Source organism: Ramlibacter monticola, assembly GCF_016722785.1.
Classification (GTDB): Bacteria; Pseudomonadota; Gammaproteobacteria; order Burkholderiales; family Burkholderiaceae_C; genus Ramlibacter; species Ramlibacter monticola.
Genome location: NZ_JAEQNE010000008.1, coordinates 274841 through 321368 on the forward strand (window position 1 = coordinate 274841; position 46528 = coordinate 321368).

Consider the following 46528-nt stretch of genomic DNA (forward strand, 5'->3'; position numbering starts at 1 on the left):
ACCTCGGCAAGTTCACCTTCGCCGACGTCGCCGGCTACCGCTTCAAGCAGACGCCGATCCGCGCCTTCGCCGCCTCCGGCACGCTGGTGGTGGTGGCCTTCTACCTGATCGCGCAGATGGTGGGCGCGGGCCAGCTGATCAAGCTGCTGTTCGGCCTGGACTACTGGATCGCCGTGGTGCTGGTGGGCGCGCTGATGATGATCTACGTGCTGTTCGGCGGCATGACGGCCACCACCTGGGTGCAGATCATCAAGGCGATCCTGCTGCTGTGCGGCGTGAGCTTCATGGCCTTCATGGTGCTGGCGCAGTACGGCTTCAGCCCCGAGGCGCTGTTCGCCAAGGGCGTGGAGGTGAAGAAGCTGATCGCGCAGAACGCGGGCAAGTCGCCGGACGAGGCGTCCAAGATCGGCCTGTCGATCATGCAGCCTGGCGGCTTCGTGAAGGACCCGATCTCCGCCATCAGCTTCGGCATGGCGCTGATGTTCGGCACCGCGGGCCTGCCCCACATCCTGATGCGCTTCTTCACCGTGCCGGACGCGAAGGAAGCGCGCAAGTCGGTGTTCTGGGCCACCACCTGGATCGGCTACTTCTACATCCTGATCTTCATCATCGGCTTCGGCGCCATCGCGCTGGTGCTCACCAACCCCGAGTTCGCCGACGTCGCCAAGGGCATCATCAAGGGCGGTGCGGGCACCTCGAACATGGCCGCGGTGCTGGTGGCCAAGAGCGTGGGCGGCGACGTGTTCTTCGGCTTCATCTCCGCGGTGGCCTTCGCGACCATCCTGGCGGTGGTAGCCGGACTGACGCTCTCCGGCGCCTCGGCCGTCTCGCACGACCTGTACGCCACGGTGTTCATGAAGGGCAAGGCCGACAGCGTCAAGGAACTGAAGGTCTCCCGCATCACCACCCTGGCGCTGGGCTTCATCGCCGTCCTGCTGGGCATCGCCTTCGAGAAGCAGAACATCGCCTTCATGGTGTCGCTGGCCTTCGCCATCGCCGCATCGGCCAACTTCCCAGTGCTGTTCATGTCGGTGCTGTGGAAGGACTGCACGACCAAGGGCGCGGTGATCGGGGGCTTCCTGGGCCTGGTCTCCTCCGTGGGCCTCACGGTGGTGTCGCCCTCGGTGTGGGAAGTCACGCTGGGCAACCCGAAGGGCAGCGCCTGGTTCCCCTACACCTCGCCGGCCCTGTTCTCGATGGCCATCGGCTTCGCGGGCATCTGGCTGTTCTCCATCCTGGACCGCAGCGCGCAGGCCGCCAAGGAGCGTGCCGCGTTCGACGCGCAGCAGGTGCGCTCGGAGACCGGCCTCGGCGCCTCCGGGGCTTCGGGGCACTGAAGACGGTTCGCCTTCATCCCCGCGCAGGCGGGGATCCGGAAAAGCGCCGCGCTGCGGCGCTTTTCGCTTTTGGGGCCGCCCTGGATTCCCGCCTTCGCGGCAATGACGAAGAGGTGCGCGGGAACGACGGGAAGCGGCGGTCTAAGATGGTTGCCATGCAAGAGTGGTCCCCCTCCTCCTGGCGCGGCCGCCCGGCCCTGCAGCTGCCGGCCTATCCCGAGGCGCACGCGCTCGCGCACGCGGAGCGGCGCCTCGCCGCCCTTCCGCCGCTGATCTTCCCCGGCGAGATCGCGCAGCTGCGCGAGCGGCTCGCCGCCGTGGCGCGCGGCGAGGCCTTCCTGCTGCAGGGCGGCGACTGCGCCGAGAGCTTCGACGAGTTCGGGCAGGCGCCGGTGGAGTCCACCTTCCGCGTCATCCTGCAGATGGCGGTGATCCTGACCTATGCCGCCGCCTGCCCGGTGGTGAAGGTGGGCCGCATCGCGGGCCAGTTCGCCAAGCCGCGGTCGTCCGAGCAGGAGACGGTGGACGGCGTCACCCTGCCCTCCTACCGCGGCGACATCATCAACGCCAGCGCGTTCACCGCCGAGGCCCGCTGCCCCGACCCGGCACGCCTGCTCACGGCCTATTCGCATTCCGCCGCCACCCTCAACCTGCTGCGGGCGCTCGCCCAGGGCGGCTTCGCCGACCTGCACGAGGTGCACCGCTGGACGGCCGACTTCGTGCGCTCCAGCCCCCAGGGCGAACGCTTCGAGGAGCTGGCCGACCGCATCACGCAGTCCCTCGCCTTCATGGAGGCCTGCGGCTTCGACGCGGCCCGGGCACCGCAGCTGCATGCCGTGGAGTTCTACACCTCGCACGAGGCGCTGCACCTGCATTACGAGGAGTCGCTCACCCGCCTTAGCGAGCGGGCGGGCGGCTGGTACGGCGGCTCGGCCCACATGCTCTGGCTCGGCGAGCGCACGCGCCAGGTCGAGGGCGCGCACGTGGAATACCTGCGGGGCATCCGCAACGTGGTGGGCGTCAAGCTGGGCCCCGCCGCCGATCCCGACGACGTGCTGCGCCTGCTGGACCGGCTCGACCCGCGGCAGGAGCCCGGGCGGCTGGTCCTGATCGCCCGCATGGGCAGCGACAAGGTGGCCGCGCGCCTGCCGCCCCTGCTGCGCGCGGTGCGCCGCGCGGGCCGCACGCCCGTGTGGTGCTGCGACCCCATGCACGGCAACACGGTCACTTCGAGCAGCGGCTACAAGACGCGCGACTTCGAACGCATCCTGCAGGAGGTGCGCGGCTTCTTCGCCGCCCACGTGCAGGAAGGGACCTGCCCCGGGGGCCTGCACTTCGAGATGACGGGCGAGGATGTCACGGAGTGCCGCGGCGGCGCCCAGGCCCTCACGGACGAAGGCCTCTCCAGCCGCTACCGCAGCGCCTGCGATCCGCGCCTCAACGGCTCGCAGAGCCTGGAGCTCGCGTTCCTGATCGCGGACGTCCTGAAAGACGCGCGGCGCAGCCACGGATCGGCGGGATCCGCAAGCAGCTAGCCTGCACGGCCGTGGCGCGCGCGCCGCATCCCGCGTGGATGGCCCCTTCGTCCAATAGACTGTTTCCAGCCCCGTTCCGGACACTGCAATGGGCTCCCCCGAGCCCTGGCAGCAAGGACACGCTCAAATACTAGGGAAATCCAAATGAAACGAACCATCCTCACGGCGACCACCGCACTCGCATTCGTGGGCACTGCCCAGGCCCAGATGCAGATGCCGCCCCTCACCGGCCTGTACGGCGAGTTGGGCTACACCTTCCTGAAGGTCGATGCCCTCGGCACCAGCGGACGCCCGGGCGCGATCCGGGGCGTCCTCGGCTACGAGTTCCATCCGATGCTCGCCGTGGAAGGCTTCCTCGGGGGTGGGGTCCAGAAAGACGACCGGGACATCCTCGTGAACGGCGTCTCGAACAACGTCAGCTTCGATGCCAAGGCCCTGTATGGGATCTGGGTGCGGCCGAAGTACGCCATGAACCAGTTCGAGCTGTTCGCGCGCCTCGGCTGGGCGCACACCAAGGTGAATGTCGAGGCGCGCCCCAGCGGGCTCAACGCCACCCAGAGCGATGACGACTTTTCGTGGGGAATCGGGGCCAACTACCGCTTCAACCGGAACTTCTACGCCGGCATCGACTGGATCCGCTACTCCAACCAGAGCGACCACAAGGTCGATGGCCTGACCCTGTCCGTCGGCTACCACTGGTAGCCTGGCTCAGCGGCGGCGCGGCACGCCGGGCCGCCGGCCGGACGCTCAGTGCGAGGCCGGCTGGCTCTGGCGGGCCTGCTGTTCCGGGGCGGGCGCGGCGCCCTCCCCCTTGCGGAACACGATCTCTCCACTCGGCACGTGCACCACGCGGATCTCGTTGCCTTGCGGCACGAAGCATTTCGCGGCCAGCGCGATCGCGACGGACCGGCTGCTCACCGCGTACTCGGCTGCTCCAGGCGCGGGCCAGAGCGCCCCGGAGATGGGGTGGCTGCTTTCCACCCGGAAATCGCCATTGGCGAACTGCATTGTCTTGTCTCCCCCATGCCTCGTTCAGGTACTGCTGTGGCAGCCGAGGCTGCTGCCGACCGAGCACGGGAGGATAGCGGCGCGACCCCGTTCAGTCCTTAGTTCTTATCCTTAACGGCACTGAGGGATTCCGGGGCGATCCTCACATCGCGGCGGCTTCGAGGCCCGTGCGGCCCTTCAGTTCGCCGCGCCGTTCGAATTCCGGCAAGCCGCTGAGCATGGTGATGCTGGCCGGGGTCGGCGCCGGCCAGCCCGCTTCCTTGCAGGTCCGCACGATGGCTTCGTTGGTGTCGAAGTACACCTGCCAGTAGTGCTGGTTGTCGCAGTAGGGCCGCACCGCGATCACCGGGCCGAGCAGGTTCAGGTCCAGCAGGTTGACCTCGGGCGCGGGCGAGGTCTGCACGTTCGGGATCCGCGAGACCGCTTCGCGCAGGCGGGTCCGCGCCTCGGCGAGGTCCACCGCGCCGGAGAGTTGCGCCACGCGGTCCACGCGGCGCACCGGCAGGGTCGAAAAGTTCTGGATCGTGTCGGCGAAGATCTTGCCGTTGCCGATCAGGGTCATCACGTTGTCGGGAGTGATGAGGGTGGTACCGAACAGTCCCAGCTCGTGCACGGTCCCGGTCACGCCGCCCACGGTGACGAAGTCACCCACCTTGAACGGGCGCAGCACCAGCATGAAGGCACCGGCGGCGAAGTTGCCCAGCATGCCGCTCCAGGCCGCGCCGATCGCCACGCCCGCACCGGCCAGCATCGCCGCGAAGGAGGTGGTCTGCACCCCGAAGTAGCCGAGGATGCCGAGCACCAGGGCGATGTTCAGCGCGATGTTGATGATCGAGCCCAGGTATTTCGTCAGGGTCGGGTCGATGCTGTTGCGGTTCATCGTTGCCCGCACGATGCCGATCACGCGCCCGATCAGCCAGCGCCCCACGACCCAGAAGGCGATCGCGGCCAGCACCTTGAGGCCGACGTCCAGCAAGGTCACCCGAAGGAAGGTCTCGGCGGCGGAAAGGTCCACGGCAGGCTCCTGGCGTGAGGGGAACTGGACTGTATTCAGCGCACCGGCGGCCGCTATGGGACTTTGGTGCCATCCGGGTAGGCGCGGCCTTCCACGGAAGGTCCTCCTAGAGAGCCTCGATGTCCGCCAGGCTCCAGCTCTTGTCGAAGAGGGAGGCGCCCGGGCCATACAGGCGGAACATCGCCACCCACGGCTTCTCGCCGGGCGTGGCGACCCAGTTGGACTTCCCGCCGGCGGGGGGACGCGGGGCGAACGTGACGTCCACCGAACCATCGGCATTGCGGGCCACGCCTTCGTCGTACGAGTTGAGCTCGATGCGTTCGGCGCCGCGCACGAAGGCGCAGGTCTCGAGCTCGTACACCGTCACCGCCCAGAACTGCTGCGCGGGGACGTCGGGCGGCACGCGCAGCCGGTACTTGCGGCCGCCCTGCAGGGGCGCTCCGCCCGCATCCGCGCAGGAGGAGAGGTAGAAGGTGGCCGCGCCCGGCCTGCGCGCGGGTGCGCAGCCGAAGTAGAAGAGCTCGCCGCGCGCGTCGATGTCGAGCAGCTGGCCGGTCATGAAGGTGAAGCCCGTCTCGGCGCCGACCGGCCGGGCGGGCAAGGTCCACTGCCGCGCGGACCAGTAGGCCGGCAGGGCGCGGAGGCCCGCGATGAAATCGGCGTGCGCCTCGATGGCGGCGCCGCGCAGGATCTCGCGCAGGCCTGCGTCCGGCTGGAACGGACGGCCCTTCTCGATGCCGATGGAGCGCAGCAAGGCCATCGCGACGAGATCGTGCTGCGCGAGAGGTTCTTCCTGGACCATGCGCGCCAGGCTGTCGAAGAAGGTGTCGTCGAAGCGCGCGATGCCCTCGAAGGGCTTGCCGGCCATGTCGACGAAGCGCTGCAGCGGTGGGTCGGCCGCGTCGGCCAGCCGGTAGGCCCGGACCTTGCGCACCAGGGCCAGGGCCCGGGCCACATCGTCGGGGGCCGTCGTCCTGGGGATGACGCGCAGGAGGGAATACCCGTTGAAAGTCGGCAGGGGCACGACGAAGCAATCGGCGGGCACGGATTCGCTCCAACCGGGCGGCAGGACGACGTACCTGCCTCCGCGTCCGCCATCGGACCCGGCGGGCCCCACGTCGGCGGCCGGCACCTGCCATGCGTCGTTGAGGCTGCCGAACAGGCCGGCTCCCTCGGCGGGCGGGATCTCGAGCACCACCGGTCCGCCCGCGGTGTTCAGCGGGATATAGGCATACCAGGAGGACGCATTGGGCGTGGTGACCTGGAATTTCCAATCGGCCTGCTTCGACAGGTAGACGATGTCGTCATAGCGGCCGCCCGCATCGCGCAGGAAAGCCTGCCGCATCGCATCGACGCTGACCAGGGGCATGCCCCAGATCGCCGATTCGACGGCGCGGCGTTCGACGCTGCGGCGATCCAGTTCGCGGTCATGCATGTCCACCTCCGTGCGTCAGTCCTCGCGCTGCGCCCATGGCGCAGGCGGGCGGACCATGCCCTCCGCCTCGACCGGCGCTGGAGCGATGGCGATCGCGTTCATGGAGGACAGTCTTCGCCGCCACCGCCCGCATGGCGATGGGACCTTGGGCCAATGACGCTCAGCGCCAGGCCGACCCGACCTGGATGTACCACGCGCGGTCCAGGTTGCTCCAGGCCCAGTCGATGCCCGCGTAGATCCCGAGCCTGCGGGCGATGAGGTAGCGGAAGCCGACGCCCTTGGTGAAGGCATCGGCGCCTTCGGAGAAGTTGCCGTTGCGCCCCCAGGCGCGGCCGCCGCCGAAGAAGCCCACCAGCGCCCAGCGGGCATCGACGTTCCAGCGCGCCTCGGCTTCGAGCACCGCCGTGTGCCGGTCCTGCAGGCGCACCGCCGGCACGCCGCGCAGGTCGACGAAGGGCAGCATGTAGAAGGGCACGCGGCCGTCCGCCGAGCGCGCGTCGGCGCGGCCGGCCAGCACCAGCGAGCGGCCGACGGGCAGGTAGCCGAAGACATGCGCCCGATAGGTCTGGAAGTTGGTGTCGCTGCCCCACTTCGGGTCGTACCAGGTCAGGTCGATGGAGCCGGTCCAGCCCCGCGACGGCGTGAAGATGTTGTCGCGGGTGTCCGCCTCGAGGGACAGCCCGAGTCCCGAGGCGCGCTTGCTGCGGTCCAGGTCGCCCAGCCTCCCGGAGACCGGCTCGAGGTCGAAGCGGTTCGACAGATCCAGGTAGTTCCAGCGCCCGACGATCCAGTAGTCGCTGTCGCGGATGCGGAACATCGCGTGCTGCACCGAAGCCCACCCGTCGAGGTTGTAGCCCAGCGGCGTGGCGCTGGTCCCGAAGAAATCGAGATTGAGGCTCACGCGGCCGACGACGCCGCGCCAGCGGTAGCGGTCCTGGTCGAAGGTCACCAGCCCGCCCGCGGCGGCCGCCTTGGTTCCGTTCTCGGTCCCGGCGCCGCCGAGGAAATAGATGTCCGGCGGCGTGCGTGGCCCGCCGCGCGTGGGGGCCGCCTCGTCAGGCTGCTGCCCCGCCTGGCGGAAGAACACGGCCCCCAGTCCGCCGCCATTTCCCACGGCGGGTTCGGTGATGAAGAACGGCACCAGCAGGGCGCCCTTGCGTTCCAGCAGCCACTCGGACAGGTCCAGCCGGCCGTCTTCGGGGTCCTTGAGGGAATCGAGGATCCCGGCCGGAGCGGGGCCCGCCAGCGCGAGCAGCGCCAGCCAGAGCACGGCTTGCCGCCTGCAGCAGGCGGTCAGGCGGTGCTCGGGCAGCATCGCGCGATTCTTTCCGGCGCCCCGGCGCACCGACATGGGACCAAAGCCCACTGTGCCGAGTCGACTGCAGCCCGCATCATGCCGCGTGGTGGCTGAGACGCCCTCCACCCCGGAAGGAGCCGCCACCCGTTCTGGAGGTATCCCATGTTCAAGAGCAGTCTCTGCATTGCCGCCTTCATCGCCGCGCTGGTCGCTCCGCCTGCCGTGTTCGCGCAGTCGGATACCCCCGGCGAGGGCCGGGCCGCCCCGAGCAAGCCGGCGACGAAGGAAGAAAAGAAGGCCGCCAGGGCCAAGCGCCAGGCGCACGGCAAGGAAATCGCCAAGAAGGACGAGGGCCGCCTGGAGGACCCGGTGCACAAGGGCCATTCCAGCAAGAAGCCCGCGACCGCCGAGGAAAAGGCCGCCGCGAAGGCAGCCCGCCAGGCCGAAGGCAAGGAAGTGAGCAAGCAGGGTTCCGGCCGCCTCGAAGACAAGCCGACTTCGCGCTAGCCGGAACGGAGTCCACGCCAGAGCGCCGCGCAACGCACAGTGGCCGGCATGGGCGCCAGCCTGTCCAGGACCGTGCGTTCCGTGGCGTTCGCGTTCGCGCTCGCCGCGTGCGCAAGCCTGCCCGGCGCGCCGCCGCGGGTGACGACGCTCGCACTCACCGACACTTCTCAAACGACGCTGGGCCGGCTGCTCGGTCCGCCGGCCGCCGCGCATCCGGGCCGGTCGGGGGCCCACGCGCTGGTCGCCGGGCGCGAGGCCTTCGCCGCGCGGCACGCGCTGGCGCAGGCCGCCCAGCGCAGTATCGACGTGCAGTACTACATCTGGCACGCGGACGTCAGCGGGGCCCTGCTGGCACGCGCGCTGTGGGACGCGGCCGAACGCGGCGTGCGCGTGCGCATGCTGCTGGACGACATCAACACCAAGGGCCTGGACCCCCTGCTCGCCACCCTGGACGCGCACCCCAACATCGAGCTGCGGCTGTTCAATCCCTTCGCCAACCGGGGCTGGCGGATCGGCGACTACGTGTCGGACTTCTCCCGCGTCAACCGCCGGATGCACAACAAGTCGTTCACCGTCGACAACCAGGCCTCGGTGGTCGGCGGGCGCAACGTGGGCGACGAGTACATGGGGGCCGAAACCAGCGTGGCCTTCACCGACCTCGACGTGGTGGTCGCCGGCCCCGTCGTGCGGGACATCTCCGATTCCTTCGACCGCTACTGGAACAGCGAAGTCGCCTATCCGGCGGCCAGCATCCTGCCCCCCCTGGACGAGGCGACCCGCGCCGCCGCGCAGCGACAGCTGGACGAACTGAGCGGCCGCGTGCAGGCCTCCGGGTACATGGAAGCCGTGCGCAGGCTGGGCGTCGCGGAGCGGATGCTGGCCGGCGAGGCGGCGCTCGAATGGGTTCCCGCGCGCCTGGTGGCCGACCCGCCGGAAAAGGTGGTGAACCCGCCCGAGCGCAAGGACCTCCACATGCTGCCGCTCCTCACCGAGGCGCTGGGGCGGCCCGAGCGCGAACTGCTGCTGGTCTCGCCCTACTTCGTGCCCGGCGAGGAGGGCACGCAGGCCCTGCTGGCGCTCGCCCGGAGCGGCGTCCGCATCCGCATCCTCACCAACTCGCTGGCCGCCACCGACGTCGGGCCGGTGTATGCCGGCTACGCGCGCTACCGCAAGGAACTGCTGCGCGGCGGCGTGCGCCTGTTCGAGCTGGCGCCGGCCGCCCTGCCCCCCGGCGCGACCCGGGACAAGGATTCCGACCGGGCGCCGGGCGGCAGCGGCGGCAGCTCGGGGGCCAGCCTGCACGCGAAGACCTTCGCCGTCGATCGCGCGCGCATCTTCGTCGGCTCCTTCAACCTGGATCCGCGCTCGGCGCGCCTGAACACCGAGATGGGCGTGGTGCTGGAAAGCGCGCGCCTGGCCTCCACGCTGGGCGATGCGTTCGACCGCGACGTGCCGCGCAAGGCCTACGAAGCGGTGCTCGCGCCCGGCGGTGACTCGGTGGAGTGGATCGAGCGCACCGAGGCCGGCGAAGTCCGCCACACCTCCACGCCGGGCGTCGGGCCCTTGCGCGTGATGTGGATGGGAGTGCTCGGCATCCTGCCGATCGAGTGGCTGCTCTGAAGGAAAAAAGGCCCGCTGGCTTCGACAGCCAGCGGGCCAGGCGTCGCGCCTTCTGGTCCCGACCCGGGGAGACGCGTTGGTCGGTCCCGACGCGGCGCTTCTCGCACGCTTCTCCCGGGGGAGTCCGCAGGATCGTTCCGATGGCCGCAACTGCCAATGGGACCTTGGGCCAACAGCGCCCCGCTTACGGTTGTTCACCGCGCGCCGGCGCCCCGCCACTCTTCGAAGTCGTCGTGCGTCGCCGCGCGCCAGCAGGCCGTTGCAGAGGCGCGCGCCCAATGCGCGCGAGTCGCGTGGAACGATGTCAGGGCGGCGGGGAGGTGCTCGCCACGGACCCTGGTCCATGCGCGGGCGGGAGGGATCAAGCGGCGGAGACGACGGCGCTCTCGATCGCATGCAGCAGCATCGCGTCGTCGACCGGCTTGCGCAGGTACGCCACCGCGCCCATCCGCAAGGTCCGCTCGCGGCTGTCCGCGGAGTCATCGCCGGTGATGATCACCACCGGGACGCGGGACGGAAGCTTCTGAATGGCCTGCAGGATGTCGATCCCGTTGACGACCGGCATGCGCAGGTCGAGCACCACGCATTGCGGCGCCTGGCGCTGCACCGAGTGCATGAACTCGACGCCGGACGAGTAGGTCTCCACGGCGAAGCCAGCGGTGCGAATGAGACGCCCGAGGGCGTTGCGCACCGATTGTTCGTCGTCGACCACGGCAACGAGACATGCGTTCTGTTGCATCCGGGAACGCTAAGGCTTTGTGCCCAAGGCACCAATAAGACCTTGGTCCCACGGCCGACGGAGGGGGCCTCGGAGGGCCTCAGGCGGCTTCGGGCGACAGCAGGGCGCGCTCGACGAGCCGCACCAGTTCGGCCACGGAACGCACCTGCATCTTCTCCATCGCTCGCGCGCGATGCACCTTCACCGTCTTTTCCGCGGTGCCCAGATCGGCGGCGATCTGCTTGTTCAGGCGGCCGTTCATCACGTGCTGGAGCACTTCGTGCTCGCGCCGCGTGAGCGACGCCATCAGGGTCTCGACGTGCGCGCGCCGCGCGACGACGCAGCGCTGCCGCAGGTCCACCGAGAGAGCGCGCGCGATCGCGCTCAGGAGCACCTCTTCCCCGACGGGCTTGGTCAGGAAATCCACCGCACCCTCGCGCATGGCCGAGGCGCACAGCGGAACGTCGGCCAGGCCGGTGAGGAAGATGATCGCGGGGTGCCGCCCCTGCGCCACGAGCGAGTGCTGAAGCCCGAGGCCGTCGAGGCCAGGCATGGAGACATCGAGGATCACGCAGCCGTGCACGTCCGGGTCGTAGGAGCCGAGGAAGCTTTCGGCGCTGGTGTGGGTCACCACGTCGTAGCCCTCGATCCGAAGCAGCCGTTCGAGTGCCCTGCAGATGCTGGCGTCGTCGTCGACGACGTGGATGCGCGCAGGCTGCTGGCTGGGCACGAACGGAACTTGCCGCTCACCGGGAGCGATGCTGACTGGGTCCACTTTTCCCCCTTCCGGGCACGCGGGCAGCCGCAATGCCGTGCAGAATTTGTAGGCGTAGTGTAGAAATCGACACGAGAAGGTCAAGCGGGCATTTCGACTAAGTAACTTTTCGTTGGGACAGGTTGTGCGCGCCGAGCGCGTGTGGTCCCAAGGTTCGTTGCCCGGCTTTTCAGCGCCTTCCTGGGATTGGAGTTGCATGGGCAGCTCGCCGGCGGAGGGAGACGCGTCCCGCTTCCGCCGAGTCAAACAAGGATAAACGCATGGCCGATGCCACCGAGGTCCGCCGCGGTACCTTCAACGCGGACCCGCACTGGGAGACCTTCCGCATCGCGGTGCTGGTGGGGCTTGCGTATTACGCGGGCGCACGCATAGGGCTGGCGCTGACCTTCTCGCCGATGCCCCTCTCCGTGCTGTGGCCACCGAATGCGCTCCTTCTCGGTGCATTGGTCGTCACGCCAAGGCGGAGATGGTGGGCGGTGTTCGCCGGCGCGCTACCGGCGCACCTGTTCGCCGAATTGCCGCATGGCGTCCCGACGCCATTGGTCTTGTGCTGGTTCGCCAGCAACGCCAGCGAGGCGCTGATCGGCGCGCTCGTCTTTCGTCGCTTCGCCGACAACTGCGAGCTGAGGACCTTGCGGTCGGCGGTCGCATTCTGCTGCGCGGCCGCGGTCGCCGCCCTCCTGAGTTCCTTCCTCGATGCCGCCTTCGTGCAGCTGGTGGGCTGGGGGACGACCGATTTCGCCACGCTCTGGCGCATCCGCGTGTCGTCGAACCTCTTGGCCACGCTCACCGTGGTACCCGTGCTCGTGACCTGGAGCACCGCCGAACTCGATGTGCGGCGGCATGTCACGCCCGCGCAGCTGATGGAGATCGTGTGCCTGGTCGCCGGCCTGTTCGCCACCAGCATCGTCGTCTTCGACTCCGGGGTCGTCGACTCGGGCATACCGCCCACGCTGCTGTACCTGCCGGTTCCCTTCCTCGTGTGGGCGGCACTGCGCTTCGGGCCGGCGCTCTCCAGCCTGGCCTACGCCATCGTCGTCTTCCTCGTGATCTGGGGCGCGGCGCACGGGCGGGGCCCGTTCCTGCTGGCCGCCGTGCAGAACGACCCGTTGCCGATCCAGCTGTTCCTGAGCAGCGTCGCCGTGCTGCTGCTTCTGCTCGCGGCGGCCGTCGTGGAACGCCGGGAGGCGGAACGCATGCTGCGCGGCTCCGAGGAGCTGTTCTCCACCGCCTTCCGGCAGGGACCGGACGCCATCGCGATCACGCGGGCGCGTGATGGCGGCATCGTCGAAGCCAACAAGCGCTGGCTGGAGCTGCTCGGGTATCCGTCGAATGCCCAGAGCCTCGCGACGCTCGGCGAGCACCTGTCGCCGGCCAGCCGGGACCGGGTGCGCAGCCTGAAGTCCGAACCCGGGAGCGCGCAGGAGACGGAAGTGGTCCTCACCGACCGCCAGGGCGGCGTGCACGTGGCACTGCTGGTGATCGCTCCCGTGCAGCTGATGGGCGAGACGTGCCACATCACCATCCTGCGTGATATCACGCGCCAGCGCCAGGCCGAAAAGGACGCCTACGACCAGCGCCGTCAGCTCACGCACCTCACCCGGGTGGCCTCGCTGTCGGACTTCTCCAGCACCATCGCGCACGAACTGAACCAGCCCCTGACCGCCATCCTGAGCAATGCCCAGGCGGCCCTGCGCCTGTTCGCGCACGAACCGCTCAACGTGGCCGAGATCCGCGCCATCCTGGTCGAGATCGCGGAATCCGACAAGCGGGCGGGCCTCCTGATCCACCACCTGCGCCTGCTCATGAAGAAGGGCGACGAGGAATTCGTGCAGGTGGACCTGAACCAGCTGGTCCGCGACGTCCTCGACTTCGTCCGCAGCGAGTTCCTGGTGCGCACGGTCGAGCTGAAGACGAGCTACGCACCCGACCTGCCGCAGGTGCGCGGCGACCGCGTGCAGCTGCAGCAGCTGTTACTGAACCTGGTGTGCAACGCCTGCGAGGCGATGGACGCGCAGACGCATGGCAAGGTGATGGAGGTCAGCACCTCGCACGAAGCCGACGGCACGGTGCAGGTGACGGTCAGCGACACCGGCCCGGGGATCCCGGCGGACCGGATGGACCGCGTGTTCGAACCCTTCTTCACCACCAAGCAGAGCGGGCTGGGCATGGGGCTGGCGATCTGCCGCCGCATCGCGACCGCGCATGGCGGCAGCCTGACGGTGCTGAGCCGGCCCGGCGAGGGCGCCACCTTCCAGCTCGCGCTGCCGCAGGTGCTGCCCGGCAGGCGCCTCGAGGCCACTGCTCATTTCCCCGCCGACACCACGTCGACCGCGACGGCCTCGTAGACCACCGCCACCACCTGGTCGCCGACGCGCACGCCCGCGAGGTCCGCCTTGTCGCGCACCTGGAAGCTGACTTCGCGTCCCTCGGGGCCCTTCAGGCGGATGGTCCCGGCGCCGCGGTCCACCGCCAGCACCTTGGTCACGATCGTGATCGGCACCGGCCCCGAGGCGCCCGCTCCGTTCGCCTGCCGGCGCGCCTCGGCTTCCGATTCGACCTTCGCCCGGCTCTCCTCGCCGCCGCGCCGCAGCGTCATCGCGAACGCCGCGACATACTCCACCTTCACCTTGTCGCCGGGCTTCAGTTGCTCCGCGTCGCGCACCTTCGGATCGAGCCGGAAGGTGAACTCGCCGCGCTTGCCCTTGACGCGAATGATCCGCGCCGCTGCATCGACGGCGGTGACGGTGCCCGTGGCGGTGGCGCGCCGCGCACTCTCCGCCTGCTCGCCGAGCCTGAGGGCCTGCGCGGCGGGAATGGCCGCGGCCAGCAGGCACGCCAGCACGAAGGACCGGGCAGCCGGAAGAACGCTCGCTTTCATGCCTGCTCCTGGCCCGCCGACGCGCGGGCGTTCGCCAACATAGCGCCGTCCATGAGCCCCTGCCATGCGGCTTTGGGGCTACGACCACCGGCCCGCGCGCGAAACGAATCCCAACAACGCTTACGCGAAGCGCGAAGGCCGGACCGGGTTCGTGACGATCGTGAATGACGCGGCGCGGTCGCCTACTGGGCGAGGCACTGCCGGCAGTAGGCGTCGCCCAGCTGGCGCGTGCAGGACTCCAGCACGTCCACGTAGGCGCGGGCGGGCAGGTAGCTGCGGAAGGTCTGGCATTGCTTCGCCGCCATGGCTTCCTTGTCCTGGGGCGTCTGGGGCGTCTGGCAGCCCGCCAGCGCGGCGGCGCAGGCGACGAGGACGGCAACGACGGTGTGGGGGTTCATGGCAACTCCTTGGGACGCAGCGCATGGTGGTCCCAGGGGGGTCGCCCCGGAATGGGACCTACGTCCCATCGGCGGTGGAGGGTGCGGGCCGCGCCCGCGGCGCTCACTCCCGCGCGCTGCCGTTCACGGCGGATTTCAGCGCCGTGGCCGGCACGAATTTCACCGTCTTGCTGGCCGCGATGGTGATCGCCTCGCCGGTCTTCGGGTTGCGGCCGGCGCGCTCGGAGCGCTCCGCCTGCCGGAAGCTGCCGAAGCCTGCGAGCGCCACCTCGCCGCCCTTGGAGAGTTCGTCGGACACGATGCGGAGGAAGGCGTCCAGGTTCTTGGCGGCGGAATCCTGGGTTGTCTCCGTCACGGCCGCGAGCGCATGCACGAGCTCGGACTTGTTCATGGGGCTGCCTTTGTAGGACGACGCGGAAGGGACTGCATGCCCCGCCGCGTCATCGTTGTACCGAAGACCGCTCCGCCCCGGAAGCGGCCCTCTGGTCCAATTTCCCGGCGCCCGCTTCGGATGTAGGGCGGGCCGTCAGAACGTGTGGCGCATGCCCGTCATGAAGGCGGTCACGTTCTTGTTCGCCGCCACCGTGGTCGCATAGACCGGGCTCAGGTTCATGTTGGCGCCGGTGTTGCGGACGGCCGCGCCCTCGACGTAGAACGTGGTCCGCTTCGACAGGGAGTATTCGAGGCCGGCCGCGAACTGGGTCGCGTGGTTGCCCTCGTTCTTGTTGTCGTCGACGCGGTAGAAGCCGGCCGTCACGTTGATGTGCGCCAGGGGCTTGTAGCCGACGCCGGCGTGCCACATGTTCAGGCTGTCCGAGCCGCCGGGAACGATCGCGTGCGAGGGGTTGCGGGCCCAGAAGAAGCCGCCGGCGAAGTTCCAGGGGCCGGTGGCATAGGCGGCGCCGAGCGAGCTCAGGCGGTTGGTGTTGGCAGTGGGCGAGAAGCCCCTGGCTGCCGCCGCGGCCGCGCCGGTCGCCGCGCTGCCGGTGGCGGCGGTGAACAGCGTGGTGGCCGCGGGCAGGTTGTTGCCGTAGCCGTTGTAGACCAGGCCCGACAGCCGCAGCCCGCCCGCCTCGTAGATCGCGGTCAGGGCCTGCTGCGAATTGGCCTTGGTGCTGTCCAGGGTCTCGCCGAAGGCGTATTCGGCGCTGACCTTCAGGCCGTAGAAGGCGGGCGAGTTGTAGACGATCGCGTTGTCGTTGTAGACCGTGCCGAAGGCCACGTTGGAGTTGTTGCCGATGAAGGCGCCGCTGGCGCTGTTCATGCCCACGAGGCCCGTGAGCGCCGAGCCGAAGTAGCGGCCGCCGCGGGCGTCCGTGCTCGCGAGCGCCCAGTACATCGGGGAGACCGTGCGGCCGAGGGTCACTTCGCCCCAGTTGCCGGTGAGGCCCACCGTGGCGTACTGGTTGAAGAAGGAGGTGGTGCCGAGGCTGTTCGGACCGCCGGTCGTGCCGTCCTTCACGTTGAAGTTGCCTTGCAGGCGGAAGGTCGCCGCCAGGCCGCCGCCCAGGTCTTCGCGTCCGCGCATGCCCCAGTTGCTGGCGCCCAGGCCGCCGTCCTTGAAGTGGACGTTCGAGCCCGCGGCCTCGGGGCGGGGAATGTAGCCGAGGCGGCTGGCGCTCTCGGAGCTCATATACAGCAGGCCCGCGTCGAACACGCCGAACAGCGTGACGTTGCTCTGGGCAAAGGCGGGGGCGCAGGCGGCCAGGAGGGGCGCGGCGGCCAAGGCAAGGCGATATCTCATGAAGTTCTCGTCGGCACGGTTTAGGAAGAAGACCCGCAGAGTAAAAAACAGTAAGCTCCGCGAGCCCCCCCACGCAGAGGGGCTAGGGCCAACCCTGAGTGCACTCGGCGTTACATTTCCCACGTGGCTGATATCCCCGTCCGCCCCAGCGACCTGCTCCTGAAGGTGACCGCACCGCGCGCGGCGAGGAACCTGCTCGCGCGCGAGCAGCTCGCGGCGGACGGCCCCGCCCTGCGCGATTGCGCGGCGGTCCTGGTGCAGGCGCCGCCCGGCTTCGGCAAGACGTCCCTGCTGGCGCAATGGCGGCTCGAATACCTCGCGCGCGGTGCGGCGGTGGCCTGGGTCAACGCGCAGGCGCGAGACGACGTCGAGCGCCTGGTGCGCAGCCTCGCGCTGGCGGTGCGGGTGGGTGCCGGACGTCCGACGTTCGGCCACGTGCTGCTGGAAGGCGTCGCCGCCGGCGGCCTGGAAGGGGTCACGCTGTGGCTCGCCGAAGTGGCGCAGAGCGCCATGGACCTGGTGCTGGTGGTGGACGAGGCCGAGCGCCTGCGCGAGGTGGTGCGCGAAGCCCTCGGCTACCTGGTGCGCAACGCACCATCCAACCTGCGCTGCGTGGTGGCGGCGCGCGCCGAGGTCGACCTCGGCGTGGACGACCTGGTCTCGTACGGCCAGTGCGTGCGCGTGGGCGCCGCCGAACTGCGGTTCACGCTGGCGGAGACCTTGCGCCTGGCCGAACAGCGGCTGGGGCCGGCCCTGGACCGCGACCGCGTCGCGCGGCTGCACGAGATCACGGAAGGCTGGCCGCTCGCCCTGCAGCTCGCCCTCAGCGCGGATCCCTCGGGACGCGCGGCGGAACTCGCGCTGGCGGGGGGCGCTGCGCCGCCGGAGCAGTTCGTGTCGCTCATGCTGGGCAAGCTCGATCCGGCCGACCTCGACTTCCTCACCCGGGTCAGCCCCGTCAAGTACCTGCACCCGGCGCTGTGCAGCGCGCTGGTGCCGGCGCCGGAGACACCCGCGCGGCTGGAGCGCCTGATGCGCGAGACGCCCGCCTTCGTGGGCGGCGACCTGCAAGGCTGGGTGCGCATGCATGCGCTGGCGCGCGGCGCGCTGCAACAGCGCTTCGAGGCCCTGCCGGCGGCCGAACGCGCGCAGGTGCACGCGCGCGCCTGCGACTGGCTGCTGGCCGAGGGCATGTTCGACGCCGCCGCCCCGCACGCGCTGGCCTGCGGGCAGAACGACAAGGCCTACGACCTCGCCGAGCGCAGCCTCTACGAATCCCTCATGACCCGTGGCGACCAGGCCGCGGTGCTGGACTGGCTGGCCAAGACGCCCCCGCAGGAACTCGACCGGCGGCCGCGCCTGCTGCTGGCCGCGGCCTGGTCGCTGGCCATCAGCGAGCGCCACGAGGAGGCGGCACGCTACCTCGATCGCATCCTGGCGCAGCCCGAGACCGACCAGGGGCTGCGCTGCGAAGCCGCCCTGATCCTGGGCGCGGCCGCGATCTTCGCCGACGATCCCGACGCCTTCGCGGCGCTCTACGATCCCTGGGCCGAGCGCCCGCCGATCGCCAACGACGCGCTGCTGCAGGTCCACGCCAACCGTGCCGCCCTCCGCGCGCTGCTCGAAGGAGAACCGGCCCTGGCGCGCCTGCGCCAGCAGCGGGCAGCCCACGCCTTCCCGGTCGCGGGCTACGTCGACCGGTGGGGTGGCTACATCGTCGGACTCACGTACCTGTGGGAAGGCCAGCCGCTGATGGTGGAACAGCTGCTCGGGCCCGCCCTGGCCAGCGCCGAGAGCGACCTCGGGCGCCGCAGCTCCTTCGCCAGCGTGCTGGCCGCCGCGCTCGCCGCCGCCCGCTGGGAGCGCGGCCTCGCCGACGAGGCGACCATGCTGCTGACCGACCGCCTCGACGTGCTGGAGCGCAGCGGCCTGCCCGAAGCGGTGCTGCAGGCCTTCCGCACCCTGGCGCGGGCCGCCCGCTCGGCGGGCAACGAGCAGCGCGCGCTGGCCCTCCTGGGGGAGCTGGATGCCGTCGGCATGGCCCGGCGCCTGCCGCGGCTGCGGCTCGCCAGCCTCGGCGAGCAGGTGCGCCTGCATGCGCGGGAGTTCCGGGTCGAGACCTGCCGCACCCTGCTGCGGCAGATGGAGCAGCTGCTCGACGAAGCCGCGACGCCCCGCGGCCCCCTGTGGCTGCACGGCGTGGAGGGTCTGCTGCTGGTGGCGCGGGCGCACGCGGCCATCGCGGCGCGCGACTGGCGCGGCGCGCTGCCCTTCCTGGAGAAGGCCGAGGCGATCGCCGTGGGGCACAAGCTGGGCCGCGACCGCATCGAGGCCATGGCCTTGCGCGCCTGGGTGCTGGACCGCGCCTCCGAACGCTCGGTCGTGCTGCTGCAGGAGGTCGTCACCCTGGCTCAGGCCGTCGACCTGCAGGCCGTGTTCGACGACGCGCATCCGCAGTTGGCCGACTGGGTCCGCCACGCCTCCGTGCGGACGGCCCCGGCGGCGCCGGCGGCGGCGCCCCCGCAGGCGCGTCCGCGCGAGGCCATGCGCGCCCCCGCCACGGCCGCGCTGACCCCCAAGGAACGCAATGTCCTGGAGCTGCTCGCGCGCAACCTGACGAACAAGGAGATCGCCCTCGCCATGCAGGTCGGCGAGGAGACGATCAAGTGGCACGTCAAGAACCTGTTCGCCAAGCTGGACGCGGGCACCCGCAAGCAGGTGGTGGGGCGCGCCCGGATCCTGGGGTTCCTGGCCGACGAGGCCTGAACCGGCCCCCCGGGGGGCCCGGGGAAAGCCCGCGCCCCCTCGGCGATGGGGGGGCCGGAAAGGGGTGGGCCGCCTAACCTTCTCTCCATCCAAGGAGACAAGCCATGGCAATTTCAACCCCGTCCAAGACCCCCGCGGCCCCGGCCGTCATCAGCGAGCTCAGCCGCTCGATCCGCGTCGAGCAACTCACCTGCGCGATCGGCGCCGAGCTGGTCAACGTGAACCTGGGCGTCGCCTCCCGCGACGCCGGCATGGTGGCCGAAATCCGCGCCCTGCTGCTGAAGCACAAGGTGCTGTTCTTCCGCGACCAGGACATCACGCGCGCCGAGCACGTCGCCTTCGCCCGCCACTTCGGCGAGCTGGAGGACCACCCCGTCGCCGGCAGCGATCCCGAGAACCCGGGCCTCGTGCGCATCTACAAGTCGCCCGAATCGCCGAACGACCGCTACGAAAACGCCTGGCACACCGACGCCACCTGGCGCGAGCAGCCGCCCATGGGCTGCGTGCTGCGCTGCGTGGAATGCCCGCCGGTCGGCGGCGACACGATGTGGGCCAACATGGCGCTCGCCTACGAGAACCTGCCCGCCACCGTCAAGGAGCAGATCGCCGGCCTGCGCGCCCGCCACAGCATCGAGGCCAGCTTCGGCGCGGCGATGCCGATCGAGAAGCGGCTGGCGCTGAAGGCGCAGTTCCCCGACGCGGAGCACCCGGTGGTGCGTACGCACCCGGAGACGGGCGAGAAGATCCTGTTCGTCAACGCGTTCACGACGCACTTCACCAACTTCCACACCCCGGCCAACGTGCGCGTCGGCCAGGACTACACGCACGGCGGCTCCGACCTGCTGCGCTACCTGATCAGCCAGGTCTTCATCCCCGAATACCAGGTGCGCTTCCGCTGGAAGCCGAACAGCATGGCCATGTGGGACAACCGGTCCACCCAGCACTACGCCGTGATGGACTACCCGCCCTGCCATCGAAAGATGGAACGGGCCGGAATCATGGGCGACAAGCCCTTCTGACCTGCAGCGACTCCGACCCGAAACCACAAAGCAAGAGAACGAAATGAATTTCCTCGATGGCTCCCTCTTCCCCGAGAACCAGGACAAGCTGGTGATCACCGCCGCGCCGTACGGCCCCGAGTGGATTCCCTCCGACTTCCCCGAGGACATCCCCGTGTCCATGGAAGCGCAGATCCAGAAGGCCGTCGACTGCTACAACGCCGGCGCCACCGTGCTGCACCTGCACGTGCGCGAACTCGATGGCAAGGGCTCCAAGCGCCTGTCGAAGTTCAACGAGCTGATCGCCGGCGTCCGCAAGGCCGTGCCCGACATGATCATCCAGGTCGGCGGCTCCATCTCCTTCGCCCCCGAGACCGACGGCGCCGCCGCCAAGTGGCTGTCCGACGACACGCGCCACATGCTGGCCGAGCTGGACCCCAAGCCGGACCAGGTCACGGTCACGGTGAACACCTCGCAGATGAACGTCGTCGAGCAGATGGACGTCGAGGACATCGCCGGCACCTCGCTGGCCGAGCCGGACAACAACCGCGCCTACGCCAACATGGTCGTGCCGTCCACGCCCAGCTTCTTCGAGGAGCACGTGCGACGCCTCACCAAGGCCGGCATCCAGAGCGCCTTCCAGTTCTACAACATCAACAGCTTCGAGACCGTGGAGCGGCTGATCCGCCGCGGCGTCTACAAGGGCCCGCTGGTGTGCAACTGGGTGGCCATCGGCGGCGGCATGGACCAGCCGACCGTCTACAGCCTGTCGAACTTCCTGCGCGCGATCCCCGACGGCACCATGCTGACGGTGGAGAGCAGCATGCGCAACGTGCTGCCGATCAACATGATGGGCCTGGCCATGGGCCTGCACGTGCGCTGCGGCATCGAGGACAACCTCTGGAACCAGTCGCGCACCGCCAAGATGACCACCGTGCAGCAGATCGAGCAGCTGGTGCGCATCTCCCGCGAGTTCGGCCGCGAGGTCGCCACCGGCAAGGAAGCGCGCAAGATCTGCAAGATCGGCGTGTTCTACGAGACGGTGGAAGAGACCCTGGCCGCCAACGGCTTCGCGCCGAACGCCAAGGGCCGCCAGCAGGGCTTCCTGCGCAAGGCCGCCTGAAGGAGGCCCGGCCCGTGCATTCCCTGCCCACCGTCCTGATCGTTCCGGGGCTGCGCGACCACGTCGAGCAGCACTGGCAGACGCTGCTGGCCGCGCGGCTGCCGCGCGTGCGCACCGTGCCGCCCATGGGCCGCGAGGACCTGGACTGCGCCAAGCGCGTGGCCGCGATCGAGCAGGCGGCGCAGGAAATCGACGGGCCGCTGGTGATCGTGGCCCACAGCGGCGGCGTGGTGATGGTGGCGCACTGGGCGCACCAGACCACGCGCGCCGTGCAGGGCGCGCTGCTCGCGACGCCCCCCGATTTCGACCGCCCGATGCCGGACGGCTACCCCACGCTGGAGGCCCTGCGCGCCGGCGGCTGGCTGCCGGTGCCGCGCCAGCGGCTGCCCTTCCCCAGCATCGTCGCGGCCAGCCGCAACGACCCGCTCGGAAGCTTCGAGCGCGTGCAGGAATTCGCGCGCGACTGGGGCAGCGAGCTGGTGGACCTGGGCGAGGTCGGCCACCTGAACCCGGCTTCCGGTTTCGGCCCCTGGGCCGGGGCCGAACCCCTGATTGCGTGGCTGGCGCCCGGCGCCATCCAGCCCGGCGACCGCAGCCACTGAAAGACTAGGAGAGAGACATGCCCCATGCAATCCGCTTCCACCAGACGGGTGGACCGGAAGTCCTGCGCTTCGAAGACGTCGAATTGCGCGACCCGGGCCCCGGCGAGGCGCGCGTGCGCCACACCCGCGTGGCCGTCAACTTCATCGACATCTACTTCCGCACCGGGCGCTACCCGCTCGCGCTGCCGAACGGCCTGGGCTCCGACGCCGTCGGCGTGGTCGAGGCCGTGGGCCCCGGCGTCACCGACGTGAAGCCGGGCGACCGGGTCGGCTACCTGCTCGGCCCGCAGGGCGCGTACAGCGAGGTGCGCGTGATGCCCGCCGACGTGCTGATCCCGCTGCCCGATGGCGTGAGCGACGATACCGCCTCCACGCTGATGATGAAGGGCATGACCGCCCAGTACCTGTTCCGGCAGGTGTTCCCCCTCCAGGGCGGCGAGACCATCCTGTACCACGCGGCCGCCGGCGGCGTGGGCCTGATCGCCTGCCAGTGGGCCAAGGCGCTGGGCGTGACCATGATCGGCACCGTCAGCACCGACGAGAAGGCCGAAGTCGCCCGCGCGAACGGCTGCGCGCACGTGATCGTCACCTCGCGCGAGGACATCGCCAAGCGGGTGCGCGAAATCACCGACGGCAAGGGCGTGCCCGTGGTGTACGACTCGGTCGGCAAGGACACCCTGATGGCCTCGCTCGACTCCCTGCAGCCGCGCGGCACGCTGGTGAGCAACGGCACCACCTCCGGCCCCGTCAACATCGACACGACGCTGCTCGCCGTCAAGGGCTCGATCTGGGTGACCCGCCCGGCCATGATCCATTACGCGACCCCGCGCCCGCACATGCTGGCGATGGCGGACGAACTGTTCGGCCTCGTGCTGGACGGCAAGATCCGCAGCACGCCCAGCCGCACCTTCGCCCTGCCCGATGCCGCCGAGGCGCACCGGGCCCTCGAATCCCGTCAGACCACCGGCGCCACCGTCCTGATCCCATGAACATGCACTCCATTCCCGGGCGCTCCGACGCCGAGGGCTACCTGTTCACGCGGCGCGCCGCGTGGTTCGCCTACGCCATGACCATCGCCCTGATGCTCATGGACTACATCGACCGCCAGGTCATCGTCTCCCTCTTCCCCTACATGAAGAAGGAGTGGAACCTGTCCGACGCGCAGCTCGGCTCGCTCGTCTCCATCGTCTCCCTGACGGTGGCGCTGGGCGCGCTGCCGGTGGCGCTGTTCGCCGACCGCGTGAGCCGCGTGCGCAGCATCGCCGCCATGGCTGCGGTGTGGAGCGCCGCGACGCTGTCGTGCATGTTCACGCGCAGCTACGGCGCTCTGCTGGCCGCGCGCGGCATGGTGGGCCTGGGCGAGGCGGGCTACGGCTCCGTCGGCGCCGCGCTCATCGCCAGCCACTTCCCCAACCGCCTGCGCGGCGCGCTGCTGGCCGGCTTCTTCGCCTGCGCCTCGGTGGGCTCCGTGCTCGGCGTGCTGCTGGGCGGCGTGATCGCCGCGAAGTGGGGCTGGCAGGCGGCCTTCGGTGTCGTCGGCATCCCGGGGCTCGTGCTGGCCATCGCCTACCTGCTCGTGCGGGACTACAAGACGGTGCGGCTCACGCCCGTGCTGGAACGCGCGACGGAGAGCAGCACCAACGCGGCGCGCCACATCATCAAGGCCCTCACGCGTCCGCGCACCATGCTGTGGGTGTGCATCGGCGGCGCGGCGCAGCTGGTGGTGGTGTCCGCGGTGTGGGCCTGGATGCCCAGTTTCCTGAACCGCATGCACGGCGTGGCGCCCGACCAGGCCGCCAAGCAGGCTGCGCTCATCGTGCTGTGCGGCGCGCTGGGCAGCGTGGTGTGGGGTGCGGTCGCCGACCGTGCCGGCCGCCGCCGCCCGGCTGGCAAGCTGTACGCGATGGCGCTCATGTCCGTGGCCTCGCTGGGCATTCTTGCCTACGCCTTCGGCCCCGGCGCCGCCCTCGGCGGCTCGACGCAGTTCCTGATCATCGCGGCCGGCAGCTTCATCATGACCTGCACGGTCGGCCCGGTGTCGGCGATCGTCATCGACGTGGTGCACCCCGCCGTGCGCGCCACCGGTGCCGCGGTGCTCGCGCTGTTCCAGAACCTGTTCGGCCTGGCCCTCGGCCCCGTGCTCGCCGGCGCGCTGTCGGACACCTTCGGCCTGCAGGCCGCCCTGACCTGGACCCCCGCCTTCGCCCTGGTGGCGGCCGGCGCCTTCGTGCTCGCCGCGCGGACCTACGCCGCCGACATGGGTCGCGCCGCGGAAGCGCCCACCGAGACCAACCACCTTCCCCTCGGCGCGGCCCGCGCCTGATCGACTTGCCCCGGAGCACTGAAATGTTCGCGTCCATGATGCAGCAGCCGCTGCTGGTTTCCTCCCTGCTCGCCCACGCCGAACGGCACCACGGCGACCAGGAAATCGTGTCCCGTCGCGTCGAAGGCGACATCCACCGCTACACCTACCGCGCAATGGCGGCCCGCACGCGCCAGCTCGCCAACGGCATCGCGGCGCTGGGCGTCGGCCCCGGCGGCCGGGTCGGCACGCTGGCCTGGAACGGCTACCGCCACCTGGAGCTGTACTACGCCGTGTCCGGATCGGGCGCCGTGCTGCACACGCTCAACCCGCGCCTGCACCCCGACCAGCTGGTCTGGATCGCGGAGCACGCCGACGACGAAGTCCTGTTCTTCGACCTGAGCTTCCTGCCCCTGGTGGAAGCGGCGGCGCCGCGCCTGGGCAAGGTGCGCGCCTTCGTGGCGATGACCGACCGCGCCCACATGCCGGCCAGCAGCACCATCAAGAACCTCCTGTGCTACGAGGACCTGCTGTCGGTGCAGCGGTCCGAATTCACCTGGCCGACCTTCGACGAGAACACGGCCTGTTCCCTGTGCTACACGTCCGGCACCACCGGCAACCCGAAGGGCGCGCTGTACAGCCACCGTTCGACCGTGCTGCACACGTACGCCATCGCGCTGCCCGACTCGCTGAACTGCTCGGCGAGCGACACGATCCTGCCCGTGGTGCCCATGTTCCACGTCAACGCCTGGGGCCTGCCCTACGCGGCCTGCATGGTGGGCGCCAAGCTGGTGCTGCCCGGCCCCTTCCTGGACGGCCGCAGCCTGTACGAGCTGTTCGAGTCCGAAGGCGTGACCATGTCGGCCGGCGTGCCGACCGTGTGGCAGGGCCTGCTGGCGCACGTGGAAGCGAACAACCTGAAGTTCTCCACCATGCGCCGCACGGTGATCGGCGGCTCCGCCTGCCCGCCCGCGATGATGACGGCCTTCCAGCAGCGCTTCGACGTCGCCGTGCTGCACGCCTGGGGCATGACCGAGCTCAGCCCGCTGGGCACCGCCTGCACGCTGAAGCCGAAGCACCTGGCGCTGCCGGAGGAAGAGCGGCTGGCCATCCAGGCCAAGCAGGGCCGCCCCGTGTTCGGCATCGACATGAAGATCGTCGACGCCGACGGCAAGGAACTGCCGCACGACGGCCAGGCCGCCGGCGAACTGCTGGTGCGCGGGCCCTGGGTGATCCAGAGCTACTTCAAGGGCGAAGGCGGCGACCCGCTGGTGGGCGGCTGGTTCCCCACCGGCGACGTGGCCACCATCGACGCCGACGGCTACATGCAGATCACCGACCGCAGCAAGGACGTGATCAAGTCCGGCGGCGAGTGGATCGGCTCCATCGAGCTGGAGAACATCGCGATGGCGCACCCCGGCGTCGCCATGGCGGCGTGCATCGCGGCGCGCCATCCCAAGTGGGACGAGCGCCCGCTGCTGATCGTGGTGAAGAAGCCCGGCGTCGAGCTCACCAGCGCGGAGCTGCTCAAGTCCTTCGAAGGCCGCATCGCCCGCTGGTGGATGCCGGACGACGTGGTCTTCATCGAGGCGCTCCCGCTCGGCGCCACCGGCAAGGTGCAGAAGGCCCGCCTGCGCGAACAGTACCGCGACCACCTGGTGCGCGGGCAGCTGCAGGCCGCGTGATGCGTGCGCCGGCCGCGTCCTTCTCGCTCGCTACCGCCATGGAAGGCGGCCGGGTGCTCGCCCCCGGCCTGCTGGCCTGCGGGGTGGTGGCCGCGGCGTCGGCCTTCCTCGCGCAGCACTACGGCGCGCCCGTGATGCTGTTCGCGCTGCTGCTCGGCATGGCGATGAACTTCCTGTCGGTGGAAGGCGCGTGCAAGCCGGGCATCGAGTTCGCCGCGCGCCACGTGCTGCGCGTCGGCATCGCCCTGCTCGGACTGCGCATCACCGCCGGCCAGGTGGCGGCGCTTGGCTGGGAGCCCTCCCTGCTGGTGGTGGGGTCCGTGGCGGCCACGATCACCGTGGGCATCGTCGCCGCGCGCCTCATGGGCTTCGACTGGCGCTTCGGCCTCCTGAGCGGCGGCGCCACCGCGATCTGCGGCGCGTCGGCGGCGCTGGCCATCTCGGCCGCCCTGCCGGCCCATGCGAAGAAGGACCGCGCGACCCTGTTCACCGTGATCGGCGTGTCGATGCTGTCGACTGTGGCGATGATCGCCTACCCGCTGGTGGCGCGTGCCCTCGGCCTGTCGGAGCAGGCGGCCGGGGTGTTCCTCGGCGCCACCATCCACGATGTGGCACAGGTGGTCGGCGCCGGCTACAGCATGTCCACGCCGGTGGGCGACTCCGCCACCATCGTGAAGCTGATGCGGGTGGCCATGCTGCTGCCGGTGATCGTGGTGGCCACGCTGCTCACGCGCGACCGCAACGCGCCGGCCGGGCAACGCCCGCCGCTGCTGCCCGGGTTCGCGCTCGCCTTCGCCGCGCTGGTGGTGATCAACAGCCTCGGCTGGGTGCCGAAGGTGGTGCAGTCCACCGGCGGCGACATCTCGCGCTGGTGCCTGCTGGCGGCCATCGCCGGCATCGGCATGAAGACGCAGATGCGCGAGCTGGTGAAGGTGGGCTGGCGCCCCGTGGCCCTGATGGTGGGCGAAACGCTGTTCCTGGCCGTCCTCGTGATCCTCTGCCTGCGCTTCGCCTCGTGAGCGCGGCAACCCGAAAACTCGTACAAATGGAGACCTTCCGATGAACCGTTCCTCCGATTTCCCGCTCCGCCGGCGCGCCCTGCTGGCACTGGGCGCGGGTGCGCTCGCAAGCCCCTGGGCCGCCGCGCAAGAGCCGTCCGGCAAGCCGCTGCGCCTGGTGGTGGCGGGACCGGCCGGCGGCAGCGCCGACCTCGTCGCGCGCCTGGTGGCCGAGCCGCTCTCGCGCGAACTGGGGCAGCCGGTGATGGTGGACCCGAAGCCCGGCGCCGCCGGCGCCATCGCCGTGGGCGAGCTGCTCAACGCGCCGGCGGACGGACAGACGCTGCTGGTGGGCGTGAACTCGCTGGTGAGCGAGATCCCGCACATCGTGAAGCTGCGCTGGGACATGGCGCAGGCCGTGCGGCCGCTGGCCGAACTGGCCCGGGGCGGACTGGCGCTGGTGGCCAATCCCTCGCTGCCCGTCGCCACCGTGCCGCAGCTGGTGGCCTACGCCAAGGCCAACCCCGGCAAGCTGAGCTACGCCTCCTACAGCCCCGGCACGCTGTCGCACGTGCTCGGCGTGATCCTGAACAAGGAAGCCGGGATCGAGCTGCTGCACGTGGGCTACAAGGGTTCGCCGCCCGCGCTGGCCGACGTCATGGGCGGCCACGTGCCGCTGATGTTCGACGGCCTGGCCACCTCGCTGCCGCTGGTCCGCAGCGGCAAGCTGAAGGTGCTCGCCGTCAGCACGCCGAAGCGGGTGCCGCAGCTGCCGGACGTTCCGACCTTCCACGAGGCCGGCTTTCCGCAGATGGATGCCGTCGCCTGGATGGGGCTGTGGTGCAAGCCGGACCTCGGCGCCCCGGCGCAGGCCCGCCTGCGCGCGGCGACGCTGAAGGTGCTGGCCGACCCGGCGCTGCGCACGCGCATGCTGGACACGGGCTTCGACATCGGCCTGCCCCGCGCGACCGAGGAGATGGCGCGCGAGCTGAGGACGGATTACGAGCGCGTCGGCGCCGTCCTCAAGTCGGTCGGCTTCCGGCCGGAGTGAAGAGGGCCCGGGCTCCGGCCCGGGTTCAGCGCCTGAACTTGCCGTCCGCCCCGATGATCGAGAGGTCGGCGAAGTCCAAGCCCGTGTGGTCCTCGGGCCCGAAGCCCAGCTCCAGCCCGCCCACGTCGAACTTGTGGATGCTTTCCAGCGCCGCGACGACCTTGGCCCGGGTGGGGTTCGGGCCGGCGCGGCGCAGGCCTTCGACCAGGACCTTGGCCGCGGCGTAGCCCTCCAGCATCTGCGGGCTCAGCTCCAGGTTCTTTTCCTTGGCCAGGGCAGCCGCCTCCTTGATGAAGGGGTAGGCATAGGAGCGCTCGGACGGGAACACCTGCGTGACGATCACGCCGCGGGCATCCTCGCCCAGGCTCTTGATGAAGCCGCTGGACGCATTGTTGGACAAGGTCACCACCTGCGCCGCGGACTTCGCCGCGCGCAGCGCCTTCACGCCGTCGGCCACCGCGTTGGCGGACGCGATCCACACGATGGCCTGCGCCTCCTTGGCAACGATGGGCGGGATGATGGTGGCGTAGTCCGGCTTGCCGCGGCTGGCCTTGATCACCACCACCGGCTCGATGCCCGCCTTGGCGAAGCCCTTGGCGGCACCCTCGCGTCCGTCCTCCCCGAACGAGTCGTCGGCGTGGACGACCGCGATGCGGGTGATGCCCAGCGTGTGCAGGTGCGACACCGCCTTCTCGGCCTCGCGCTGGTAGGAGGAGCGGACGTTGAAGATCGTCCTGTGGACCGGGTGGTGCAGCACCATCGCGCCCGTGGAGGGCGCCACGAGCGCCACGCCGCGCGCTTCCAGCAGCGGGATGAAGGCCTCGGTGTGCGGAGTGCCGCGGTTGAGGAACATGGCCAGCACGTTCTTCTCCTCGATCAGCACCTTGGCATTGGCGGCGGCGAGCGGCGGCTCGAACTTGTCGTCGAGCGAGACCAGTTCGATCTTCTGCCCGTGGACGCCCCCCTTGGCGTTGATGCTGTCGATCCACAGCTTCGCGCCTTCGGTCGTCTCCTTCACGCCGGCGGCGACCGGGCCGCTGAAGCCCGCCGTCTGACCGATCAGGAGCTGGGAACAGGCCCACACGGGCGCGAGCGCGGCGCACGCCGCGACCACGAACTTCTTCATCCGGACTTCTCCCACGACTCTCGTACCAAAAACGAGCGGTACTGTAGAGATGACCCCGGAGCGAAGCTACCGGGGTGAACCCGTAAGCCCTCCGCATTAATCCGCCTTGCTTACCGGACGCCGGCTCCTGGGCCAAGGGCCCTGCCTGCCCGCGGGTCCACGACCCCACGCCCCTGAGCGGGCAGCGCCTGATCAGGCCGGCAGCGGCACGGTCAACGGATCGTAGGAGTAGAGCCACTGGGAGCGGCTCTTCGTGAGGTCCTTCTGTCGGAAGGCCTCGCGCATCGCTTGCGCGTCCTCGATGCGGTAGAGGCTGCGGCTCTCGGTGGACTCGTTCACCACGCGCGAGGTGCGCGCGACCCGCGCCTCCTGGTAGGCCTGCAGGGCCGCGGCGACGGAGCGCCCTTCGGCCAGGCAGCGCGCGAGCACCGCCGCGTCCTCGATCGCCATGGCGGCGCCGGAGGCGATGTAGGGCAGCGTGGGATGGGCCGCATCCCCGAGCAGGGTGGCGCGCGCGGTACTCCAGCCGCCCACCGGCGGCCGGTTGTTCAGGGCATAGCGGAAGCACGCATCGCGGTCGATCGCGTCGATCGCGGTCTGGACCACCGGGTGACAGCCCGCGAAGTCGGCCTTCAGTTCCTCCCAGGGCCTTTTCTGCGTCCAGGACTCGCTCTCGGGCTGCGCGTGTTCGACCAGGCCCACGAAGTTCATCAGGGCGCCGGCGCGCAGGTAGTACATGACGGCGTGCCGCTTCGGCCCGCACCAGACGGTGGACACGCGGTCCATGAGGTCGGCGGGCAGGCGCTCGACCGGGATCACCGCGCGCCACGCGACGTCGCCCGTGTAGCTGACCGGCGTGGCGCCGAGGATCTGCGAGCGGATGGCGGACCGGATCCCGTCGGCGCCGACCAGCACGTCGCCGGACACCCGGCGTCCGCCGGCCAGGACGAGGGTCACCGCCTCGGCGGATTCCTCGAAGCGTTCGGCCTTCGCGCCCAGCACGATCGCATCGGCATCCAGGCTCCTGACCTTGCGCACCAGGATGTCGTGCAGGTCGGCACGGTGGATGTGGAAGTAGGGCGCGCCATGCGCGGACTCGTGCTGCTCGCCCAGCGGGATGCGGTGCATCAGTTCCGCGGTGTCGAACCGGCGGTACTCGAAGGCCTTGGGGCGGACCACCACGCGTTCCAGTTGCTCGCGCAGGCCCAGGTCGTACAGCACCTTGACCGCATTCGCGCTTTGCTGGATGCCCGCGCCGACCTCCCCCAGGGTTTGCGCCTGCTCGACCACCTCGACCTCGACGCCGCGCTGCAGCAGGCAGGCGGCGGCCGCGAGGCCGCCCAGGCCCGCGCCGGCGATGATGACCTTCATGGACTCCCCTCCCCGGTTTCAGTCCGCCTGGATACCGGCGGTCCGGATCACGTTCGACCAGCGCGCGACTTCCGCCTGCACCAGCCTTTCGAGCACTTCGGGACGCCCTGGCGTCACCACCAGGCCCTGCTTCTCCAGCGCCTCGACGACCTCGGCCTGGGCGAGGATCTGGTTGACTTCGGCGTTGAGCCGCTGCACCACCTGCGGCGGCGTGCGGGCCGGCGCGAAGAAACCGAACCAGAGGTCCACGTCGGCGCCCTTGACGCCCTCTTCGGCCAGGGTCGGCACGTCGGCGATCGCCGGCACGCGGCGATCCTGGGTGACGGCGAGCAGCCGGATTTTCCCGGTCTTGCGCTGCGCCAGCGCGGTGTTGACCGGCAGGATCATGGCCTGCACCTGGCCGCCCAGCAGGTCGGTGATCGCGCCGGCGGAACCCTTGTACGGGATGTGCAGGAGCGACACGCCGGCGCTCTGCTTGAACAACTCCATCGCCAGGTGCTGCGGCGTGCCGTTGCCGGGCGAGGAATAGGAGTACTTGCGTTGGTCGCGATGGTGCTGGCCGTCATGAGCAGCGTGTGGCCGTCGGGGGCCGCGTTGGCGACATAGGCGGTGCCGATGTTGCCGCTGGCGCCGACGCGGTTCTCCACGACCACGGGCTGCCCGAGGCGCTGCATCAGCTTGGGGGCTATGGTGCGTGCGAGCACGTCGGGCGTGGTGCCCGGGGTGAACGGCACCACGATGGTCGTCGGCCGGCCCTCCTGGGCGCGGGCCGCGAGCGGCAGGCCGGCGGCGGCCAGCAGGGCCCGCAGGGTCTCCCGCCTGCGGGCCTGGAAAATTCCCGTAGTCACTTCTTGTACTCCTGGCGCGCCAGCGGCGCGCAGGAAGGCACTCTATTTCGCGGCCGCGGACGGGTAAAGGCCGGCGCTGGAAATCATATTTTCGGGCCGCGCAACACTGCCGTGCAGGCGGATGCGCGCTTGTGCTGGCGGCCGCCGCGTCCTAAGCTGTCGCGCCCCACGTCTGGAGGTGAACATGCCCCTTGCCTCGTCCGTCCGGGCCGCCCTCGCGGCTTCGCTCGTGCTGGCCGCCGCCGGCGCCCTGGCGCAGAACGCGCCGCTGCAGCCGCGCGAGCTGCCCGCCAGGCGCATCCCCGTGCCGAGCACCGTCAGCCCCGAGCTGCAGCAGCTGATCGGCCAGCCGCTGCGCACCGGCTGGAACACGCCGCCCACCACGCCGGAAGGATGGAAGCAGCTGGCGGAGAGCCTGCGCGCCGCCGCCGCGCCGAACGTGCAGGCGATGCGCGAGCGCCTGAAGGTGCGCGTGGAGCCCGGAACCCTGGGCGGCGTGAAGATCTACACGGTCACGCCGGAAACGATCCGTCCCGAGAACCGCGAGCGGACCCTCGTGCAGGTCCACGGCGGCTGCTACGTGCTCAATCCCGCCGAAGCCGCCCTGCCCGAAGCCATGCTGATCGCCGCCATCGGCGGCTACCGCGTCATCGCGGTGGACTACCGCATGCCCCCCGAAGCCTATTTCCCGGCGGCCCTGGACGATTCGATGGCGGTGTACCGCGCGGTCATCGCCAAGACCGATCCCAGGCGCGTCGGCCTGATCGGCACCTCCGCGGGAGGCGCCCTGGTGCTGGAGATGGGCCTGCGCGCCAAGCAGCTGGACGTGCCCCTGCCGGGCGCGATCGCCTCGGGCACGCCGATGTCGGACAGCACCAAGACCGGCGACACCTTCCACACCAACGAGATGCTGGACAACGTCCTGGTCTCGCCGGAAGGCTTCTGCGATGCGGCCGCCGCCTTCTACGCCAACGGCCACGACCTGAAGGACCCGCTCATCTCGCCGGTCTACGGCGATATGGGCGGCTTCCCGCCGACCATCCTCACCTCGGGCACGCGCGACCTCCTCCTGAGCAACACCGTGCGCGTGCACCGCAAGCTGCGCAACCTCGGCATCGAATCCTTCCTGCAGGTCTACGAGGGGCAGTCGCACGCGCACTACGGCCGCGACGACCGCATCCCGGAAGTGCGCGAGGCCTTCGGCGAGATCGCCTACTTCTTCAACAAGCACCTGGGGAAGTAGCGTGCCTTGCCTGCGGGTCGGCTCGGTCGTCTTCGCCTTCGCGTCGCGGTCGCTGATCGACTGGCAAGCACTGTGCGGGAAGCGAACGTAGGCTGCACCCGTGGCGCACTTCACTCCCGAAGACCTGGACCGGCTCGCTTCCGCGCTGCTTCGGGCCGGTGCCGAGGAGATCATGCCGCGCTTCGGCAAGGTGGCGGCGCCCGCGGCGCGGCGCAAGACCTCGGCGTTCGACATCGTGACCGACGCGGACGAAGCCGCGGAACGCGCCATCGCGGGCGCGCTGCGAACGCACTTCCCCGGCTGCGTGGTGATCGGCGAAGAGGCGGCGGACAAGGATCCGGCGCTCCTGCAAGGCCTGCACTCCGCCGAGCTCTGCTTCCTCGTCGATCCGCTCGACGGCACCAAGAACTTCGCCTCCGGCCTTCCCCTCTTCGGGCTGATGGCCGCTGCGGTCGTGCGCGGCCAGGTCGTCGCGGGCGTCATCCACGATCCGGTCGGCGGCAGGATGGCGCTGGCGCGCCTGGGCGCCGGAGCCTGGCTGCAGGACCGCAGCGGCGCACGCGAAAGGATGCGGGTCGCCGACCCGGTGGCGGTGGAAGAGATCGAAGGAATCGCCGGCACCAACTTCCTGCCCGAGCCCCTGCGCACGCGCGTCAACACGAACCTGTCGCGCCTGCGGATGACGAACTGGTTCCGCTGCGCCGCCCACGAGTACCTGCTGGCCGCTGCCGGGCACTGCCACATCCTGTTCTACAACCGGCTCATGCCCTGGGACCATGCCGCGGGGTGGTTGCTGCACCGGGAAGCCGGCGGCTTCTCGGCGCATTTCGACGGCAGCGCCTGGCTGCCGTCGCACACCTCCGGCGGGCTGCTCTACGCGCCCGACCGCGCATCGTGGGAGGCCGTGCGGCGCGCCCTGCTGGAGTGAGCGCGGCCGGGACTGCGGGTAAACCGGTATTCGCGTGCGTATTTCGACCGGATCTTGACCGGCATCAAATCCACACTGGGGGGCGAGCTGCTCCACTGCGTTCTTCGTTCCCCCCGGAAGGAAGATCCATGGTCCGCATCCTTCGCCGCGAACAATTCTCCGCCGAGACCTTCCTCTGGGAGGTCGACGCACCGGACGTCGCGCAAGCTGCGCAACCCGGCCATTTCGTGATGCTGCGGCTCGACGACGCCGGCGAGCGCATCCCGCTGACCGTGGCCGACTTCGACCGCGAGCGCGGAACCGTCACCGTGGTCGTGCAGGCGCTGGGCAAGACCACGCGCCAGATGCGCGACGACTACGACGAAGGGGACGAGTTCGCCGACTTCGCCGGTCCGCTCGGCTTGCCGCAGCACATCGAGAACGTCGGCCATGTCGTGCTGGTGGGCGGCGGCCTCGGCATCGCGCCGATCTTTCCCCAGTTGCGCGCCTTCAAGCAGGCCGGCTGCCAGGTGACCTGCATCGTCGGCTTCCGCAACGCCGAGCGCATCTTCTGGACCGACAAGCTCGCGCAGTTCAGCGACGAGCTGATCCTGTGCACCGACGACGGCAGCGCGGGCCGCCAGGGCTTCGTCGACGCGGCCCTGCGCGACGTGCTGGAGGCCGGCACCGCAAACCTGGTGGTCGCCATCGGCCCCATGCCGATGATGCACGCCTGCGCCGAGGCCTCGCGCCCCTTCGGCGTGCGCACCATGGTGTCGCTGAACACGGTGATGGTGGACGGCACCGGCATGTGCGGCTCGTGCCGGGTGACGGTGGGCGGCGAAGTGAAATTCGCCTGCGTCGATGGCCCCGACTTCGACGGCCACGCGGTCGACTTCCGGGAGTTGCACGCGCGCCAGAAGCGCTTCCAGCGCCAGGAACAGCAGGCCAACGACGATCACGCGCACGTCTGCAGCCTCGAGGAACTGCTCGTCAAGCAGGGCAAGCGCACCTACAAGAAGTATTCGGCGCTCGAGCGGGTCCAGGTCAGGATGCCCGAACGCGACGCGTCCGAACGCTCCGAGTGCTTCGACGAGGTGAACCTCGGCTACGGCCACGCGGAGGCCCTGCGCGAGGCGGAGCGTTGCATCCAGTGCCTGAAGCCGACCTGCATCGAGGGCTGCCCGGTCCGCATCGACATCCCCACCTTCATCCGGCACCTGCTGCTGCGCGACCTCGAGTCGGCCGTGGACACCATCCACGAGTCCAGCCCGTTCCCCTCGGTGTGCGGACGCGTGTGCCCGCAGGAGAGCCAGTGCGAGGCGCAGTGCGTGCTGGTCAAGGCGAAGATGGAGCCGGTGGCGATCGGCCGCCTGGAGCGCTTCGTCGGCGATCACGCCAAGCCACGGCCGGTGCAGCGGGTGGCGCCGGAACGGCCGCTGGGCAAGGTCGCCATCGTGGGTTCCGGACCGGGCGGCCTGGCCGCCGCGGCGGACCTGCTCAAGTACGGCGCGGACGTCACGGTCTTCGAGGCGCTGCACGTGGTGGGTGGCGTGCTGCGTTACGGCATTCCCTCGTTCCGCCTGCCCCGCGACATCATCGAGCGCGAAGTGCGGCAACTGTGCGAGGCCGGGCTCAAGATCGAGACCAACAAGGTGATCGGCAAGACCTTCTCGATCGCGCAGCTCACGGAAACGATGGGCTTCCAGGCGGTCTTCGTGGCCGCCGGTGCCGGGGCGCCGGCCTTCCTCGGCATCCCGGGCGAATTCGCCGGCCAGGTGTATTCGGCCAACGAGTTCCTCACCCGCGTCAACCTGATGGGCGGCGACCGCTTCCCGTTCCAGGACACGCCGATCAGCCTGGGCCAGCGGGTGATCGTGATCGGCGCCGGCAACACCGCCATGGACTGCCTGCGGGTGGCCAAGCGCCTGGGCGCGGCCGACGTGCGCTGCGTCTACCGGCGTTCCGAAGCCGAGGCGCCGGCGCGCGTCGAGGAACTGCGCCACGCGCGCGAGGAAGGCATCGAGTTCAGCTTCCTGCACGCGCCGGTCGAAATCCTGCTGGACGAAGCCGGCGACGTGCGTGGGGTGCGGGCCCAGAAGATGACGCTCGGCGAACCGGACGCACGCGGCCGGCGCACGCCGCTGCCGCTGGACGAATTCGTCGAATGGCCGTGCGAGACGGTGATCTACGCGTTGGGCACCAAGGCCAACCCGATCATCGGCCAGGCGACGCGAGGCCTCGCGCTCGACAAGCGCGGCTACATCGTCGCCAGCGAGGCGACGCAGTGCACGAACCTGCGGGGTGTCTTTGCCGGCGGCGACATCGTCACCGGCGGCGCCACCGTGATCCTGGCGATGGCCGCGGGGCGCCGCGCCGCGCGTTCCATCGGCGCCTGGCTGGCACAAGGCAGGAATAGCTGGCCCGTCGATGCCGACACGGCCGAGGCCTTCGCCGGCCTTCCGGCCCTCGCCGAGTCCCTGCCGGATTGAGGAGAAAGCGAATGCTGTGTCCCCGGTGCCACCGGCCGCTCGCCGACGCAGGCGAAGGCCCGTATATCTGCTGCGCCGATGCGTCCCTGCAATGGCAGTGCGACACCTGCGGCAAGGTCAGCGAAGGTTTCGCCTTTCCCTACGGAGGCTGTCCGCAATGCGGCGGCAAGCTGGCCCTGCGTGAAGAATCCGGCGCCGTGGCCACGGATGCGGCGGCGCTGCGGGCCATCCGGATGGCGTTCGAGATCGAGCTGGGCGGGCTGGCCTTCTACCGGCGCGCCGCTGCCGACAGCAGCGACGAGGAACTGCGCGCCCTGTTCGGCCGCTTCGCCGCCATGGAAGCCGAGCACCTGCAGACGCTGTGCCGGCGCTATCACGTCGAGGCACCGGCACATTCGCACGCATTCGCCGTCGAACTGGCCGCCGTCTTCGGCGAGCAGGAGCACCGGCCGGAAGACCCCGCGGAGCTCTTTCGCATTGCGATCGCCATGGAAAGAAAGGCCGCCACGTTCTTCGAGGCCCGCTGCGCGAATGCCGCGCCCGGGTCGCCCGAGCAGCGCCTGTACCTGGAGCTCGGGGCCGAAGAACGAGGTCACGTCGACCTGCTGGAGACCGAGTACATGCGCTGGCGGGCGCGCAAGCCCGGGCTGTTCAGCGACTCCGCTCCCACTGGTCCAGGTGCTGGATGAGGTCGTCGATCGCGATCACCTCGCGCCGGTCGTCCTCGCGCCGGAACACGACCGCCGACCAGCCGCTCATGCCCACCGGCCGCAGGCTGTGGCCGTTCCTGCGCAGCTGCTGCCCCGAGACGGCGCGTATTACCACGCGCTCGTAGCGTGAGCGCGCCAGCTGCGCCGGCGGCGACAGCCCATCCCAGGCGCAGAGCCGGCCGACATGCTCGTACTCCTCCGGGCGATCTTCCTGGTCGAGAAGCGAAGGACTGCGCCCGCGCAGGACGGAGCCGATCAGCCGGAAGGTGAAGGGATCGGAGAGGCGGCGGACCGGGCGCAGGAAGAGGCGCACGGCGCGGCCCGCAATGGCTCGCAGGCTGAGCTCGCCGTCGCGCTCGGTCTGCCACATCTCCCGGTCGATGTCGCAGGTGAACGGGTTCTTCGGATAGCAGTTGAAGCGCGCCAGCCAGCCCTTGCGCGAAGTGTGGGGCATGGGGCGGAAGCCGCGGATGACGGGGATCCCGTGCGTGGAGAGCTCGCCCAGTTCGTAACTCGGCCAGGTCATCACCTCGCGGACCACGCCGACGATCAGGGCCGCGGTCGCGATCGTGAGGGCGGGGCTGGGCGTGAAGTCGCAGGTGATCTCGATGCGGTCCTTGCGCGGGCGCACGCCGACCCCGGTGGAGCGCCGGTTCGCCGCCAGCAGCATCACCGGGGCGGGCAGGATGTACGTGAGCAGCAGCGCCAGCTTCTCGATGCTGCGCCCGTTCGCAGGCTGCCCGGGCGGCAGCTCGAAGGAGACGTTGTAGTGCGCGCTGAAGCCGACCAGCCGCGTCTCGCGGCCGTGGCCCGCATCCCAGGCGTCGAGTTCGCCGCGGACGAACTGGATCGCCTCCCACAGCGAGCGCCCCGCGCGCGCCGCGCAGCCGCGCGCGATCTCGACCACCGGCGTGGCGACCTCGATCACGCCCGTATCGAAATAGACCGCACCCCCCGTGGGAAGGTGGTACGACCTGCCCTGGCGGTGCATCAGCTCGCCCCGGATGAAGTCGCGCGGGCTGCCGAACAAGTCCTCTGGACGCATCGGCTCGCCGTCCACCACGAGGGAGAACTCTGCCTCAAGGCCCATGGCGGCCAGCTTCAGGCGTTCCGGCGCGGAGGGCTGCTCCCGCTTCTTCTGCTGCACCATCAGCCTGCCTCCGGGGGTTCGGCGCGGTCCTGCCCGTCCACCGGCTCGAACAGCGTGTAGCCGATGTCGATGTGGAGATGATCGTCCGCCTGGCCGTCTTCCTGGCCGTAGGGTCGGATCCACACGCCCGGGACGACGCGGCGGGCGATGTCCGCGTATTTCCCGATCTCCTCGCGGCTGTCCAGGTAGGTGTCGCCGACACGGTAGATGTTGGCCGCCGTGCCCCAGCAGTGGCGCGAGGCGTGCCGGCTCAGGGCGTGCGCCGGCGAGCGATAGCCGCCGTTGGCGGCCACGTGCACATAGGTCCCCACCTCGAGGCGGAACAATTCGAGCGCCGCGGAAAGCAGCAGGAGCGCGCAAGGGACGTAGCGCGGGAACGAGCGCGCCAGCAGCGTCTCCCGCACGTCGACCCCGATGAGTTCCCACACCTTGAAGTGCGGAGTGAGGTCCGTTGCGAGCGCGTGGTTCCAGGAATCCACCCGCAGGAACGACGACGGCAGGACGCGCGGGGCGCCCGAGCGGTCCTGCAGCTTCTCGCCGGGACGCAGCACCTGCTGCCACTCCGGCGGCAGGCCGTCGGCGAGCACGAGGGGCAGCGGCAGCGTGGTCATCTCGTGCCCCTCGTCATGTACTCGTACACGGCCCGCGAGATGCGCGCGATCGTCTCCTGCCGGCGGCCGTTCACTTCCGCTGCCCACTCGGTGAGGATGATCACGACGTACGCGTCGCGGCCATCGAGGTACACGATACCCGCATCGTGGGCGATGGTCGAAATCTCGCCCGTCTTGTTGGCGACGCGCGCGTCGTCCGGCAGGCCGGCGGGAATGCCGCTACGGAACTGCTGCTGGTGCAGGATGTCCAGCATCGCCCGCGAGGCTTCGGGGGAGACGGCCTTGCCCTCTTCGATCAGGCGCATGGCGTCGCAAAGGCCGGCCGCCGTCACTCGGTTGTTGATGCCGGCCTCCCACGCGGCCTCGTCTTCCACGCCGCGCCGCAAGTCGATCCCACCCAGGTGGAGTCGCGCGAGGGAGGCGCGCGCCGCCTCGACCCCGACCAGATCGAGCAGCAGGTTGGTGGCGAGATTGCTGCTGGTCACGATCATGTGTTCGGCCAGCTCGTGCACCGTGAGCATGCGCCCGATTGCCGCGTGCACGGCCGCGTTCGCGTCGCGCTCCGGGCCGACGCGAAAGGGCCGGCCGTCCACGGTGCTGAGGAAACGATTGCGCACGTGCACCCGCGAGAACGGCGCGAAGCGGTGCTGCTCGATGGCCTCGTACACGGCCAGCAGCACCGGCACCTTGATGGTGCTCGCGGCGTGGAACCAGCGGGCCGGGTTGAGCGACCACGTAGTGTGATGCTCGAAGTCGTAGGCCGCGACCGCGATGGCGGCCGCGTTGGCCTCATCGCCGATCCGCAGGATGGTGTCGCGCAGGGTGACTTCGGCCATGTTTTGGGGAGGGGTTGTTGTTCTGGCGCGGAGCCAGGCAACTCACTTCTTCTGGTTCTGCCCCTGGGAACGCTGGCGCCCCTGCGCTTGCCCCTTGCCTTGGGCTTGCGACTTCGGCTCGGCATTCGCCCGCCGGTCGCCGGACTTCATTCCTTCCTTCCTGCTCGGCCCATTCTTGAGTCCACCCTTTGCCACTCTGATCTCCTTGCAGCTGAGGTTGCGAGAAACGCTATCGGTGTTCTGCACGAATGGTGCGACAACGAGCGAGGACACCGCGTCGGACTTGAGCCCAAAGTGGGCGACAAGGCTGCGAACGAACTGCGCGGCTGCGATGCGCGGGTAAGGCTCACCTCTGGGTAGAGGCCCAGGCCACGTCGGTCAGGCGACCACTGAGCTGGACGGTCCGGTGGCGGGTGGGAAGCATCGGGATCGCCGTGGACGACCCGGGACCCCAAAAGACAAAAAGCCTTGATCTTCAAGGCTTTTTGCTGGTTTCTGGGACCTCGGTGGGCGATGTTTTGGCGGAGCAGGAGTCTGTCAAGACCCGCGCCCTATAAGGCTTGGCGACCGACTCTCTGCGTGTCCACCGGTTCGTCCGCCATGAAAATTGGGACCGCGGCCCGGTCACTGGTCACTGAAGTTCAGTACGCCGTTGAGTCACTGTCGGACGGAAGGACTGCCCGTGAGGACTCACGTGCGTGGTGCGTGCTAGCGTCTCTCAGCTCGTCAGAGCCTAGATACCGAGCTCCCTCTGCACCTGCGCCTCGGAACCGGCCAGGCATTCGCAGACGGCAAGCGCCTGGAAGGCGCGCTGCGCAGTGCGGAGCGAGATCGCAGGGCCGGATCGCGCGCGATTGGTATGCGTACGGTGATCCCGTCTTGACGCCGCCCTTCAAGAGCTGGCTTGTGCTGCCGCCCACCTGTGCGGCAGCAGTTCGTCGATCCGCCTTGCCGGCTGCGTCGGAAGTCGCTCGAGCACGTCACGCAGATACGCGTAAGGGTCGTGCCCGTTCATGCGCGCCGAGTGGATCAGGCTCATCACCGCAGCGGCGCGTTTGCCGGCCCGCAGGCTGCCGGCAAATAGCAAGTTCGCCCGGCCAATTGCAACCGGCCTGATCTGGTTCTCCGCCCAATTGTTGTCCGCAGGCAGGGCATCATCGTCGATGTAGCGCGTGAGCGCCTGCCATCGTCCGAGGCTGTAGTCGATCGCTTTGGCCGTGGCCGACCCAGGCGGCACCTTCTGGCGTTGCACAACGAGCCACTCGTGCAACGCTTTGGCAATGGGCCTGGCCTTTTCCTGTCGGATTGATCGTCGTCGCTCGGCATCCATGTCGGCCACCTCGCGCTCGACTTTGTACAGCTCGCCAAACAATGCCAGTGCCTGTTCGCCAACAACACTCTTGTGATTCGCCCACAGCTCGTGGAATTTGCGCCGCGCGTGCGCCAGGCAGCCGGCCTCCGTGACGCCGTCGGCAAAGAGAGCCTTGTAGCCCGAGTAGTCATCGCACACCAGCGTGCCGCGCCAGCCGTCCTCGCCGGGGTGGCCGAGAAACTGCGCCGCATGTCTGCCGGCACGCCCCTCGGCAAAGTCGAACACCACCAGCCTGGTGGACTGCAGTTTCGTGCTGCAGTAGGTCCACAGATATGCCCGGTGCGTCTTGCGGGCGCCGGGATCGAGCATCGCCACCGGCGTCTCGTCGGCGTGCAGCACAGGCTGCTGAAGCAGTTCGGCCCTCATGGCATCGACCAGCGGCTGCAGTTGCACCCCGCAGCTGCCCACCCATTGCGCCAGCGTTGACCTCGGGATCGCCAGGCCGGCACGCGCAAAGATCCCTTCCTGGCGATACAGCGGCAGGTGGTCGGCGTATTTGGCAACCAGTCCTGCGCGAGCAAGCCGGTCGTCGCAAGCCCTTTATCGATCACGTGCGGCGCCACTGCGACTTGCACCAGCTTCTCGCACTTGGCGCAGGCCCACTTGCCGCGCACGTGCCGCTCCACCGTAAGGACGCCCGGCTGGTAATCGAGCTTCTCGGCGACGTCCTCGCCGATGCGCTTCATCTGGCAGCCGCAACTGCAGGTGGTGTTTTCCGGCTCGTGGTGGATCTCGCGTCGCGGCAATTGCGGCGGCAGCGGCTGGCGCTTCGGCTTGTTCTTCTCGCCAGCGGGCTTGTCCTGCGGCACCAGGCGCGCTATCTCCTCGGACACCGCCTGCAGGTCGGCGTCGAGAGTCTCCTCGAGCAGGCTGCGCTGCTCCGCGTCGAAGCGCTCGGACTGGGCAGCGAACTTCAGCCGCTTGAGCACGGCGTTCTCGTGCGTGAGCTTGTCGATGATCGCCTGCTTGTGCGCCGCCTCTCGGGTCTGGCGCTGGACCACTTCCTGCAGTTCCCGCACAGCCTGGCGAAGCTGCTGCGGATCCAGTGAGTCGAATGAGGTATCAGCGATCACGGAGGGGCATTGTTCCCGACGCAAGATCGTCGGGTATCGGCACATGCCGCAATTGCGCGGCACTACAGAATCTTGATGATTCCTGCCTCGCCGACAAGTTGCCAGGGAAGACCGAGCACCAGCGCATCAAACTGGGCGCGCGTCAGCGACCTCTTGATGCTTTCCTCGCGTGGCCAGACGAAGCGGCCGGCATTCAGACGCCTCGCGGCCAGCCAGACTCCGATGCCGTCGTGCACCAGCACTTTCATGCGGTTGGAGCGTCGGTTCGCAAACAGGTAGGCGTGGTGCGGGTGGGCCGCACCGAACACGCGAACGACGCGCGCCAACGCCGCTTCAGTTCCCGAGCGCATGTCCAGCGGCTCCACGGCCAGCCAGACCGCGTCCACTCGGATTACTTCAGCAACTCGCGCAGCCACACTCCGCAAGCACCGGCTGCCTCCGCGGGCCAGGCGATCGACGCGGACACCGCGCCGCGGCGCAGCTCGATGCGAATCGTCGCGGCAGGGACGGCAGCGGCAACAGGGGCGTTAGCCAGAGGCAGTGCGAGGAACTCACCGGCGCCATCGGCGGGACACGCGTCACCACCACGCAGCTCTCGACCGCGCGCTTACGAAGATCTCGCCGCATAGCCGGCACTTCAGCTGCGGCTGATTCTTACCCGCGGCGACCACGGTGTAGTCGCCTGGGCCGACGTCGGCCGCGCGCACGGCGTGGGCTCCCCGCTTGCTTTCCGGCTTCGGGGGCACTCCGAAGTTTCCGCACCTCGGGTTCTTGCAGTGGTTGACCTGGATGCCAGCCGCCGTCGGAGGGAACCGTGGCGGCCAGGGGCTGGGCGAGCCGGAGGCCGGAGAAGAATTTTCCTTGGGCAAAGAAAAGCCCCAGTCATTGACCGGGGCAGATTGTCGGCCCGGCCGAGCGGCCTTACCAACTATTTTTGAGAGCGGCTAGAACCGGGACTACTTCTTTTCTGCGATGCTCTTTTCTACGATGCGGTCGAAGTCGGCCTTCTTCATTCGCAGAATCACCTCGTCGCCCTCCACAATGATGGAAGTCTTCCCGGGTCCAACAGCGTTGTACTTTGCGTCCGCAGCTTTGCGGTCTGCGCTGTTGGCAACCACTGTTCGGGCGGCACCCGAAGCGCCGGCCGCCGGAGGAATCACTTTCAGCAAATAGCCGGTAGGCGCCTTTGCCGTTCTACCGATGCAACGCCTGCCATCGTAGTAATCGATACCGCAACCGGGGTGCTTCGGGCCAAGGGTGATCAAGCCAGCGTGACCGCCTGGACACTCTTCTACCTTGATGTAGTCCTTGCCGGGGCACCCCACGCAATACTCGCTGCTTTCTGCTAAGCCAAACAGGCAGTTATAGCCCGCCGACGCGGCATTCGACAGCGAGACCAGCCCGAGAAACACTAAGCCGCTAAGGTTCTTCAATTGCACCCTCCACGTTGATGACCCGTTAGTTTCACGTAAGCGAGGCTACACGTCTATGGCGAGCCGCAGCTTCTTTCTTTCGATCAACGATGTCGGTGAAGGTCAGCCGGGTCATTGCACGAACTCGTGCCGCGTTCGAGTTCCTGTTGCCAGTGCTGTTCGCACTGTTCACGCTGTCTCAGTTGTACCTGTTCGCAACTGGACCGTAGTTCGTCACAGAACGTCGGTGTACCGCTTGAGGGTGCCGACAAGCCACACGAGTGTGTGTGAGATACCGAAGGGCTTCGCGATCAAGCACGGCTCAGCACCGTGTTGGTACCAAGCGCGGATCAGGCGAACTTGCTCAGAACTGAGGCAGCGACGAGGGTGGGGGCGTATCATGCGGATATTTAATCCGCACGCAGGGTACTCAGGCAGCGAGTTCCTTCAGCCCACAGGTGAGGCTGGACCAGTTGGCCCGCAGCGGGCAGAATCGAGACACCATCAACGAGGGGGATGAATGAGCTCAGCAACCAAAGGTCTTGGCTTTGCAGTGCTGCTCCTCGGTTTGGCGACTTGCTTCACAACGAACGCGACCGATTGGTGCACAGCAGATCCATTGCCTGCGTCCGGCACCACGGCGCAGGCGCAACGAGAACTAGACGTAGCTCGTAGGATCGGTGTCTGGGGGGACACGATCCCCCGGGAGACGATCTACTATATTTTTACTGAACCCAAGCGTGTTTGGTGCTTCGCGAGAAACCAGGGTGAACCGGTTTTCAATCAATGTCGGTTGACGCTCTCGTCTCCGCATGCCCCCTGCGTGGATGGTTATTACTTGAACATTAATGCGGCGAGTGCACCTCCCGTGCACTGGTGGATAAACTTTTCCAACGCACACACTGACAAGGTCCGCGAGGTGTATGTTGTTTCGGAGCCGTAGAGCGCACTCAGGCAGCGAGTTCCTTCAAGCCACGGGTGAGCTGCCACGCTAGGACTTGCTTCTCGCTCTTGATCGACCAAATCCAGCTGAACGCCTTGGTGTACTGGAGTGACCCCCTGATCTTGGACCAGTAGGCTCACGAGACTGATACGCTGGCTGGGCCTTCACGAGGAGAAGGTTCATGTCAAGGAAGGTTCCGTACCGGCGGCACTCGCCGGAGTTCAAGTTGCAGCTGTGTCGGGGAGCTTCGATCAGGAGAGCTTCGCCGCCGAGACGCGCAGTTGAAGTACGGTCTGTCGAGCGCACTTATCCAGACTTGGCTTACGCAGTTCGATCGAGGCGACTTCGAGATGCAGGGGGCCGAGCCGGTTCCGGTGGCGGAGTACGAGGCCAAGATTGCTGCTCTCGAGCGCAAGGTCGGCCAGCTCACGATGGAGCTAGACCTGCTCAAAAAAGCTCCACGCCTGCGCCTCGTGAGCGGCAGCGAGACGTCCTCGATCATCAGCGGCCCCCAGGCTGCTCCATCCGACGGGGATGTGAAGTGATCGCGATGCCACGCAGCACCTACTACTACCGCTCGACCGCGCAGGCCGCGGGGCTGAGCGATGAGCGGGTGGTCGAGTTGATCGCGCGATTGCAGCTCGTGCTCGCCTGCACTGTACGAAAAGACAGTCGTAAAGGCACTTTAAGATTAAACTGACTGCTGTGCAATTGATTGCAGCGGGGCAGCTTCAGGGGCACGGAGCGATTCGGCTCTGACACTCAGACATCGTGGAATGACCGCTGCTCGACACGTGCGTGCCAACCTCAGGCCATTCGGGCGGGCGCTCGGCACGCACCGACACGCATTCCGGGTCCGATCACGCGTTGGCTCCGAATCGGCTTGTGGATCACGCGTGGACTCCCAATCGACTTGTGGATCACGCGTTGGCTCCCAACCGGCTTGTGGATCACGCTTTGGCTCCCAATCGGCTTGTGGATCTCGTGTTGGCTCCGAATCCGCTTGTGGATCTCGTGTTGGCTCCGAATCCGCTTGTGGATCACGCGTTGGCTCCGGAATCCGCTTGTGGATCACGCGTTGGCTCCGAATCCGCTTGTGGATCACGCGTTGGCTCCGAATCCGCTTGTGGATCACGCATTGGCTCCGAATCCGCTTGTGGATCACGGGGACGGCTTCCAGTCCGCAAACGTTCGGCGAGCTCTCGCGCCTCTGCGGTCACCGGCAGCCCGAGTTGTGGATCATAAAATCTGGTTTATGATCCACTATGCCGATTAGATACCACAGCGGTAATTTTCCACCGAAGAATCTCGACTGGCCCCGGCTCATTCCCCTCATCGGGGCCGCCAATGCCGCCGTCGCTCGTTACGACGGGCTATTGCAAGGAATTCCCAACCCGCGCGTCCTCCTTTCACCGTTGACCACGCAAGAAGCCGTGTTGTCGAGTCGCATCGAGGGCACGCAAGCGACCATGGGCGAGGTCCTGGAATACGAGGCTGGAGCAGACGACTCTTCTCCTTCCAAAACTCAGGACATTTACGAGGTCCTGAACTACAGGTCAGCGGTCAGAGAGGCCGAAAAGCTCATGAAGGAGCTTCCCCTGTCCCAGCGGGTGATCACGGCAGCGCACAGGGTCCTCCTCAGCGGCGTGCGGGGGCAGAACAAGGCGCCAGGCGAGTACCGCCGGGTCCCGAACTGGATCGGCCCGCCTGGCTGCACGGAGGACACGGCGCGCTTCGTCCCCATCAACGCTGCCGACCTGCCAGAAGGTATGAGCCAGTGGGAGAAGTATCTACACGAAAGCGGCCACGACAAGCTCATTCAGCTTGCCGTCGCCCATGCGGAGTTCGAGGCGCTGCATCCCTTTCTGGACGGCAATGGCCGCCTTGGGCGCATGCTCGTTCCCCTATTTCTGTGGCAGGCAGGCGTCATCCACATGCCCATGTTCTACTTGAGCGCCTACTTGGAGCAACGTCGAGATGCTTACTACGACAAGCTGCTCGCGGTTTCTAGCGCCGACGACTGGACTGGCTGGTGTGAGTTCTTCCTCGGCGCCATAGAGGCCCAGGCGAACGAGAACATGGGGAAGGTGCGCCAAATTCTGGCGCTGTACGACGAGCTGAAACTCAAGGTGGTGGAGTGGACCCACTCTCAGTACGCAGTCATCGCGCTGGACTGGATCTTTGAACGGCCGATCTTCAGTGGTCCTGACTACATGAAGGCTGTGAACATTCCGGACCCCACGGCGAAGCGGATCCTTCGTGTGTTCAGGGAAAACGGGATGCTGAAGACGGTGCGTGAAGCAAAGGGGAGAACCAGTTCGATCCTGTCATTCCCACGTCTGCTCAATGCGGCTGAAGGCTACACCGCGTTCGCAGAGTAGCGTGCTCGCCGTGCCGCTCACGGCGCCCCGTCGCGCAATGCCCCCGGCTTCCATCAGTGCCCGCGGCCGCAGCGGCAACTACTCGCGGCCGGCGTGGCTCCGAATTGGGATGGCAGACATCGTGGCGGACTAACGCCCGGATGGCCACCCAAAATCCCCCACCCGTGGCCACCTCAAACTCCTCCACCTGAATTGATCGGGAGAGGGTAGTAGGCCGGCGCCGCCGGCCCCCTTTGGACAGGACGTGAACTGACCTCC

The 46528-nt window shown here is 68.8% G+C and carries 38 protein-coding genes and 3 pseudogenes (1 of these 41 only partly in view); 22 read left to right on the top strand and 19 right to left on the bottom strand.

The features are described 5' to 3' along the window. The 3 genes from JJ685_RS25735 to JJ685_RS25745 all read left to right on the top strand — a co-directional run. A protein-coding gene (locus JJ685_RS25735) for a cation acetate symporter (RefSeq protein ID WP_201677227.1) crosses the window boundary here: on the top strand, positions 1–1337 show its 3' portion. 391 nt of this gene lie to the left of the window's left edge; 1337 of the gene's 1728 nt are visible here — the last part of the coding sequence; the start codon falls outside the window, past its left edge; the stop codon is at positions 1335–1337. A gap of 155 nt (positions 1338–1492) precedes the next feature. Next, a complete protein-coding gene (locus JJ685_RS25740) occupies positions 1493–2872 on the top strand; it encodes a class II 3-deoxy-7-phosphoheptulonate synthase (RefSeq protein ID WP_236599265.1) in 1380 nt (459 codons plus the stop codon). Between the two features lie 144 nt (positions 2873–3016). Beyond that, the gene (locus JJ685_RS25745) at positions 3017–3574 is read left to right on the top strand and encodes a porin family protein (protein ID WP_201677229.1); all 558 of its coding nucleotides are present in this window, start codon (positions 3017–3019) and stop codon (positions 3572–3574) included. A gap of 45 nt (positions 3575–3619) precedes the next feature. Here JJ685_RS25745 and JJ685_RS25750 read toward each other — a convergent pair whose 3' ends face one another. From JJ685_RS25750 to JJ685_RS25765, 4 genes are all read right to left on the bottom strand, one after another. Then, complete coding sequence (locus tag JJ685_RS25750; protein ID WP_201677230.1) at positions 3620–3880, bottom strand: hypothetical protein; 261 nt, start codon at positions 3878–3880, stop codon at positions 3620–3622. Between the two features lie 142 nt (positions 3881–4022). Continuing rightward, positions 4023–4895 (bottom strand): mechanosensitive ion channel family protein, encoded by an 873-nt coding sequence (locus tag JJ685_RS25755; RefSeq protein ID WP_330901845.1) that lies wholly within the window; start codon positions 4893–4895, stop codon positions 4023–4025. Between the two features lie 106 nt (positions 4896–5001). Further along, positions 5002–6330, bottom strand: coding sequence for a DUF1214 domain-containing protein (locus tag JJ685_RS25760; RefSeq protein WP_201677232.1), 1329 nt, complete (start codon positions 6328–6330; stop codon positions 5002–5004). Between the two features lie 160 nt (positions 6331–6490). Next, entirely contained in the window at positions 6491–7645 is a 1155-nt protein-coding gene (locus JJ685_RS25765) for a BamA/TamA family outer membrane protein (RefSeq protein ID WP_201677233.1), read from the bottom strand. Positions 7646–7789: 144 nt separating this feature from the next. Here JJ685_RS25765 and JJ685_RS25770 point away from each other — a divergent pair, with 144 nt between their 5' ends. Both JJ685_RS25770 and JJ685_RS25775 read left to right on the top strand, forming a co-directional pair. Next, positions 7790–8134 carry a hypothetical protein gene (locus JJ685_RS25770; RefSeq protein ID WP_201677234.1) on the top strand — a complete coding sequence of 115 codons (345 nt, stop codon included), beginning with the start codon at positions 7790–7792 and terminating at the stop codon, positions 8132–8134. 48 nt (positions 8135–8182) lie between these two features. Further along, complete coding sequence (locus JJ685_RS25775; RefSeq protein WP_201677235.1) at positions 8183–9754, top strand: phospholipase D family protein; 1572 nt, start codon at positions 8183–8185, stop codon at positions 9752–9754. Between the two features lie 361 nt (positions 9755–10115). Here JJ685_RS25775 and JJ685_RS25780 read toward each other — a convergent pair whose 3' ends face one another. Together JJ685_RS25780 and JJ685_RS25785 are read right to left on the bottom strand one after the other, a co-directional pair. Then, complete coding sequence (locus JJ685_RS25780; protein WP_201677236.1) at positions 10116–10493, bottom strand: response regulator transcription factor; 378 nt, start codon at positions 10491–10493, stop codon at positions 10116–10118. Between the two features lie 79 nt (positions 10494–10572). Further along, positions 10573–11247: a response regulator transcription factor gene (locus JJ685_RS25785; RefSeq protein WP_330901846.1), complete on the bottom strand. Its 675-nt coding sequence runs from the start codon at positions 11245–11247 to the stop codon at positions 10573–10575. A 260-nt stretch (positions 11248–11507) separates the two neighbouring features. Between JJ685_RS25785 and JJ685_RS25790 the strand changes: the two genes are divergently transcribed. After that, positions 11508–13595 carry an MASE1 domain-containing protein gene (locus tag JJ685_RS25790; RefSeq protein WP_201677238.1) on the top strand — a complete coding sequence of 696 codons (2088 nt, stop codon included), beginning with the start codon at positions 11508–11510 and terminating at the stop codon, positions 13593–13595. Here the strand turns inward: JJ685_RS25790 and JJ685_RS25795 are convergent. From JJ685_RS25795 to JJ685_RS25810, 4 genes and pseudogenes are all read right to left on the bottom strand, one after another. After that, on the bottom strand, positions 13553–14128 hold the full coding sequence (locus JJ685_RS25795) for a hypothetical protein (RefSeq protein ID WP_201677239.1): 576 nt from the start codon (positions 14126–14128) through the stop codon (positions 13553–13555). The two genes, JJ685_RS25790 and JJ685_RS25795, sit on opposite strands and share 43 nt — an antisense overlap. Positions 14129–14310: 182 nt before the next feature. After that, positions 14311–14526 (bottom strand): hypothetical protein, encoded by a 216-nt coding sequence (locus tag JJ685_RS25800; RefSeq protein ID WP_201677240.1) that lies wholly within the window; start codon positions 14524–14526, stop codon positions 14311–14313. 103 nt (positions 14527–14629) lie between these two features. Continuing rightward, positions 14630–14923, bottom strand: a pseudogene (locus JJ685_RS25805) (HU family DNA-binding protein); the annotation flags it as partial. Between the two features lie 129 nt (positions 14924–15052). Then, on the bottom strand, positions 15053–16270 hold the full coding sequence (locus JJ685_RS25810; RefSeq protein WP_201677242.1) for a porin: 1218 nt from the start codon (positions 16268–16270) through the stop codon (positions 15053–15055). 123 nt (positions 16271–16393) lie between these two features. Here JJ685_RS25810 and JJ685_RS25815 point away from each other — a divergent pair, with 123 nt between their 5' ends. The 9 genes from JJ685_RS25815 (at position 16394) to JJ685_RS25855 (ending at position 27795) form a co-directional block, all read left to right on the top strand. Continuing rightward, on the top strand, positions 16394–19036 hold the full coding sequence (locus JJ685_RS25815) for a LuxR C-terminal-related transcriptional regulator (RefSeq protein ID WP_330901847.1): 2643 nt from the start codon (positions 16394–16396) through the stop codon (positions 19034–19036). Positions 19037–19206: 170 nt separating this feature from the next. After that, the gene (locus tag JJ685_RS25820) at positions 19207–20055 is read left to right on the top strand and encodes a TauD/TfdA dioxygenase family protein (protein WP_201677278.1); all 849 of its coding nucleotides are present in this window, start codon (positions 19207–19209) and stop codon (positions 20053–20055) included. 43 nt (positions 20056–20098) lie between these two features. Then, positions 20099–21157, top strand: a complete 1059-nt coding sequence (locus JJ685_RS25825) for a BKACE family enzyme (protein WP_201677243.1) — start codon at positions 20099–20101, stop codon at positions 21155–21157. A 14-nt stretch (positions 21158–21171) separates the two neighbouring features. Further along, complete coding sequence (locus JJ685_RS25830; protein ID WP_330901848.1) at positions 21172–21759, top strand: RBBP9/YdeN family alpha/beta hydrolase; 588 nt, start codon at positions 21172–21174, stop codon at positions 21757–21759. A 17-nt stretch (positions 21760–21776) separates the two neighbouring features. Beyond that, positions 21777–22748, top strand: a complete 972-nt coding sequence (locus JJ685_RS25835; protein WP_201677244.1) for a quinone oxidoreductase family protein — start codon at positions 21777–21779, stop codon at positions 22746–22748. Positions 22749–22750: 2 nt separating this feature from the next. Further along, positions 22751–24082: an MFS transporter gene (locus JJ685_RS25840; RefSeq protein WP_330901849.1), complete on the top strand. Its 1332-nt coding sequence runs from the start codon at positions 22751–22753 to the stop codon at positions 24080–24082. 23 nt (positions 24083–24105) lie between these two features. Beyond that, positions 24106–25746: a 3-(methylthio)propionyl-CoA ligase gene (locus tag JJ685_RS25845; RefSeq protein WP_201677246.1), complete on the top strand. Its 1641-nt coding sequence runs from the start codon at positions 24106–24108 to the stop codon at positions 25744–25746. Continuing rightward, entirely contained in the window at positions 25746–26765 is a 1020-nt protein-coding gene (locus tag JJ685_RS25850) for a YeiH family protein (protein ID WP_201677247.1), read from the top strand. Before JJ685_RS25845 ends, JJ685_RS25850 begins: the two co-directional genes overlap by 1 nt. Positions 26766–26805: 40 nt before the next feature. Continuing rightward, positions 26806–27795, top strand: a complete 990-nt coding sequence (locus JJ685_RS25855) for a Bug family tripartite tricarboxylate transporter substrate binding protein (RefSeq protein ID WP_201677248.1) — start codon at positions 26806–26808, stop codon at positions 27793–27795. 25 nt (positions 27796–27820) lie between these two features. Here JJ685_RS25855 and JJ685_RS25860 read toward each other — a convergent pair whose 3' ends face one another. The 3 genes and pseudogenes from JJ685_RS25860 to JJ685_RS29950 all read right to left on the bottom strand — a co-directional run bounded on the left by JJ685_RS25860 (position 27821) and on the right by JJ685_RS29950 (position 30966). Beyond that, on the bottom strand, positions 27821–28921 hold the full coding sequence (locus JJ685_RS25860) for an ABC transporter substrate-binding protein (protein WP_201677249.1): 1101 nt from the start codon (positions 28919–28921) through the stop codon (positions 27821–27823). 192 nt (positions 28922–29113) lie between these two features. After that, positions 29114–30292, bottom strand: coding sequence for an FAD-dependent monooxygenase (locus tag JJ685_RS25865; protein ID WP_201677250.1), 1179 nt, complete (start codon positions 30290–30292; stop codon positions 29114–29116). Between the two features lie 18 nt (positions 30293–30310). Beyond that, positions 30311–30966: pseudogene (locus JJ685_RS29950) on the bottom strand (tripartite tricarboxylate transporter substrate-binding protein). Between the two features lie 358 nt (positions 30967–31324). On the opposite strand from JJ685_RS29950, the gene JJ685_RS25875 reads away from it, so the two are divergent. The 4 genes from JJ685_RS25875 to JJ685_RS25890 all read left to right on the top strand — a co-directional run bounded on the left by JJ685_RS25875 (position 31325) and on the right by JJ685_RS25890 (position 36471). Beyond that, entirely contained in the window at positions 31325–32383 is a 1059-nt protein-coding gene (locus tag JJ685_RS25875; protein WP_236599268.1) for an alpha/beta hydrolase, read from the top strand. A gap of 100 nt (positions 32384–32483) precedes the next feature. After that, positions 32484–33311 (top strand): inositol monophosphatase family protein, encoded by an 828-nt coding sequence (locus JJ685_RS25880; RefSeq protein ID WP_201677251.1) that lies wholly within the window; start codon positions 32484–32486, stop codon positions 33309–33311. A gap of 128 nt (positions 33312–33439) precedes the next feature. Next, the gene (gene gltA / locus JJ685_RS25885; protein WP_201677252.1) at positions 33440–35782 is read left to right on the top strand and encodes an NADPH-dependent glutamate synthase; all 2343 of its coding nucleotides are present in this window, start codon (positions 33440–33442) and stop codon (positions 35780–35782) included. An 11-nt stretch (positions 35783–35793) separates the two neighbouring features. Beyond that, on the top strand, positions 35794–36471 hold the full coding sequence (locus JJ685_RS25890) for a ferritin family protein (RefSeq protein ID WP_201677253.1): 678 nt from the start codon (positions 35794–35796) through the stop codon (positions 36469–36471). Here the strand turns inward: JJ685_RS25890 and JJ685_RS25895 are convergent. The 6 genes and pseudogenes from JJ685_RS25895 to JJ685_RS25920 all read right to left on the bottom strand — a co-directional run bounded on the left by JJ685_RS25895 (position 36434) and on the right by JJ685_RS25920 (position 42967). Further along, positions 36434–37642 carry a hypothetical protein gene (locus tag JJ685_RS25895; RefSeq protein ID WP_201677254.1) on the bottom strand — a complete coding sequence of 403 codons (1209 nt, stop codon included), beginning with the start codon at positions 37640–37642 and terminating at the stop codon, positions 36434–36436. The genes JJ685_RS25890 and JJ685_RS25895 overlap by 38 nt on opposite strands. Beyond that, complete coding sequence (locus JJ685_RS25900; protein ID WP_201677255.1) at positions 37642–38253, bottom strand: hypothetical protein; 612 nt, start codon at positions 38251–38253, stop codon at positions 37642–37644. The genes JJ685_RS25895 and JJ685_RS25900 overlap by 1 nt, the downstream gene beginning before the upstream one ends. Beyond that, positions 38250–39089 (bottom strand): serine hydrolase, encoded by an 840-nt coding sequence (locus JJ685_RS25905; RefSeq protein WP_201677256.1) that lies wholly within the window; start codon positions 39087–39089, stop codon positions 38250–38252. The genes JJ685_RS25900 and JJ685_RS25905 overlap by 4 nt, the downstream gene beginning before the upstream one ends. Before the next feature lie 892 nt (positions 39090–39981). After that, positions 39982–41534 (bottom strand): annotated as a pseudogene (gene tnpC, locus JJ685_RS25910) (IS66 family transposase). Positions 41535–41596: 62 nt separating this feature from the next. Further along, positions 41597–41920 (bottom strand): IS66 family insertion sequence element accessory protein TnpB, encoded by a 324-nt coding sequence (gene tnpB / locus JJ685_RS25915; RefSeq protein ID WP_201677257.1) that lies wholly within the window; start codon positions 41918–41920, stop codon positions 41597–41599. Between the two features lie 570 nt (positions 41921–42490). Beyond that, positions 42491–42967 (bottom strand): hypothetical protein, encoded by a 477-nt coding sequence (locus JJ685_RS25920; RefSeq protein WP_201677258.1) that lies wholly within the window; start codon positions 42965–42967, stop codon positions 42491–42493. A 1203-nt stretch (positions 42968–44170) separates the two neighbouring features. Here JJ685_RS25920 and JJ685_RS25925 point away from each other — a divergent pair. The 3 genes from JJ685_RS25925 (at position 44171) to JJ685_RS25935 (ending at position 46270) form a co-directional block, all read left to right on the top strand. Then, positions 44171–44434, top strand: a complete 264-nt coding sequence (locus JJ685_RS25925; RefSeq protein WP_236599269.1) for a hypothetical protein — start codon at positions 44171–44173, stop codon at positions 44432–44434. Positions 44435–44439: 5 nt separating this feature from the next. Next, a complete protein-coding gene (locus JJ685_RS25930; protein ID WP_201677259.1) occupies positions 44440–44589 on the top strand; it encodes a hypothetical protein in 150 nt (49 codons plus the stop codon). A gap of 565 nt (positions 44590–45154) precedes the next feature. Then, positions 45155–46270 carry a Fic family protein gene (locus tag JJ685_RS25935; RefSeq protein ID WP_201677260.1) on the top strand — a complete coding sequence of 372 codons (1116 nt, stop codon included), beginning with the start codon at positions 45155–45157 and terminating at the stop codon, positions 46268–46270. The last annotated feature ends 258 nt before the right edge of the window (positions 46271–46528 follow it).

Coding starts and splice junctions, on each gene's coding strand:
- JJ685_RS25740 (WP_236599265.1), top strand. CDS start 1,493: ATGCAAGAGTGGTCCCCCTCCTCCTGGCGCGGCCGCCCGGCCCTGCAG.
- JJ685_RS25745 (WP_201677229.1), top strand. CDS start 3,017: ATGAAACGAACCATCCTCACGGCGACCACCGCACTCGCATTCGTGGGC.
- JJ685_RS25750 (WP_201677230.1), bottom strand. CDS start 3,880: ATGCAGTTCGCCAATGGCGATTTCCGGGTGGAAAGCAGCCACCCCATC.
- JJ685_RS25760 (WP_201677232.1), bottom strand. CDS start 6,330: ATGCATGACCGCGAACTGGATCGCCGCAGCGTCGAACGCCGCGCCGTC.
- JJ685_RS25765 (WP_201677233.1), bottom strand. CDS start 7,645: ATGCTGCCCGAGCACCGCCTGACCGCCTGCTGCAGGCGGCAAGCCGTG.
- JJ685_RS25770 (WP_201677234.1), top strand. CDS start 7,790: ATGTTCAAGAGCAGTCTCTGCATTGCCGCCTTCATCGCCGCGCTGGTC.
- JJ685_RS25775 (WP_201677235.1), top strand. CDS start 8,183: ATGGGCGCCAGCCTGTCCAGGACCGTGCGTTCCGTGGCGTTCGCGTTC.
- JJ685_RS25780 (WP_201677236.1), bottom strand. CDS start 10,493: ATGCAACAGAACGCATGTCTCGTTGCCGTGGTCGACGACGAACAATCG.
- JJ685_RS25790 (WP_201677238.1), top strand. CDS start 11,508: ATGGCCGATGCCACCGAGGTCCGCCGCGGTACCTTCAACGCGGACCCG.
- JJ685_RS25795 (WP_201677239.1), bottom strand. CDS start 14,128: ATGAAAGCGAGCGTTCTTCCGGCTGCCCGGTCCTTCGTGCTGGCGTGC.
- JJ685_RS25800 (WP_201677240.1), bottom strand. CDS start 14,526: ATGAACCCCCACACCGTCGTTGCCGTCCTCGTCGCCTGCGCCGCCGCG.
- JJ685_RS25810 (WP_201677242.1), bottom strand. CDS start 16,270: ATGAGATATCGCCTTGCCTTGGCCGCCGCGCCCCTCCTGGCCGCCTGC.
- JJ685_RS25825 (WP_201677243.1), top strand. CDS start 20,099: ATGAATTTCCTCGATGGCTCCCTCTTCCCCGAGAACCAGGACAAGCTG.
- JJ685_RS25835 (WP_201677244.1), top strand. CDS start 21,777: ATGCCCCATGCAATCCGCTTCCACCAGACGGGTGGACCGGAAGTCCTG.
- JJ685_RS25840 (WP_330901849.1), top strand. CDS start 22,751: ATGCACTCCATTCCCGGGCGCTCCGACGCCGAGGGCTACCTGTTCACG.
- JJ685_RS25845 (WP_201677246.1), top strand. CDS start 24,106: ATGTTCGCGTCCATGATGCAGCAGCCGCTGCTGGTTTCCTCCCTGCTC.
- JJ685_RS25850 (WP_201677247.1), top strand. CDS start 25,746: ATGCGTGCGCCGGCCGCGTCCTTCTCGCTCGCTACCGCCATGGAAGGC.
- JJ685_RS25855 (WP_201677248.1), top strand. CDS start 26,806: ATGAACCGTTCCTCCGATTTCCCGCTCCGCCGGCGCGCCCTGCTGGCA.
- JJ685_RS25860 (WP_201677249.1), bottom strand. CDS start 28,921: ATGAAGAAGTTCGTGGTCGCGGCGTGCGCCGCGCTCGCGCCCGTGTGG.
- JJ685_RS25865 (WP_201677250.1), bottom strand. CDS start 30,292: ATGAAGGTCATCATCGCCGGCGCGGGCCTGGGCGGCCTCGCGGCCGCC.
- JJ685_RS25875 (WP_236599268.1), top strand. CDS start 31,325: ATGCCCCTTGCCTCGTCCGTCCGGGCCGCCCTCGCGGCTTCGCTCGTG.
- gltA (WP_201677252.1), top strand. CDS start 33,440: ATGGTCCGCATCCTTCGCCGCGAACAATTCTCCGCCGAGACCTTCCTC.
- JJ685_RS25890 (WP_201677253.1), top strand. CDS start 35,794: ATGCTGTGTCCCCGGTGCCACCGGCCGCTCGCCGACGCAGGCGAAGGC.
- JJ685_RS25895 (WP_201677254.1), bottom strand. CDS start 37,642: ATGGTGCAGCAGAAGAAGCGGGAGCAGCCCTCCGCGCCGGAACGCCTG.
- JJ685_RS25900 (WP_201677255.1), bottom strand. CDS start 38,253: ATGACCACGCTGCCGCTGCCCCTCGTGCTCGCCGACGGCCTGCCGCCG.
- JJ685_RS25905 (WP_201677256.1), bottom strand. CDS start 39,089: ATGGCCGAAGTCACCCTGCGCGACACCATCCTGCGGATCGGCGATGAG.
- JJ685_RS25930 (WP_201677259.1), top strand. CDS start 44,440: ATGCCACGCAGCACCTACTACTACCGCTCGACCGCGCAGGCCGCGGGG.
- JJ685_RS25935 (WP_201677260.1), top strand. CDS start 45,155: ATGCCGATTAGATACCACAGCGGTAATTTTCCACCGAAGAATCTCGAC.